Source organism: Rhizobium oryziradicis (assembly GCF_001939045.1).
Classification (GTDB): Bacteria; Pseudomonadota; Alphaproteobacteria; order Rhizobiales; family Rhizobiaceae; genus Allorhizobium; species Allorhizobium oryziradicis.
Genome location: NZ_MKIM01000028.1, coordinates 1 through 57,204 on the forward strand (window position 1 = coordinate 1; position 57,204 = coordinate 57,204).

General features: G+C 53.7%; 52 protein-coding genes, 1 tRNA gene and 1 pseudogene (1 of these 54 only partly in view). 22 read left to right on the forward strand and 32 right to left on the reverse strand.

The window, feature by feature from the left end; translation table 11 throughout:
- The 5 genes from BJF95_RS15440 to BJF95_RS15460 all read left to right on the forward strand — a co-directional run.
- Positions 1 to 195: hypothetical protein (locus BJF95_RS15440; protein WP_139317535.1), on the forward strand; the 195-nt coding region annotated here is incomplete at its 5' end.
- Position 196: 1 nt separating this feature from the next.
- Entirely contained in the window at positions 197 to 1,159 is a 963-nt protein-coding gene (locus BJF95_RS15445; protein ID WP_075640387.1) for a DUF4123 domain-containing protein, read from the forward strand.
- A gap of 1 nt (position 1,160) precedes the next feature.
- Complete coding sequence (locus tag BJF95_RS15450) at positions 1,161 to 2,006, forward strand: DUF2515 family protein (protein WP_075640388.1); 846 nt, start codon at positions 1,161 to 1,163, stop codon at positions 2,004 to 2,006.
- Positions 2,000 to 2,872, forward strand: coding sequence for a hypothetical protein (locus tag BJF95_RS15455; protein ID WP_075640389.1), 873 nt, complete (start codon positions 2,000 to 2,002; stop codon positions 2,870 to 2,872). Before BJF95_RS15450 ends, BJF95_RS15455 begins: the two co-directional genes overlap by 7 nt.
- A gap of 67 nt (positions 2,873 to 2,939) precedes the next feature.
- Positions 2,940 to 3,188, forward strand: coding sequence for a PAAR domain-containing protein (locus BJF95_RS15460; protein ID WP_425348706.1), 249 nt, complete (start codon positions 2,940 to 2,942; stop codon positions 3,186 to 3,188).
- Positions 3,189 to 3,491: 303 nt separating this feature from the next.
- On the opposite strand, the gene BJF95_RS15465 is transcribed toward BJF95_RS15460, so the two are convergent.
- From BJF95_RS15465 to BJF95_RS15505, 7 genes are all read right to left on the reverse strand, one after another.
- On the reverse strand, positions 3,492 to 4,235 hold the full coding sequence (locus BJF95_RS15465; RefSeq protein ID WP_075640391.1) for a M48 family metallopeptidase: 744 nt from the start codon (positions 4,233 to 4,235) through the stop codon (positions 3,492 to 3,494).
- 3 nt (positions 4,236 to 4,238) lie between these two features.
- On the reverse strand, positions 4,239 to 7,130 hold the full coding sequence (locus BJF95_RS15470) for a type I restriction endonuclease subunit R (RefSeq protein ID WP_075640392.1): 2,892 nt from the start codon (positions 7,128 to 7,130) through the stop codon (positions 4,239 to 4,241).
- A gap of 283 nt (positions 7,131 to 7,413) precedes the next feature.
- Positions 7,414 to 9,069 carry a hybrid sensor histidine kinase/response regulator gene (locus BJF95_RS15480; protein ID WP_075640393.1) on the reverse strand — a complete coding sequence of 552 codons (1,656 nt, stop codon included), beginning with the start codon at positions 9,067 to 9,069 and terminating at the stop codon, positions 7,414 to 7,416.
- Positions 9,070 to 9,779: 710 nt separating this feature from the next.
- On the reverse strand, positions 9,780 to 10,439 hold the full coding sequence (locus BJF95_RS15490; protein ID WP_075640395.1) for a response regulator transcription factor: 660 nt from the start codon (positions 10,437 to 10,439) through the stop codon (positions 9,780 to 9,782).
- Between the two features lie 172 nt (positions 10,440 to 10,611).
- Complete coding sequence (locus BJF95_RS15495) at positions 10,612 to 10,968, reverse strand: hypothetical protein (protein ID WP_139317536.1); 357 nt, start codon at positions 10,966 to 10,968, stop codon at positions 10,612 to 10,614.
- Positions 10,969 to 11,102: 134 nt separating this feature from the next.
- Positions 11,103 to 11,642, reverse strand: a complete 540-nt coding sequence (locus BJF95_RS15500) for an invasion associated locus B family protein (RefSeq protein WP_075640397.1) — start codon at positions 11,640 to 11,642, stop codon at positions 11,103 to 11,105.
- Positions 11,642 to 14,653 (reverse strand): autotransporter domain-containing protein, encoded by a 3,012-nt coding sequence (locus tag BJF95_RS15505; protein WP_175577271.1) that lies wholly within the window; start codon positions 14,651 to 14,653, stop codon positions 11,642 to 11,644. Before BJF95_RS15505 ends, BJF95_RS15500 begins: the two co-directional genes overlap by 1 nt.
- Before the next feature lie 612 nt (positions 14,654 to 15,265).
- Between BJF95_RS15505 and BJF95_RS15510 the strand changes: the two are divergent.
- A pseudogene (locus BJF95_RS15510) lies at positions 15,266 to 15,591 on the forward strand (IS481 family transposase); the annotation flags it as partial.
- Positions 15,592 to 15,799: 208 nt separating this feature from the next.
- A complete protein-coding gene (locus tag BJF95_RS15515; protein WP_075640399.1) occupies positions 15,800 to 15,982 on the forward strand; it encodes a hypothetical protein in 183 nt (60 codons plus the stop codon).
- A 405-nt stretch (positions 15,983 to 16,387) separates the two neighbouring features.
- On the opposite strand, the gene BJF95_RS15520 is transcribed toward BJF95_RS15515, so the two are convergent.
- Positions 16,388 to 16,477, reverse strand: a tRNA-Ser gene (locus BJF95_RS15520).
- 843 nt (positions 16,478 to 17,320) lie between these two features.
- Here BJF95_RS15520 and BJF95_RS15525 point away from each other — a divergent pair.
- Complete coding sequence (locus BJF95_RS15525) at positions 17,321 to 18,406, forward strand: porin (RefSeq protein ID WP_075640400.1); 1,086 nt, start codon at positions 17,321 to 17,323, stop codon at positions 18,404 to 18,406.
- 149 nt (positions 18,407 to 18,555) lie between these two features.
- Complete coding sequence (locus BJF95_RS15530) at positions 18,556 to 19,590, forward strand: porin (protein ID WP_075640401.1); 1,035 nt, start codon at positions 18,556 to 18,558, stop codon at positions 19,588 to 19,590.
- A gap of 455 nt (positions 19,591 to 20,045) precedes the next feature.
- Here BJF95_RS15530 and BJF95_RS15540 read toward each other — a convergent pair whose 3' ends face one another.
- Together BJF95_RS15540 and BJF95_RS15545 are read right to left on the reverse strand one after the other, a co-directional pair.
- Positions 20,046 to 20,930 carry an alpha/beta fold hydrolase gene (locus tag BJF95_RS15540; RefSeq protein ID WP_075640403.1) on the reverse strand — a complete coding sequence of 295 codons (885 nt, stop codon included), beginning with the start codon at positions 20,928 to 20,930 and terminating at the stop codon, positions 20,046 to 20,048.
- 125 nt (positions 20,931 to 21,055) lie between these two features.
- On the reverse strand, positions 21,056 to 23,119 hold the full coding sequence (locus BJF95_RS15545; RefSeq protein WP_075641061.1) for a lytic transglycosylase domain-containing protein: 2,064 nt from the start codon (positions 23,117 to 23,119) through the stop codon (positions 21,056 to 21,058).
- 220 nt (positions 23,120 to 23,339) lie between these two features.
- On the opposite strand from BJF95_RS15545, the gene dapA reads away from it, so the two are divergent.
- From dapA to BJF95_RS15560, 3 genes are all read left to right on the forward strand, one after another.
- Positions 23,340 to 24,224: a 4-hydroxy-tetrahydrodipicolinate synthase gene (gene dapA, locus BJF95_RS15550; RefSeq protein WP_075640404.1), complete on the forward strand. Its 885-nt coding sequence runs from the start codon at positions 23,340 to 23,342 to the stop codon at positions 24,222 to 24,224.
- 148 nt (positions 24,225 to 24,372) lie between these two features.
- The gene (gene smpB / locus BJF95_RS15555) at positions 24,373 to 24,849 is read left to right on the forward strand and encodes an SsrA-binding protein SmpB (protein WP_075640405.1); all 477 of its coding nucleotides are present in this window, start codon (positions 24,373 to 24,375) and stop codon (positions 24,847 to 24,849) included.
- Between the two features lie 305 nt (positions 24,850 to 25,154).
- Positions 25,155 to 26,600 carry a methyl-accepting chemotaxis protein gene (locus BJF95_RS15560; RefSeq protein ID WP_075640406.1) on the forward strand — a complete coding sequence of 482 codons (1,446 nt, stop codon included), beginning with the start codon at positions 25,155 to 25,157 and terminating at the stop codon, positions 26,598 to 26,600.
- A 122-nt stretch (positions 26,601 to 26,722) separates the two neighbouring features.
- Here BJF95_RS15560 and BJF95_RS15565 read toward each other — a convergent pair whose 3' ends face one another.
- The 4 genes from BJF95_RS15565 to BJF95_RS15580 form a co-directional block, all read right to left on the reverse strand.
- Positions 26,723 to 26,995 (reverse strand): hypothetical protein, encoded by a 273-nt coding sequence (locus BJF95_RS15565; protein ID WP_075640407.1) that lies wholly within the window; start codon positions 26,993 to 26,995, stop codon positions 26,723 to 26,725.
- 168 nt (positions 26,996 to 27,163) lie between these two features.
- Positions 27,164 to 28,234, reverse strand: a complete 1,071-nt coding sequence (locus BJF95_RS15570; RefSeq protein WP_075641062.1) for a bifunctional transcriptional activator/DNA repair enzyme AdaA — start codon at positions 28,232 to 28,234, stop codon at positions 27,164 to 27,166.
- An 80-nt stretch (positions 28,235 to 28,314) separates the two neighbouring features.
- Positions 28,315 to 29,829, reverse strand: coding sequence for a methyl-accepting chemotaxis protein (locus tag BJF95_RS15575; RefSeq protein ID WP_075640408.1), 1,515 nt, complete (start codon positions 29,827 to 29,829; stop codon positions 28,315 to 28,317).
- 447 nt (positions 29,830 to 30,276) lie between these two features.
- Positions 30,277 to 30,855, reverse strand: coding sequence for a LabA-like NYN domain-containing protein (locus tag BJF95_RS15580; protein WP_075640409.1), 579 nt, complete (start codon positions 30,853 to 30,855; stop codon positions 30,277 to 30,279).
- 293 nt (positions 30,856 to 31,148) lie between these two features.
- Here BJF95_RS15580 and rpoZ point away from each other — a divergent pair, with 293 nt between their 5' ends.
- The 6 genes from rpoZ to era all read left to right on the forward strand — a co-directional run bounded on the left by rpoZ (position 31,149) and on the right by era (position 37,437).
- Entirely contained in the window at positions 31,149 to 31,541 is a 393-nt protein-coding gene (gene rpoZ / locus BJF95_RS15585) for a DNA-directed RNA polymerase subunit omega (protein ID WP_075640410.1), read from the forward strand.
- A gap of 199 nt (positions 31,542 to 31,740) precedes the next feature.
- Positions 31,741 to 33,981: a RelA/SpoT family protein gene (locus BJF95_RS15590; protein ID WP_075640411.1), complete on the forward strand. Its 2,241-nt coding sequence runs from the start codon at positions 31,741 to 31,743 to the stop codon at positions 33,979 to 33,981.
- A gap of 370 nt (positions 33,982 to 34,351) precedes the next feature.
- On the forward strand, positions 34,352 to 34,504 hold the full coding sequence (locus BJF95_RS15595) for a DUF3563 family protein (RefSeq protein ID WP_075640412.1): 153 nt from the start codon (positions 34,352 to 34,354) through the stop codon (positions 34,502 to 34,504).
- A gap of 515 nt (positions 34,505 to 35,019) precedes the next feature.
- Positions 35,020 to 35,763, forward strand: coding sequence for a signal peptidase I (gene lepB / locus BJF95_RS15600; protein ID WP_075641063.1), 744 nt, complete (start codon positions 35,020 to 35,022; stop codon positions 35,761 to 35,763).
- A complete protein-coding gene (gene rnc / locus BJF95_RS15605) occupies positions 35,760 to 36,479 on the forward strand; it encodes a ribonuclease III (RefSeq protein WP_075640413.1) in 720 nt (239 codons plus the stop codon). Before lepB ends, rnc begins: the two co-directional genes overlap by 4 nt.
- 10 nt (positions 36,480 to 36,489) lie before the next feature.
- A complete protein-coding gene (era, locus tag BJF95_RS15610) occupies positions 36,490 to 37,437 on the forward strand; it encodes a GTPase Era (protein ID WP_075640414.1) in 948 nt (315 codons plus the stop codon).
- A gap of 64 nt (positions 37,438 to 37,501) precedes the next feature.
- Here era and BJF95_RS15615 read toward each other — a convergent pair whose 3' ends face one another.
- Positions 37,502 to 38,602 (reverse strand): AbrB family transcriptional regulator, encoded by a 1,101-nt coding sequence (locus tag BJF95_RS15615; RefSeq protein ID WP_210187744.1) that lies wholly within the window; start codon positions 38,600 to 38,602, stop codon positions 37,502 to 37,504.
- Between the two features lie 265 nt (positions 38,603 to 38,867).
- Between BJF95_RS15615 and recO the strand changes: the two genes are divergently transcribed.
- Positions 38,868 to 39,635, forward strand: a complete 768-nt coding sequence (gene recO, locus BJF95_RS15620; protein WP_075640415.1) for a DNA repair protein RecO — start codon at positions 38,868 to 38,870, stop codon at positions 39,633 to 39,635.
- On the opposite strand, the gene BJF95_RS15625 is transcribed toward recO, so the two are convergent.
- The 3 genes from BJF95_RS15625 to BJF95_RS15635 all read right to left on the reverse strand — a co-directional run bounded on the left by BJF95_RS15625 (position 39,569) and on the right by BJF95_RS15635 (position 41,920).
- Positions 39,569 to 39,817, reverse strand: a complete 249-nt coding sequence (locus tag BJF95_RS15625) for a hypothetical protein (RefSeq protein WP_075640416.1) — start codon at positions 39,815 to 39,817, stop codon at positions 39,569 to 39,571. The genes recO and BJF95_RS15625 overlap by 67 nt on opposite strands.
- Positions 39,818 to 40,424: 607 nt before the next feature.
- Positions 40,425 to 41,270 (reverse strand): MOSC domain-containing protein, encoded by an 846-nt coding sequence (locus BJF95_RS15630; RefSeq protein WP_075640417.1) that lies wholly within the window; start codon positions 41,268 to 41,270, stop codon positions 40,425 to 40,427.
- Positions 41,271 to 41,278: 8 nt separating this feature from the next.
- Positions 41,279 to 41,920 (reverse strand): HD domain-containing protein, encoded by a 642-nt coding sequence (locus BJF95_RS15635; protein ID WP_075640418.1) that lies wholly within the window; start codon positions 41,918 to 41,920, stop codon positions 41,279 to 41,281.
- Between the two features lie 277 nt (positions 41,921 to 42,197).
- On the opposite strand from BJF95_RS15635, the gene BJF95_RS15640 reads away from it, so the two are divergent.
- A complete protein-coding gene (locus tag BJF95_RS15640; protein ID WP_075640419.1) occupies positions 42,198 to 42,845 on the forward strand; it encodes an EF-hand domain-containing protein in 648 nt (215 codons plus the stop codon).
- 299 nt (positions 42,846 to 43,144) lie between these two features.
- Here BJF95_RS15640 and BJF95_RS15645 read toward each other — a convergent pair whose 3' ends face one another.
- From BJF95_RS15645 to BJF95_RS15675, 7 genes are all read right to left on the reverse strand, one after another.
- Complete coding sequence (locus BJF95_RS15645; protein ID WP_075640420.1) at positions 43,145 to 43,666, reverse strand: tyrosine phosphatase family protein; 522 nt, start codon at positions 43,664 to 43,666, stop codon at positions 43,145 to 43,147.
- Positions 43,663 to 44,289 (reverse strand): HD domain-containing protein, encoded by a 627-nt coding sequence (locus BJF95_RS15650; RefSeq protein ID WP_075640421.1) that lies wholly within the window; start codon positions 44,287 to 44,289, stop codon positions 43,663 to 43,665. The genes BJF95_RS15645 and BJF95_RS15650 overlap by 4 nt, the downstream gene beginning before the upstream one ends.
- Complete coding sequence (gene ygfZ / locus BJF95_RS15655) at positions 44,286 to 45,125, reverse strand: CAF17-like 4Fe-4S cluster assembly/insertion protein YgfZ (protein ID WP_075640422.1); 840 nt, start codon at positions 45,123 to 45,125, stop codon at positions 44,286 to 44,288. Before ygfZ ends, BJF95_RS15650 begins: the two co-directional genes overlap by 4 nt.
- A 153-nt stretch (positions 45,126 to 45,278) precedes the next feature.
- Positions 45,279 to 46,070 carry a hypothetical protein gene (locus BJF95_RS15660; RefSeq protein ID WP_075641065.1) on the reverse strand — a complete coding sequence of 264 codons (792 nt, stop codon included), beginning with the start codon at positions 46,068 to 46,070 and terminating at the stop codon, positions 45,279 to 45,281.
- Between the two features lie 68 nt (positions 46,071 to 46,138).
- Positions 46,139 to 46,402 carry a hypothetical protein gene (locus BJF95_RS15665; RefSeq protein WP_425348701.1) on the reverse strand — a complete coding sequence of 88 codons (264 nt, stop codon included), beginning with the start codon at positions 46,400 to 46,402 and terminating at the stop codon, positions 46,139 to 46,141.
- A gap of 101 nt (positions 46,403 to 46,503) precedes the next feature.
- Entirely contained in the window at positions 46,504 to 46,941 is a 438-nt protein-coding gene (locus tag BJF95_RS15670) for a TIGR02301 family protein (RefSeq protein ID WP_139317539.1), read from the reverse strand.
- Positions 46,942 to 47,064: 123 nt separating this feature from the next.
- A complete protein-coding gene (locus BJF95_RS15675; RefSeq protein ID WP_075640424.1) occupies positions 47,065 to 47,490 on the reverse strand; it encodes an NUDIX hydrolase in 426 nt (141 codons plus the stop codon).
- A gap of 86 nt (positions 47,491 to 47,576) precedes the next feature.
- On the opposite strand from BJF95_RS15675, the gene BJF95_RS15680 reads away from it, so the two are divergent.
- Positions 47,577 to 48,341 carry an SOS response-associated peptidase gene (locus BJF95_RS15680; RefSeq protein WP_075640425.1) on the forward strand — a complete coding sequence of 255 codons (765 nt, stop codon included), beginning with the start codon at positions 47,577 to 47,579 and terminating at the stop codon, positions 48,339 to 48,341.
- 5 nt (positions 48,342 to 48,346) lie between these two features.
- Here BJF95_RS15680 and BJF95_RS24115 read toward each other — a convergent pair whose 3' ends face one another.
- From BJF95_RS24115 to BJF95_RS15700, 5 genes are all read right to left on the reverse strand, one after another.
- Entirely contained in the window at positions 48,347 to 48,487 is a 141-nt protein-coding gene (locus BJF95_RS24115; protein WP_175577273.1) for a hypothetical protein, read from the reverse strand.
- A gap of 154 nt (positions 48,488 to 48,641) precedes the next feature.
- Positions 48,642 to 49,514: a CDP-alcohol phosphatidyltransferase family protein gene (locus BJF95_RS15685; RefSeq protein WP_083638851.1), complete on the reverse strand. Its 873-nt coding sequence runs from the start codon at positions 49,512 to 49,514 to the stop codon at positions 48,642 to 48,644.
- A gap of 91 nt (positions 49,515 to 49,605) precedes the next feature.
- Entirely contained in the window at positions 49,606 to 50,304 is a 699-nt protein-coding gene (locus tag BJF95_RS15690) for a phosphatidylserine decarboxylase (protein WP_075640426.1), read from the reverse strand.
- Between the two features lie 82 nt (positions 50,305 to 50,386).
- Positions 50,387 to 52,273 (reverse strand): ABCB family ABC transporter ATP-binding protein/permease, encoded by a 1,887-nt coding sequence (locus BJF95_RS15695; protein ID WP_075640427.1) that lies wholly within the window; start codon positions 52,271 to 52,273, stop codon positions 50,387 to 50,389.
- A 160-nt stretch (positions 52,274 to 52,433) separates the two neighbouring features.
- The gene (locus BJF95_RS15700) at positions 52,434 to 54,401 is read right to left on the reverse strand and encodes an Ig-like domain-containing protein (protein WP_075641068.1); all 1,968 of its coding nucleotides are present in this window, start codon (positions 54,399 to 54,401) and stop codon (positions 52,434 to 52,436) included.
- 158 nt (positions 54,402 to 54,559) lie between these two features.
- On the opposite strand from BJF95_RS15700, the gene BJF95_RS15705 reads away from it, so the two are divergent.
- Positions 54,560 to 55,180, forward strand: coding sequence for an LOG family protein (locus BJF95_RS15705; protein WP_075640428.1), 621 nt, complete (start codon positions 54,560 to 54,562; stop codon positions 55,178 to 55,180).
- 28 nt (positions 55,181 to 55,208) lie between these two features.
- On the opposite strand, the gene rarD is transcribed toward BJF95_RS15705, so the two are convergent.
- Together rarD and cimA are read right to left on the reverse strand one after the other, a co-directional pair.
- The gene (gene rarD, locus BJF95_RS15710) at positions 55,209 to 56,105 is read right to left on the reverse strand and encodes an EamA family transporter RarD (protein ID WP_075640429.1); all 897 of its coding nucleotides are present in this window, start codon (positions 56,103 to 56,105) and stop codon (positions 55,209 to 55,211) included.
- A gap of 116 nt (positions 56,106 to 56,221) precedes the next feature.
- Positions 56,222 to 57,204, reverse strand: the 3' portion of a protein-coding gene (gene cimA / locus BJF95_RS15715) for a citramalate synthase (RefSeq protein WP_075640430.1). Its footprint extends 634 nt past the window's final position; 983 of the gene's 1,617 nt are visible here — the last part of the coding sequence; the start codon falls outside the window, past its right edge — the gene reads right to left on this strand; its stop codon occupies positions 56,222 to 56,224.

Consider the following 57,204-nt stretch of genomic DNA (forward strand, 5'->3'; position numbering starts at 1 on the left):
ATCTATTCGGACGAAAAAATCCTGCTTTTGACCCGAGGCGGCTATATTGAGCTCAACAACAGCGGCATCCGTATCCACGGCTTGAAGATCGACATTGAGGGTAACCAGATCAACTTCAAGAAGGGCGGACCTGGCGAAGGTGCGTCTTGTATGCGCGAGATGGCAAAATCCGCTACCCCATTTGTGAAAGGCTGACATGGTCAATAATATGCAGCTTAAGCCTTTGCTTCTCCAAGCAAGGCACAGTCTTTTTGCGGTTCTGGACGGCGGCCAATTCAATGATTTGCCCATGGCCCTCTTTAACGGAAATTTTGTACATCGATCACTGTACCTCGATAGAGGTGTAGGATCCGCGGACCAGATCAGAACCGCGCCCCAGTTAGTTTGGCTTGATCGCAGCACGGACGGCGATGGCCTCGATGCTGAACATGGGAATCTTGTAAAAGAACGGGTTCTCGACAATTTTCTAGCCCTGTTGGGCGATCGCCCCGCCGTGATTTTTTGGCAGTGTAGCGACGGCGGGGATGTGCTCTATCGGCATCTTAGGGGTCTCAACAAGGTTCTTTATCCTAAGCCAGCGTACGTTGATCGCGACGCCCAAATCCCGGAAAGCGGCTTTGAAATGGTGACGTTTCGGCATGCTGACGCGAACGTTATTGCACAGATATCATCGGCGCTCGATTGGAACGGTCTTTCCCGACTGCTCGGGCCAGCGGAGAATTTGTTGTTTGCTCCAGAAGACGACTGGAGCTCAAGACCCATGCGCGTGCGGCGTGACGAGGAAATGGCCCCTCCGTACCAAGGTCCTCTTAGGATCGGGCGCAACGAAATCAAAGCAATGGCGGCAATACGTTTCAAGTGGTTGACACGTCGTACCACGAATTACCTTAATGAATATGCTGCGGAACGAACGCAGGCCATACCTGAGACAACGTTGAACGCTAACGTTGGAACCTGGATACGCGAAGCCCAGGCGTCCGGTATCACAGAAGAGTCTGCCTTCCGCAAATGGTGTTATTTGCAGTTGCTGTTCGAAGGGAAGCTGAACCAAAGTCAATTCGCGCAGGATTTTAGAAAACAAAATAATACTGGGATGTCTGCTGATGAGCGTGTCCATCTGATGATGAAATATATGATTCAAAGAACAGAGGCTGCATAGAATGACCTCGCAAAGCAATCAGCAACCCACGGTATCCGCAAGCGAATTAAAAAGGGCGGAAGCTGGTGCCGAAAAAGACGCAGCCCCCGGAAACGTATCTGAAACCTGCCAAGCCTGTATTGCAGCCGACTGCAAAAAGAAAATTGAAGAAATCGAAAAGAAAACGAAAAGCATTACAGATATTCAAGACCCGATTGAGCGGAACAAGGCTATCACCGCTGCGTATAAAAATCTGTTTGCAGAGAATCCCCAAAATCGTTGGATTAAACTCGCATCGATCGTGTCATCACAAGTCGGATGCTCTTTGAACGACGCCAAATCGTGGAGAGACGGGTTACAATATGGCGCAGATGGCGGACCAGCTTTTGGTTACGAAATCGCTTCTAATATGTACGACGCATTGGGAGAGGGTAATAGAAACATTTTTCAGAGCATTTATCCTATGGCAGTGTATCAGGCTCGCTATGGGTATGAAGATATGAAAAAGTGCTATGCTGCTTTGGGGAAACAAATTCCCAAGAGAGTAAACGAAGCATTCGAGAGCCTAGAGAGCGGGAACCTTAAGGACGCCGCAGATGCCTTGGGCAATTATGAACAACGAGAAATAGTTCCACCATTATATGAGAAATATAACGGGACGTTTTCTGTCGTGGAAGCAGGAAACTCCGTATATAAAAACCTTCCTTGGAATAGCGGGAAAAATATATATGACATCCCGGTCTCCTACAATTGCGGCGCCCCAAATCCTGTTCCCTTCAATTCTCCAATCTCCAATACGAACCGTCGCGTAGATTATTACCAATCATTGATGCAAAGGCTCACAGACATTGAGAAGTGGAAATGGTAGTGAATAAAAAAAGAAAACTATCAATTCTTACTGCAATGATCGTTCTATCACTTTCGATTTGGGGGCTTTTCTCTATGTTTAAAAATACCGATCCTGCCGACAGTGCTCCTCGAACAATAAAAATTTCGACTGGGGAGACTGTTAAGAGTTTCATCGAGCAGAACGACCTTCAAATAGGACCCTGGGTGCAGAAAGGTTACGTTGTTGATGCGGATGACATCGCTGACATCTCACCAATTATATTTGATGACAACTGGATCAAGCTTGAGGTGGAGGACGGGGCACAGAGCTTTGAGTTGCCGCCAGGACGAACTTTATTCATTTCGCAGACGGCGGGGCTCATAGACGGGATTGCATTCCGTCCTTTTGCCAAAGCGAAGCCCCTCTCCGAGATGCAAGCGTTCATCACAAAATTGCTTGGCACGCTTGAAGCCAAGGGTTGGCAACCAACGTCTAAGATCAAAATTCCCTCAATGCCCGACGATTTTGATCTTGGAGGCAAAAGCCTTTTCGCAGATTTAGAATCTGCCAGCGGCAACACGCTACAGATGCAGTTGCAGGATTATGGTGCTGCACCAAAGCAGGAAAGCTACATTATCGCGCCTTCTACGAATGGCGGTTCCAACGGACCGAGCCATACCTACGTGTTGTTGATTACGATCGACAAATTGAAGGTCTCTCGCACCTATGCGGACCTAATCTTGCCACGTCGCATATTTGTGTTTGGCGACCCAAGTAAAAGACTTCCGCTTAGGTATTGGATTGATGATCCCGATTGGACACCGGAAAAGGCAGGAATGGTACCTACCACACCGGAAGAACGCGCCAATGTCGAGTCTTCAAAGTGGAAAATGCCGCCAAAGTAGAACGAGATCAAGGAACCTGCAAATGTCCGCGCCCGTTACCCTAAAAGGGCATAATCATAGCTGCCCCATGTCGGATCCTAAGCGTCATGTCGGTGGTCCGGTGGTCTCCACGCAACAACACTTTGTCACCGTCGACGGTGTTCTTATTGCGACGGTTGGCGACATCTGTACCTGCACTGGCGTGCCGACGAGCGACAGCATTGCTGGCGGGTCGTCAGTCGCCAATATCAACGGCCACAAGATCGCTCGAGTGGGAGATCCCTGTAATCATGGTGGAACACTAACCCAAGGTGTGCCGTGGCTAACCTTCGAATGAGACTTCCTGTTTCTGATTTTGTTTTAGCCTGAATTTTTAATCGTCAAGTGTAATGGCTGAGATCAAAATGCACCAACATTGACACCTCATCGTCTGGTGGCAGACTGCTCTTTCATGTGATGGGAGCAATGGCCGAGTTCGAACAGGGCATCCGAAGACATTGGCTCTGCTTTTTCGAAAACACGTTTGTTGATTCACCAGCGCGCTCCAAGAAGCCTCTCCCCATTCGACGTCAGCGCACCCAAAGCCAGCCAACAAGCCGCTGTGAGTCAAATAGGGACTATACCGTTCAATCGAGGCAGATCACGCCAACGGCTCCACCTTTTCCCAACCCAGCATATGCTCATTCTTGTCCAGCCAGTCTTTACGCGCTTGCCAATCGGGCAAAATCTGCCCAACCAGATCCCAAAACTCCGGCTCATGATTACGGTGCCGCAGGTGGCATAGCTCATGCACCACGGCATATTCCAAAACGGGCTTGGGCGCAAAGATCAGGTGCCAGTTGAGATTGATCTGCCGGTCTTGGCCGCAGCTGCCCCACATGTGTTTTTGATCCTTGATCTGAATGCCGCGTGGCTTCAGGTCATGGTGCGTGCCATGACGGCGCACGAAGTCTGTGGCGTCGTCGCGGATACGGCGCTTGAGCCATAGTCGTAGCGCGCTCTCAATCACGGCATCTGTGGAGTCTGGCAAAAGGGTGTCAGGCTTTTTGATCTGAAAGCCGTTTCGAAAGCTTACCTCCACCAGAGAGCCATCAAACGGGGTAATCGTCAGCTTCGTCATGCGGCCACGATAGGGAATTTTGGCCCCGGATACAAAGCGATAGACCCTAATTTCCGCCTTTTGCCGCTCCTGCATGTGCTGCACAGTTTCCAATATCCACCCACGGCGACGATGCAGCACGGCGTTAATTTGTTCGTCGGTGGCATGTTCCGGCACCAGAAGCTCGAATGATTTTGGCGTTACACTCAGGCTGGCGTTCTTGACCCTGATAGAGCGCCTGAGCGTATAATCTATCTCGCGCTCACCAATACGGAAGATTGGCATGGTTTACTGCCCCACAAAATGCTTGAGCGCATAGGCCTCAACCTGCTCGGGGATGTCCTTGAGCTGCGTTAACCCCGCCTCATGCACGATGGAGCGTACCTGTTGGCGCAAGCCTTTGCGCATTCCGTCCTTTTCCGACGAGCCCTTGGGGGCTGTGGCCGGATCGGTGTAGAGACCCTCCATGCGGACAGCGAGATGCGCGCCATCGTCGCCGGCTCCAAAGTTGGCGAGGATCTGTAAAATCCCATAGGCACCCGGAGAAAGTCCCGCATTCACATGGGCGGCATCTACAGCAGAAATCTCCTTTGCCAGCTCTTCATTGGCGCGCAGCTTTTCGGCCCAGCTGATCTGCGTATTTTCCATTTTTTCCAGCAATTGCCGCAGGCGTTCAGAGAATTTGCCGTATTGATGCGGGCTATCGTCTATCCGCTCGGTCACGCTCAGGCCGGTTGCTTCCAGATGCTGATCCAGCATTTCACGGATTTTTTCGCTGTAATTCAGCTTGTCAAAAGACTCGCGCTTTTCGAATGCCTGCGTGCCGTAGATCAAAAACGCTGCCACCCACTTCATATCTGCGGTAAATTCCAGCACGCTGGGGTCGGGGCTGAGGGTTTCATACAGCGCAATGAAAGCGCGGGCACGGGCCTTGAATTCAAACCACCTGTCGTCGCTGCCCAAAAGCGTGATGAAGGCATCATACTCCGCCTTCAAACCATCCTTGTCGCTGGCCTTACGCTTCAAACCCTTCATCATCCCGGCAACGGCAGCATGGGCGGTGCGCAATTGGCTGCGCAAATCGTCCAGATTGCGCATGGCGTTTTTCACATCATCCGCACGATAGCTCGAAAGGGCTGCTTCCAGATGGGCCGAAACCCCGATGTAATCGACAATCAAACCATTGCGCTTTTGCGCATCAGAAACACGGTTGGTGCGGGCAATGGCCTGCAACAAACCATGTTCCTTCAGCAGCTTGTCGAGATACATCACACTTTCAATCGGGCAATCAAAACCCGTCAGCAGCTTATCGCAGACAATGAGAAATTGCGGATCGTCACCCTTGCGGCCAAAGGCTTTCTTGATCAGCTTTTCTTGTGCCGCATCCACATAATGCGCCTTCAGCTCATCACGGATTGTCTGCTTATAAGCATCTTCACTCGGCTTGCCATCGTCCTGATTGAGCGAATAGACGCAGGCCGATATGGCGTCAGCCCGGATTAACGCATCGCTTGGCGAGAGCCCATCAGCGCGCAAATCCTTGGCAATCACCAAGGTCAGCGCCTGTTTGTAAAGAATGACCGCCTCACGGTCGATGGCCACAATCTGCGCCTTGAAACCATCGGGCAGCGCATAGGCCTTGAAATGGGTCCAGATGTCATAGGCAATCAGCTCAACGCGGCGCGGGTGCTTGACCAGATCTTCCAGCTTCACACCACGCTTTTTGATCTCGTTCAGCTTGTCATCATCCAACTCGGCAAACCAGGTGTCGAACAGAATATCGATCTTGGCTTCATCAATATGCCAATCGGTCTTGCGGCCGGTGTAATAGATCGGCACCGTTGCGCCATCGGCAACGGCATCATCAATGCCGTATTTATCCAGATAGCCTTCGCCCACCACGCCAAAATTCGCATAGGTGTTTTTATCGTCTTTCTTCACCGGCGTGCCGGTAAAGCCAAAGAAGCGGGCATTGGGCAGGGTGGCGCGCAGATAAGCGCCCAGATCTTTTTCCTGCGTGCGGTGGGCCTCGTCCACCATCACAATCCAATTTTCAGAGTTGTTAATCGGCTCAGATGAGCCTTGAAACTTGAAAATGGTCGAGAGCGCCACATGCCCGTCCTTGCCGCTGCTGATCAGCGCGCGCAAGTCCTTCACGCTCTCAAGTGCGGTGGGGTTGGGCAGGTCGCAGGCCACAAAGGTGCCGCTGATCTGGCCGTGCAGGTCCACCCGGTCGGTCAGCACCAGAATATTGGGGTTGGTCAGCGCATCCGATTGAAGGGTCCGATGCGTTTTCAGCTTGAGGGCCGCAAACACCATGGTCAGCAATTTGCCGCTGCCTTGCGTGTGCCAGATCAAGCCTTGGCGATGCTTGCCCTCCACCACCTGCTCCACCATGCGGTTGACGGTGCGAAACTGCTGATAGCGGCAGATTTTTTTAACGGTGCCACTGTCGGTTTTTTCAAACACCACATAATGAGCCAGAATATCCAGCAAACGCGACGGCTCCAGCAGGCACCACAGACCTTTGTCCAGTGTGCTGGCAAAATCGGCATCGCCCTTCGGCCACGCGTCCCGCCACTCGGCATAATATTTGGAGCTGGAACCCGTTGCCCCATAAAGCACCCTGATGCCATCGGTGACAATGTTGAACAGGTTGGAAAAAAACAGCCGCGGAATATCGCGCTCATATTGCTTGATCTGCTCAAAAGCCTCGCCGGTCTTGTCTTTTAGGTTCAGCGGGCTTTTGGCCTCAATCACCACCAGCGGAATGCCGTTGACGTAAACCACCAAATCGGGGATTCGCGTGTTCTCCGCCTTCACCCGCAGTTGATGCGTTACGCAAAACTGGTTGTTGCTGACATTGAGAAAATCAATCACCCGCGGCGTCTGGCGCGTTTCAAACCCGGAAATTTTGCGGCTATAGTCCCCCCGCAACAGTTTCAGCCACGCCTCATTGTCGCTGACGCTGGCCAGCTCACCATAGGCCGCTTCTGCCGATTCCCGGTCAATGCCGTTGATGCGCATCAGCGCATCCACCAATTGCGGGCGAAACAACACCTGATTGTCCGCCTCGCGCAAAGCCCCATGCTCAACGACTGGCACAAAGCCATAGCCCATGGCCTGCAATTGCTCGATGGTGGGGCGTTCCGCAAAATGCCATTCGGGACCAAAGCTCATGCGGCGTCCTCTTGGCGTGTGAGAGGCAAGGTGTCCGTGACGCGCTGGTGTTTTTGAAACTGGATCCTTCAAACGTCGAGCTTCAGGACGGATTTTCGAGAGATGTGCGCAATATTGGACACTTTGGCACTGGTGACCTTGAACTGTCACTTAGATCGTTGGAGGACTTCGAGAAGGCCCAGCCGCTGTTCGTGCGCGCCTATGAACGCGGCTAGATTTGCAACAAACGCTTCTGTTCCTGAAGGTGCCAACTTTGGGCTCAATGCTTAAACAGTGCGAATGGTCAGCCCGTTAACAACTGGATCGACTGGTGTGATCGTGCCTTCACGGCTTGTAAAAGAAGGATGGAGCGTAGCTCGGCGGGTCGGATTGGCTTGGTCAGTACAGGAATGCCTGGAGTGCCCAGGTCATCGCGCACACGGTCCGCATCGTGACCGCTCATGACGACGGCTGGCACTGGTCGGCCAACCAACCGCTGGACTTGTTCGATGCATTCCTTGCCGGTGATGCCATTGCCGAGGTCGAAGTCGGTGATGAGCAGATCGGGATCGTCCACCTTTTCTGGCGGCGCAAGTTCTGCCTGAACGTCGCAACCCCATTTCCGAAGCAGGATAGCAGTTGCGGTCAAAACAGCGTCATCATCGTCGACGAGGAGAACCCGTAACCCTTGTGCCACGCCGAGTGGCGCTTGCGGTATGGGATGGACAGCGCGAACTGGTTCATTGAAGATTTCAAGATTGCCCAGAGTGACGCTGGTGCCACGGCCGGGAACGGAGCGAAGTCTAACTTCGATGTCGAGCATTCCACCGAGCCGGCGCACGATGGCCAAACCGAGTCCAACACCCTCAACGTCTCTGTCGCCACGTTCACGCACCTGATGAAACTCGTCGAACACCCTTGCCTGATGCTCTTCGGGAATCCCCGGACCACGATCAAAGACCTGAACAGCCAGGGTGTTGCCCCGTCGTCGGCAGGCAATCAAAATCTCTTTTCCCGGCGCGTATTTAATGGCGTTGTTGACGATGTTCTGCAACATGGTCGTAAAGAGTGATCGATCCGTTTTTACGATTACATCGCAAGAGTTTGCCCGAAGCTGTGTACCATCGCGCTGGGCAGCCTCCGTGTTTTGGTGGAGGATTTCATCGATGATTTCACTGATCGCGACGTTTTCAATATTGGGCTTAACCTTGCCGCTATCCAGCGTGGAAATGTCCAGAAGAGACTTGAAGAGGCGTGACACGCTTTGAAGTGATCTATCAATATTCTCCACCAGTTTCAGTTCTTCGGCGCGCAGTTTTGCGTCTCGAAGGCAGGCGGTAAACAAGCTGATGGCATGCACGGGTTGGCGAAGGTCATGACTGGCTTGGGCCAGAAACCGGGATTTTGACAGGCTTGCTTCCTGTTCGCGTTCATAGGCAAGCTCTAGCCGTTTCAGCATCATGTAGATATAGGTTGGTACCAGAGCCATGCCGCTGGCCAGAGTGAGCACCATGAATGGATTGTCGCGCCAGTAGCCGTTGACGTAAGTGACGGTCGCGATTGATAAGAGGGCTGCCGAAGTGGAGACTTTCATTGATCTGGGCCCGTACGTCAGCCCGTTGGCAACCACAAGCCTCTGCATCACGGTGTAGAGCGGAAGAAACGGCGCTCCACCCACGGCCATCATATAGGTCATGCCGCTGACATCCAGCGCCATCATGACGTAATGTCGTGGGCGGCTTTCACCCGGACGGCGTTTGATCCACAACAGGAGTCCGCATGACACCAACCAGTGGATTGTGACAACGCAGGCAATAAACATCCCTCCGGGCAGTGGATGCCCTGTGAACGTCTCCGTCACGATATAGATGCAGATGCAGCCGATCACGGTGGCCCGCACAGTTGCATGGCGTTGCTCGCTCTTATAACCTTCCAGCTTGTTCGCTTGCTCACTCAACATCTGGCATGTCCCCAAATTTAGAAACTATTAATTCATTGATTTTTAAGCACATTTTTTATCGCAAAATGCCGAAGGCCACGGCATCTTGCATCTGTTGGCAGTGATAAAGGTCGGGTTCGTTGAACTGGCATTTGCGCCATTGGATGGCGTTTCGATGTGATTGGTCTCGCGCCAGATTGATTGCGGCGCCGACACAAGCCATGCCCTGAGCTGTTGCTTTTGGTCGTCTGTGTTGGAGCGGCGAGCCAAAAGCATGCCGAAACACAGCTCGCGATGGGCAAGAATGGATACATTCTTTCTGCAACGTCTGTCTCCTTTCGAGCCCCCCAGCCCGGCAAGGATAAGAAAACCGCCAGTAAAACTTGCCGGGCAGCACGGCTATAATTTGGCAAGACTGTGGATTTTATGCAAAAATCGGGTTGGTTCTGGAAAACTGGAGCATTGTGCGGGTGAAGGCATCCTTTGAGCGTATGTGACGGTTGTGGCAATGTGCCGGTCTTGCCAAACACGTCCCGGCCAAGCGTTGTCTCTCTTGGAAAATAGGGGAGAGTGGAGGATCATCAAGATCAGTGAGACACAAATCCGGATAGGTCGTCAGCCCAATTTAAATGCAATAAAAAGAGCGGCAGATTGCGCGGTGAAGCAATGATGTCGATACCTGTGGATTCCGCTGAAATGTGATGGGCATATGTGCTTACTTCGTATGGTTCTCACTCTGTTGACGTCTGAGAGGTTGGCACCAAACCGAGCGCTATGCCTCTGGCAACGGCACCTGCGCGCGTTGTGGTGCCAAGAGTTCGGAAAATTGCTGAGACATGAATACGAACGGTGAAGGGAGAGATACCAAGAAGGATCGCTATTTCCTTATTGGTTCTGCCGTCTGCAATCAGATGCAAGACGTCAATCTGGCGCTGGCTGAGGTTTGGGCTGGGGCTCGGGCTGATGGTTGGTGCTTCCATCGTCCTTGCCGGAAAAGGCATGTTTACCACGACATCGCCATTTCGAACTGCTTTGAGAAGATCCCTGATTTCATTGGGCGAGGCCGCCTTGTTGACGAAGCCATTGGCTCCAGCGTTCATCACGGCATCAATTGATGCTTTGTCGCTTGCCATACTGACCACGACGATGGAGGAGAATAAAAACTCTTCGCGCAGTTTACCCAGGTTCGAAGCAATACTTTCGCCGCCGAAAAACAGATCGACAATGAACATGCTGGGTGGAGAAGGGCCGGCGCGCGCGACTTCAATTGCAGACGCAAATGTATCTACCGACGCAATCCTTGAGTGAGGCAAGAGCTCACGTACCAACGCAAACATGCCATCGCGGAATATTGGATGATCATCGGCAAGGATTATAAATTCATCATGCATGAAAATTGGAGATCCATTTCATTTCCGCTTGAGGATGAAATTTAGAATTCGTCAGTAAAAAGTCGAATCTGATGCCCCCGAGAAGGGTTTTTATCCTCGTCTTCAGGGAAGGTTCCGGCCATCTCGTGTGCGTTACGGTGTCCGAGACAGCCGAAAGCGGAATCAAAGGGTTTCAGGGGCTTTTCATGGCAGCGCCGTTGGCGATGGAATTCATCTTCTGACACATTTGGGCCTTCTGGCTTGCTGACAGAGCCGTGATTTTTGTCACGGTATCCTGATAGGATTGATCGAACAGCAGGTCGAAGTCAGTTGCTGAAACGCCCAGTCCCTCGGATGCTTTTCGTTGTTTCTGTTTCACATCCTCAAGATTGCTTCGAGAATAGTGTAGACACAATTCGGCCGCCGCATACATTTGTGCGCCCATTTGGACAATTTGTGTATTGGATGGCCCGACATTAGACGTCTGCGCGAAGCAAGGCATGGCAAGCAACTGAAAGGCCAAGCCCGTTCCTAAAATCTGTTTTTTCATCGTAACTCCTCTATTCCAATGATCAAACATATTGGCTTCGACCCTGCGGTGGTTGATGTGCACCGCTGGCCAAAGCCGTATTTGCAAGTATGTAAAAGGCTTGATGAGAAGGGCCACAAAAGCAGCCCTTCCTGTTATTTCATAAGCGCAACAATCCGATCGAGCCCGCTGGCGAGTCCCTTCAACGAGATCGTAAAGGGTATCTCGGCACCGCTGTCGCTTGAGTAGGCGATGACTTTCAGCGATTTGCCGTTTCTCAGCGCAGTGATTGCCTTGTCTGTGAAGGAGAGCGCGATCAGGCAACCCGTCGGAAGGCAGGTGCTGAACCGTGATGTCTTGCCCGGTGGTGTATCGTCGATGGCAAAGGCAACGCCCTTATCCAGATCAAGCCCGAAAGGCAGGATGACGGATCCTTTGATGCTTTTATCGGCTGCGGCTGTGAGTTCGACGGCCAGCACCTGCTGTCCGTTTTGTTGCACTTGTCGCTGGTAAACCGCGCAAAAGCGCTTCTCGTTGCGTTTTGAACAGGCCACCGTCCAATCGTCGTAGGTTTCTGACAGCGATGAGGGGACAGCGGGATTGCTGCTATCCTGAGAAAAGGCGGTGGGGGAAAAAGCGAAGGGAGCCGCAAAAACTGCGGCTACCATGATCGCCAGAACATGTACGGTCCTCATCAGAAGCGAACATCCAGTTTGGCATTGACGCTGTTAGAGGATTGGTTGTTGCCGAATTCACCGGAGTAACCAATGCCGACTGTTGCTGTATCGCTGATACCAACATCAAGGCCAAGTTCAACAACCGCAGCATCCTTGGTCAGCGGTGTTCCCGACACCATATAGCTCTGGCTGCCAGCGAAGGCCATGCGTGCTGCCGGATCGGTATCACCGAAGGCGTGCTGCCAGCCGAGCATTCCTCTTGCCGTGGCAATATAACTGCCCAGCATGAAATCGGATGAGGTGCGCACACCAAACGTTGTCAGAGTCGTATCCAGACTTTCACTCGCGCTGGACAAGGCTGTAATGCCGCCCCTTTCTGTGAAGCCATCGCGTTGCAGGTTGATATAGGTGAGGTTTGCAAAGGGCTCAAAGGCAACGGATTTGACATCGATGCGATAGCCGAGTTCACCGAAGGCCTGCACGCTGCCCGCATCATAATCAGCCTTCAGGTGATCATTGATGCCACCAAAGGATACGCTTCGATTGGTTGAAACCTGATGCCACGTATAGGTCAAACCAGACCGGAAGGAGACAGCGCCATATTGAGCACCGGCATACATACCCAGATGATAGTTATCGCTATGGCCGAACGATGCGCGGCTGCTGGAATCGAAGCTGGAATTGCTATAGCCGCCCAGCAAGCCCAATCGCCAATCAGCGGAGATTGGTGCATCTATACCGGCAACAAAACCGCCTGTGGAGGCATTCAGATCTGCCGTATTGGCATTGCCATTGATGTTGTTCCAGCTTCCAAATCCCTGACCCCAAGCTGTAAACAGAGGAATGTCCTGGGCAGCTTTATCGAACCGGTCGTCGCCTTCCGCATAGCCCAGAGCCTGAACCGGACGAGAAGCGACATTGTTAAACGAGGCCCGCATACGGTCATTGGCGGTGTTGCGCACCAATGTGTTGCTGTTCAGAAGGGTTCCCATGGCTGAGGCGTGCACTTCGCCGGAAAGTGCCTCAAACGCATGTCGGGCTTCATCCGCGCTCAATGGCAGCAGGTTGTTGTACAATGCCAGAGGCTGTCCGCTTTGTTCCAGCGTATTCAAAGCACGGGCAACATTGCGCTGATTGCGGGTGAGGGCAACCGAGTCAAACAGGCCAACAGACGGCTCCGTTGGATTGCCCGGGTTGCCCGGATTACCGGGATTACCTGGGTTGCCCGGATTACCTGGGTTGCCGGGATTTCCAGGATTGCCCGGGTTGCCCGGATTTCCAGGGGTGCCCGGGTTACCGGGATTTCCTGGCGTTCCGCTGTCCTTAACAGCAATTGTCAAATCGACTTCATTGGTCTTTTGCGACAATCCGACATCCAGAAAGGCAGATTTTGAAACGGCTTGTGCAAATTGCCCCTGAATACCGCCTGCGGATGAGAGGATGGTATAGGTCTGGCCGTTTTTATAGCTGGTGGCAGGGTCGAGAGCCGTCACCTCTACATTGACGTTGTTGCCGATATAGGTTTGACCACCGACATCCATGTAGGTTGGATTGTTCTGTGCATCGGTGCCGGTCCATTGTTTCAGGGTTTTGACGGTGATTGTGTCGCTGGCACCATTTCCGGCAACATCAACAGCATAAGCCGATCCATCCAGAAGACGGAAATTGCCGTTGACCGTGAAGGTTCCAATGGGATTGTCGGAATTGCCCGGTGAAATCAACGCGCCTTTTTCAAGCTGCACAGGGCCGACGGCACCAGAGCCGATCAGCCGCCCATAGGCACTACCGGCATTGCGATCCCCCCAGACATCGATTTGCGAGGAGAAAAATTCGCTTCCCAAAAAGTTCTTGCGAACCGTACCCGTATCAGCCTTGACGTTGAAGGTGCCGTTCTGGACGACGATATTGGTTTTATAGGCAAAGACATTATCGTAATCGGCGGCTGTGCCCAGATTGCTGGCCAAAACCAATGTGCTGCCGCCGGACACGATGATGCCGGCAAGGTTATCGTCTGCATTGAATTTGCTCAGATCACCCGTCAGAATGGTTTCACCCGACATGGAATGGATATTGCCGTCACCCGTCAACGTGTTGGCAAAGACATATCCTGTTTGATTGTGATTGAAGTTCAGAAAGGGAGCTTTTCCGTTCTGCGTGTTTTTATTGAAGGCAATGACAGCATCAGGGTTAATGAAGCCTGCCGCCTCCGGTGTCATTCCTTGTGCAACACCGTGCAGATCCATATTCTCAAGATCGACTTTGCCACCGATTGTCAAATGGCCACCCGATTCCATTTTGATGCCACCTTTCACATTCAGATTGGCACCGTTTGCTACGGAAATATTGGAAGCGGCAGCGCTATCACCGTTGAGGGTCAATCGACCGTTGACGTCCATGCGGGAGTTCGCGCCGGTTATGACAAAATTCTGGAAGCTACCGCTGGTCCCGGTTATGAAATTCTGCGCGGTGAGAGAGCCGCCATCTTCGATGGTACCGTTTGAGCCGATGGTAAATGTGCCTGTGCTCGTCATATTCGAACCAACACCACGAATGGTGAAATCGGTCAGCTGGTCATTGCCATAAACGCCGCTCAAGGTCGCATCGATGGTTGTGATCGAACCGCCGTTTTCAACAAGAACATTGGTCGTACCGTTGACCTGATCGGCATTGAGGTTTGATCCGCTTCCGGTGACATTCAATGTGTTGTTGCCAGCAAAATTAAAATACTTGGCATCGGCAGTACCGCCATTCTCAATATTGAGCACACTGCCATTATTGATATTAACATTGTTGGCCAGAACGTAATTGACCCGGGGAATGATCCATGACGATCCCGGACCACTAATGGTTACCGTTCCAGAGCTGCCGTTCTTGTATCCGATATTGCCGTTGGTGCTAAAAACTTTTGCACCATTGGTAATATTCAGGCCGACCCCCGGGTTGGTGTAACCGACGTAAAGATCGCCATTGATATTGGTGTCGGTTGTCCATGTCGTGTTACCGCTATCAAGGATGACATCCTGAGCCATGCTGACGCCAGCGAAAGACACCACAATCGTTGCAGTTGCGATAGGAAGTGAAAAAGATTTTGGCATGCACATGGCAAAATTGGGCGATGCGACTTTATCTTTTTGATTGAAATTTGGAAAAAACCTGCCGGACATTTTCGTCATCATATTGCCCCATATCTCCATAGACTTAAAAAGGGCAAACGCAGATATTGATATAATCAATATATCTGGTTTGCCGCATCCGTTTTTGGACAGTTCAATGATGCATTCAGCACAGAAAATGGGGGGAAGCTATTAGTACAGATGTGCTATAGACGATGTTTAGATCTCTGAATAATCGCTAATATGCATGATTATAACTCTTATTTTTATGTTTTGACTCGGCTATGCGGCTAGATTTTTTTGAATGGCATGATGGTCGTGCTCAGGACAAGCCGACAGTCGATCGTGACCGTAGATGGATGCTCTCGCGCGAAAAATCCGTGCCCTTTTTAGCTGGAAAATCGCTCGTCAATTGTATGCGCTCTCGAAGTTCGTGAAATGTGATCACATAACTTGCAATACGGTCTCTAACTGTTTGATCCCAGACTTTAATCGTGCATTATTTTCCCTCGAATGGAAGAAAGGACTATGGGCCAGGTTCTACACGGTCGCGCCACAACGACTGAGGCAATCCGTCGAGCAATATAAAATAGTCAAGAGAGCCTGAGAGCGCTCTCAGAGCGGTATGGGATTAACCCGAAGACCGTCGCCAAATGGAAGAAGCGGACATCGATTGCCGATCTTCTCACTGGCCGAAAGAACCACATTCGACGGTCCTGTAGCTCGAAGCCGAAATTGTATCATTTCGCCGCCATACGCTGCTGCCTCTTGATGACTGTCTTTATCCCCTTCATCCAACAATCCCGCATCTGACATGCTTGTCCTTACATCGATGCCTACAGCGTCATGACATTTAACGACTGCCGGAAGTCGGAGGGGGATACATTTGGTTCAGCCTAGCACATGGCGCGGTCGGGCAGACTTCATTTTACCTACCCGCCGTATGGCGACCTTGAACGCTATTCGGATGATCCGGCCGATATCTCCAATATGCATTATGCGGTACTGGTCACTGTGTTTTTGTAAAGGGCGACCCGGCAATGGTGAGAAAGGAACTTGGAAATGTCGAACCCCATATCGCGATCATCACGGCTTGAAAAGCATAACGGTGTTTGGGTGGTCCGTGATGACATCCTGATTGGTGGCATAAAGACCCACATCTTTATGGCCTTGATGCATGCGCGCGACGAAGCCGAGTTCGTCTATGCAAGCCCTGCAGATGGCCTTGCCCAGGTCGCGCTTTGAGTCGCGGCCTGCCAAGCCTGCAAACAAGCCACCATTTTCGTGGCAAAGCGTTCAAGCCGTTCCCCTCGCACAATCGAGGCGGCCAGTTACGGCGCTCGGGTTATTGAGGTCGAGCCGGGCTATCTCAATGGGGTTCAGGCAAGGCGCGGAACTATGCCGCTTCTCGCAGGGCATTTAAGCGGCCTTCAAACTTTCTTCGAAAAGCTTTTGACACGTGATCCGGAATTTTAATTTTAACGGTTTTGCGTGTCAAAATTCCGGAAAACAGCGGCGAGCTACAATCTTGCAAGTCCCGCGACGCAAATTTTTATCGATTCAAAAACTGATTTTGAATGTATGTCGCCGCAGCGAGCTAGCCTGGCGATATATATATCTTATTTAAAATCACTGGCTTGAAAATCATAATGGCGGAGAGGAAGGGATTCGAACCCTCGATACCATCTCTGGTATACTCCCTTAGCAGGGGAGCGCCTTCGACCACTCGGCCACCTCTCCGGTGCGGTCTGATTATTGGCTCAACGTTTCGATTGCAAGCGCTTTTATGTAATTTCCTGTCATAAAAAGTAGATTTCCACTTTTCGCCGTTTCCTGCATGTCGGAATTGGTCGGATAAGCCCGCAGGTCGGGCCGGCTGAACGCACCTCTTCTCCGTGTTCAACGCCATGAGGCATCCTCTTTATATACAGAGTGGTGAATCGTCCCAACTGGATTGGCGCTATTCGTGGTAGCAGCGAGCCGTGCCTATGACCGATGCGGGATTTGTCGCCGCTATATGATTCATCATGCGGCATTCCTTGTTCGAGAATCGCAACGCGCGTCGCGACGGGTCCCCTAAACGCCGAATCTCACAGAATCAGATCGCGCAGAATCAGGCTGCGCTTGTGGAAAAGCGTGTCGACAGGCGTGTCATTTGCTCTGATGCCCGCTTGGTCACTTCCGATATAATACCGAATTCAGTCGACCAAGGGGGTAAGTTAGGTGTTGATATGCCCGAGAATCGCCCTGCTTTGACACATTTTTCAATGGAGTTGCCGGGTGTGGAAAACGTTCAGATCCGCATTCCTTCTTGTTTTTCAAAGATTTCCTTAATGAAAAGTAAATAAAAGGGCATGGTGGGTGAGGGGTTTGTGACTTTTCAGCCACAGCGCACTGTGAAGGTGGGTCGTAAATGCCCCGCAATGCTGTTTGGTGATTGCATGGGCGGCAACGTTTTGTATTTTGAGCATCAGAAGCACGGCGGTGGATCGTCCGTCTTCAGACTTAACGGGGATGGGGCGGTGTAAGCTGTCCTTCAGCCAATATAACCCAGACCCTTATGAAACTTGACTGGAGGTCATTATGAACATCAAGGCCATTCTTCTTGGCTCCGCTGCAGCTCTTGCAGCAGTATCGGGCGCACAGGCTGCCGACGCTATCGTTGCAGCTGCTCCTGAGCCAGCTGAATACGTTCGCGTTTGCGACGCTTTCGGCACCGGTTACTTCTACATTCCTGGTACCGAAACCTGCTTGAAGATCAGCGGTTACGTTCGTGCACAGGTTGATTACAGCTCGCTCGACGGCGGCCGTAACTGGAACGCGAAGACACGCGGTCTGGTAACCTTCAACGCAAAGAACGATTCTGAAATCGGCACGATCGGTTCCACAATCACAGTTCGCGCTTGGCAGGGCGGTTCTACCACTGGCTTGAACAACGCTGCAAACGACACCAACTCTGTTGAACTTGACGAAGCCTTCATCACTGCCGGCGGCTTCATGGTTGGTTCGTTCTACAACTACTGGGATACAGGTCTGTCTGGCGAAACCGATGCTCTCGGTTCTAACCGTCTGAACTCGATCGCTTACAACTACAAGTCCGACACATTCTTCGCAGGTATCGCTGTTGACGAATTGAACGGCTTGAGCGGCACAGACAGCAGCGTTTCACGCACAGGCTCTGCTACTGGCTCCGTTTACAACCCAAGCTACAACCGCGACAACAGCGTTGGTATCGAAGGTCAGGTTGGCGCAAGCTTCGGTCCTGCAACTGTTACCTTGCTCGGCGGCTATGACTTCGTAGCTCAGGAAGGTGCTGTTCGCGGTATCGCTTCGATCGTTGCTGGCCCAGGCACATTCTCTATCGCTGGCGTATACTCGAGCGGTGCAAACGCTTACTACGACGCAAGCAAGTGGAGCGTTGCAGCTGAATACGCAGCAAAGATCACCGACAAGCTGACTTTGACTCCTGGCATTCAGTACTTTGCTGATACGCAGGTTGACGCTCGTGGCAGCTTCGGCGGCCGTGACATCACCCGCGCTGGCTTGACTGTTGACTACAAGATCGCTTCTGGCTTGACCACGAAGGTTTCTGCTCAGTACCAGGACAAGACTGCTACTGGCGCTTCCGACGTTTGGACCGGTTTCGTTCGCTTGCAGCGTTCGTTCTAATCCTTACGACGTAATAAGGGCCTCGCGATTTAATCGCGGGGCTTTTTTAAATGGCAATACGCTTCATGAGATTTGTACCGGGGGGGACGTTTCACGCGAAGTAGGGAAGTGCATTCTTGTCTCTCAAAAAAATAAAACTGGAGATTTCTATGAACATTAAGGGCATCCTCCTCGGCTCCGCAGCGGCTCTTGCAGCTGTTTCCGGCGCTCAAGCTGCTGACGCAATCGTAGCCGCTGCTCCTGAGCCGGCTGAATATGTTCGCGTTTGTGACGCTTTCGGAACTGGCTATTTTTACATTCCCGGCACTGAAACCTGCTTGAAGATCAGCGGTTACGTTCGTGCCGAGGTTGACTACAGCTCGGTTGACGGCGGTCGTAACTGGAATGCAAAGACACGTGGTCTTGTAACATTCGACGCTAAGAACGATTCTGAAATTGGCACGATTGGTTCGACCATCACTTTGCGTGCATGGCAGGGTGGCAACACCACGGATCTTCACACCACAGCTTCTGACACCAACTCGCTCGAACTCGATGAAGCGTTCATCACAGCTGGTGGCTTCATGGTTGGTTCCTTCTACAATCCTTGGGATAGCGACCTGTCTGGTGAAACCGATGATATCGGTTCTAACCGCCTGAATTCTATCGCCTACAAGTACAAGACCGACAATTTCTTCGCTTACGCTTCGGTTGACGAGCTGAGCGGCTTGTATTCGCGTACAACTGCCCTTAGCTACAACCGTGACAACAATGTGGGCTTTGAAGCTCAGGTTGGCGGCACCTTTGGCGTTATCAACGCTAACCTGCTCGGCTCCTACGACGCTGCTGCACAGGAAGGTTCTGTTCGTTTGCTCGCAACTGCTGAAGTTGGTCCAGGCGAATTCGGTATCGCCGGTATCTACACAAGCGGCGTAAACGCTTACTACGACTTGGCTAAGTGGACTGTTGCTGGTCAGTATGCAGTGAAGATCACCGACAAGTTGAGCCTGACACCTGGCATTCAGTACTGGTCTGGTACAGATGCAAACCTCAAGAATGGCGACATCACCCGCGGTGGCGTGACTGTTGACTACAAGATCGCTTCTGGTCTTGCTGCTAAGGTTTCTGCACAGTACCAGGACAAGGACTGGAGCGGCAACAAGGACGTATGGACCGGTTTCGTTCGTCTTCAGCGCACATTCTAAGAGATTTAGTCTCTAGATTTGTAAAATTAGCCTCCGGTTCATTCCGGGGGCTTTTTTTGTTTTGCCTGATAATTTGTGTCGACTGATAATTGGGGCGATGCGCATGTATCGTAATCCATCTGGCCGCGACGCTGATCCAGGCTTTTGGCAAGTCCGCCGGAGAAGGCAGAACAGAGTGCAGCGGTTTGAATTCTATGTGCGAAGGTGCGCAGAAGGCGCAAAGGATCGTGTGATCAGCGCTTTTTGCCCATCCTCTCTACCTTGAGGGTATGGTTGCTACGCTTATCTTGATGAACGCGCAGTCGCTGTAGCTTTTTATTTTTGTTGCATAATTCTTCAAACCGATTCCGGTTGAAAGAATTATGCAATAGTTGCGTGGCAGCCAAAGCGCGTGCATGCAATATGGAGCGAAGTCTCGCTGTAACAGTTGCGCGATGCAGCGGCTATGTGAGCGTTCAGGCGGGACCGTGGTTCAGGAAATGCATTATCGCTTGTGCCACAGGCGCAATGTGGAGCAGGGGGGCGTGACCTTGCTGTGGTGCGATGACCTGCCGCGCCAAAGGGTTCTTGGCCATCATCATGTCACAACATTGCTGTGACAGAAGCTCCGAAAGCGCTCCTTTGACGATAAGAAGGGGAAATTGGCAAAGGGCCTCAAATTGGGGCCAAAGGTCTGGGATCGGCTTATCGAAATCGACGCTTGAAATCTGCGCGGCGATTGCGGGATCAAAATCGGCCAGTGGCTTTCCGTTGTCGTCGCGGTACAGTGCAACAGCCATGGCCTCCCATTCATGCGCGGGTAGATTTGGAAAACTGTCACCATGCACGGCCTTGAGATGGATTGGAACATCCTCCCAGCGTGTGGGGCTCGTGTTTCCACTCAAGTAATCTTTAATGCGCATCAATCCCTGCTTTTCCAGCACGGGCCCAATGTCGTTCAAGACCACCTTGCCAATCCGGTCGGGCTGCAAAGATGCCAGAAAGTGGAGAAGGAGCCCGCCGCGCGATGTGCCGATGAAATCGGCCTTTGCGACGCTGAGCGCATCAAGAACAGTTACAACATCGTCCATCTCGGTCATGAGATTATAATGGCTTGGGTCTGGATCTCGATCAGAGCCACCCCGTCCACGTAAATCAATGCAGATGACGCGTCTGGGCGTGTCACTCTGGGTGATCATTGCGACTATTTGCGTAAAGTCGCGATGATTGCGCGTCAGGCCCGGCAGGCAGACAATCGGGACGCCCCCAAGGTGTGAGGCAACGTCTCGCGCAAAGATGCTTATGCCGTCTTTTGCCGGTATGAGATGATCGCAGTATTCGCGTGTTGCAAGTTCTGGCATCGGCGCGTTGCTCCTTGTCCTCGAATATCACCCTCGCAGATTTTCTGCATAACTCTCTAAAAACGCACGGTGCTGTGAGGAGAATACACGGTTTTTGCACTCTGCAAATGGCTCTGTGCCGCAGCCTATCGGCCAAAACGCAGGTCGCGCTCGATATCTGGTTTTTGACCAAGGCGCGTTTTGTAGATTTCGTAATTCTCCATTACGCGCTGCACATAGCCGCGGGTTTCCGGGAAGGGGATGCGCTCTATCCAGTCAACAACATCGTCCAGCGGCTTGCCACGTGGATCGCCGTAGCGGGCAATCCAGTCTGGCACCCGGTTTGGCCCGGCGTTGTAGGCAATGAAGGTCAGGATGTAGGAGCCGCCAAATTTGTCGATCTGTTCACCCAGATAGTGCGCGCCGAGTGTTGCGTTGTAGCCGGCATCCTGGGTGAGCTTGTCCGGGAAATAGGCCATGCCGTGGCGCCGAGCAACAGCCTTGGCGGTGGCGGGCATCAGTTGCAGCAAGCCCTTTGCGTTGGCGGCGGACACTGCCGCTGGGTTAAAGGAGCTTTCTTGCCGGGCAATGGCATAGGCCAATGCCTTTCCAGATCCGGCTATATTGGCCGACGCTGGAATAACGCCAATGGGAAAGGCGAGTGCTGGCACGTTGATGCCCCGGCCATAGGCCGTTTTGCCGACCTGCAGTGACAATTGGTTGTTGCCTGCCCGCTCGGCCTTGGCGGCCAGAAGAGCCAATTCACCGGGGCTTTGCAATTGTTCCGCCAACGCATGATAGAGTGCTGCTGCTCGCCAGCCGTGGCCCGCCGTCTCATACCGGTCAATCGCTTCCACGGCCTCGCGGTTGGCAAAATTTTGCCGGTCTTCTGCGGTTGGGGTGGGATAGATAATATCCAGCCGGTTGCGGTTTAGACGGGCCGCAGCCAGTTGCCCGTAGAACGTCCCTGGGTAGTTGGCGGCTTTGGTGAAGTTCTCGCGTGCGGCAGTGGTGTTGCGCTCTGCTTCATCGGCACGCCCCAACCAGTAATAGCCTCTTGAGGCAGACAAGGGGCGACTGGAGGTTGCCAGGATGCGGCGAAAATGCACCGCTGCGGTCTTGGGATCGTTCAGCCCGCGCAATGCAAACCAGCCTGCGTGAAACTCTGCATCCAGCACGTCGACCGTGGCTGTGGCACTGTTGTTTGAAACAACCTGATAGGCGAGGCGAAATTTGCCGTCATCGGCAAGGCCCCGGCCTACGATGCGTTGCTCACTCCACCATTCTGACGTGTCCACCAGACGGGCCGCGTCTTTGGGCACTTGCGCCAAAAGCTTGGCCGCAGCCTCGTAATTATCCTGATGGCGCTCAAATTCGATTTTGATGAACAGCAGTGCCGGATCAGCGCTCCATTGCCGATCCACGGCTTTGATCAGGCCTTCTGCTTTTGGAGAGCGGGTGGCAACGGCATCCCATGCTGCAAAGAGCGATTGCGCACCGCCCAATGTCGCAAACCGCTTGGCTTGGGCGCGATTGCCGCGATACATCAAAAAGTCCATGCGACGTTTGTGATCTGCAGCGCTGAAGAGCGAGCCAAACTCGCTGAGAATGCGGTCTTCGAGGCTGGCATCCAGCACGGAGTCAAACCATAGGGGTTTCAACAGGCGCGCGGCTTTGGCTTGCTCGCCTTTGGCGCTTAAGGCGCGCGCTAAAATAATCGTGCCTTCCGGTGTTTCCGGTTTGGCATTGCCAAAGGCAGCCAGCACGGTCGCCGTGGGAGGGTTTTCGCGGTAAAGCGCCCGCTCTGAATTGGAACGAAACACCGAAAGCCCCGGCCACCCTTTCAACTCTTTCAGAGCATCCGTAATTTCGGCCGACGGTACATCCGGCAGGCCGGATCGGGCAATCGACCAGGTGAGCATATGGCGGTCCAGCCCTTGCGGCATGGAATCACGAATCGCCAAAGCGCCAGCGCCATCGCGATTGGATAGGGCATCCAGGCCGGATTTCAACGCAGAACGGGCCACCGGTGCAGGTGCAGGCGGCATAAACGGAATGGCCTCGGTGAGAGGGGCAGGCGGTGGGCTGGCGAGCAAAGCGGGCCGGGCGGTGGGCGTGGGCGTCAGCGGATCTGCATAAGACAGGCTGAATTGCCCCGCAGCTGTTGTGCCCATGGACAGAGCTAAACCAAGCAGGAGTGTCCGTTTCATCGGCGAGCTCGTCATGAAAATGCGCATGTCTCCTATTAACGATAAATGAGCTTAACGATAGCTTAACGAAGTCGCGCTCATCGCGTTCTTTTCAGGCTTTGAAAATCTGTCATAAAACCGACGGAAGCGCGCTTGTACGTGCGCGTTGTGCGCAGTATTGTGCCGCCGTTTAATGCAAAATTACGGCCGAAGAATGAATGCGGCTGTTGGGAGTCTATGCATGTTTCAGGGTTCCATGCCCGCACTTGTCACCCCATTTACCGAGGACGGTAAGGTGGATGAAGCAGCCTTTGCCGCCCACGTTGAGTGGCAGATCTCTGAGGGTAGCACAGGCCTCGTGCCTGTTGGTACAACCGGCGAATCGCCAACCCTGAGCCATGATGAGCACAAACGTGTGGTGGCGCTTTGCGTTGAAACTGCTGCAAAACGGGTTCCGGTGATCGCGGGCGCTGGCTCCAACAACACGCGCGAAGCCATTGATTTAGCTCAGTTTGCCGAAAAGGCGGGTGCTGATGGCCTGCTGGTGGTGACACCTTATTATAACAAGCCGACGCAAAAGGGCTTGATCGCGCATTTCTCGGCCATTGCCGACGCCGTATCCCTGCCGATTATTATCTACAATATTCCGCCACGCTCGGTGATCGATATGAGCCCGGAAACCATGGGCAAGCTTGCCCATGCGCATAAAAACATCATTGGCGTGAAAGATGCGACCGGCAAGCTGGAGCGCGTTTCAGAACAGCGGATCACCTGCGGCAAGGATTTCATCCAGCTTTCGGGCGAGGATGGCACGGCGCTTGGCTTCAATGCGCATGGTGGTGTTGGTTGCATTTCGGTGACGGCCAATGTGGCTCCGCGCTTGTGCGCCGAGTTTCAGGCGGCAACGCTTGCGGGCGATTTCAAAAAAGCGCTTGAATATCAGGATCGGTTGATGCCGCTGCACAAGGCCATCTTTATCGAGCCGGGTGTGTGTGGTGCAAAATATGCCTTGTCGCGCCTTGGACGCATGGGCAATGCGGTCCGCTTGCCGTTGGTCACGGACATTGAAGCATCAACAGCGGCTGCCATTGATGCGGCCTTGCAACACGCTGGCCTGTTGAATTGATGATTGCCATTGATGTTTATCGGGGGGAGGCCGTGCCCCGGCTTCTTCCCTTTTGGGCCTGGGTGTACTAAATAAATAAAGCAAGCCGGATCGGGAGCCCGCCGTCCGGAAACAATGAAAAGTACCGGGCGGATTGGACTTTGACCCTATGGCACCCAGAGGCAGCCAGAGCAGCATAAACAAGATCGTCGCGGAAAATCGCAAGGCCCGCTTTAACTACGAGATTGTGGATACCTATGAGGCGGGACTGGTCTTGACCGGCACCGAGGTTAAATCCTTGCGCGAGGGCAAAGCCAATATTGCCGAATCCTACGCATCGGACGAGGGCGGCGAGATCTGGTTGATCAATTCGCATCTGCCCGAATATTTGCAGGCAAATCGCTTCAATCACGAGCCACGGCGTCGGCGCAAGCTGCTCTTGACGGAGCGCGAGATCAATCGTCTGCGCTCTGCTATCAACCGTGATGGCATGACGCTGGTGCCGCTCAAGGTCTATTTTAATCAAAAGGGTCGCGCAAAGCTGGAGCTGGCGCTGGCCAAGGGCAAAAAGCTGCACGACAAGCGCGAGTCCGAGAAGGAACGCGATTGGAACCGGCAAAAGAGCCGTCTGTTAAAAACCGGCTGATTGGCGGGTCGGAAGGCTTCTATTGATCTGTTGGTACAAATGTCGTCTGCATGTGCAGGCGACATTTTTGTTTGTGGTGGGCACTCTGCGCCGAAAATTCGCGAAACGGCTGCGCGGCTTAATGGAGACCCAGAGCCGGGCTTTGCGGCATCGGGCCGAAACGTGCGAACCGGCTTGCGATCTGATGCGGTAAGTATTTAAAACTATGTCATTTTTTAAAAGATACGATGTTTCGATTTAGGAAGTCGAAATCATTCTCCTCTAAGGAGCTCAGTCAATATATTTTCAAAGAGGATCTTTTGATAATGGGCAAGATTGAGGATGAAATTAAGCCTTGGGTTGGCGAAGAGCGCAGACGCGGCGAAGAGCTTTTTGAACATCTCGAAAAGCATATTCGCGACGTCGCTGTAAAATGTTTCAAATCGTTCGATCCGACAACGGTTGTGGTCCCCGAAGAGTTGTTGCGCCTAGAGGCTGTAAAATTCAGGCGCTTGTGTGAGGGCGAGTTCAAGCGTGAGTATTTTGACACGCAAGGCAAAGTCATTCGCGAAATCAGCAATAAAATCGGCTTTACCCGCTTCATTGTTGATGCCTGTTCAATTTACGCCATCGAATGGACGCTGGCTGTTCTCAAGGAAACGCGCTGGAGCGCCAGCAAGCGCGAAGCCTTCATTCGCACCTTGATGAAAGGCCTTTATACGGATGTGGCGGTGGCCGTTCATAGTCTGATTGATGATATGAACGCGGACGCCGAGCAACAACGGGCAGAGTTCGACCGGCAACGCGCAGAAGATGCACAAGCCGACAGCCGTGCGATGGCAATCCTTGGAAAAGCGCTGAGCAGCTTGGCGTCTGGCAATCTCTCCGTACAGTTGACAGACCCTTTGCCGGAAAAACACGAAGGCTCGCGCCGGGATTTCAACAATGCGGCCGAGGCGCTGCGTCAGGCCATGCTGGGCATTTCTCAGACTTCGGAAGACATTTGTCGCGGTATGCAGGAAATTTCGTCCTCCACCAGCGATTTGTCGCGCCGAACAGAGCAGCAGGCAAGCTCGCTGGAAGAAACGGCAGCGGCTCTTGATCAGATTACGGCGACGGTGCGCCGGACCTCGGAAGGTGCATCGCAGGCGACGATAGTGGCCGCAAGCGCCAAGGACGAGGCCGGAAAATCCAGCCAGATCATGAAGGAGGCCGAGGTTGCAATGAGCGAGATTGCGACCAGTTCCAGCCAGATTACCCAGATTGTTTCGGTGATTGACGAAATTGCTTTCCAGACCAATCTTTTGGCGTTGAATGCCGGCGTTGAGGCCGCGCGTGCGGGCGAGGCGGGCAAGGGTTTTGCGGTTGTTGCGCAGGAAGTGCGCGCGCTTGCACAGCGCTCGGCCGATGCTGCTAAGGAAATTCGTGGCCTGATTGCCACCAGCACCCAGCAGGTGGAGCGCGGGGTGACGCTTGTGGAATCGACCGGCCAGACATTGACCGCCATCGTTGGCAAGGTCACGGAAATGGACCGGCTGATTACCGACATCGCCGCCTCTGCCCGCGAGCAGGCCACGGGTTTGCATGAAATCAACACGGCCGTAAACCATATGGATCAGGTAACCCAGCAGAATGCTGCGATGGTGGAGGAATCAACCGCAGCGGTGAATGAAATGAATGCCCGCTCAATCGAACTGGCAAAGCTCATTCAGCGCTTTTCCATCACAGGTCAGGGACAGGCAGCCCTGTCCTTCACGCGCTACGCGGCCTAAACTGCGGCCCGATAAGGCCACAGCTTCAGCAAAAGTCACGATCTTAACCCGTGGTGAAGGTCGTGACTGCGCGAAGTTTGAGTCTTGGAACAAAAGCCGATTCCAATTTTTGAACCAAAGCTTTAGCGTCCATTGACGCCCATGAGCAGGAGCAGGGCATTCAGCTTTGCCTGTTCAAGCTTCATATGGTCCGATGTCACGTCATCCCTGTGGGCTTCAAGACCCAGATCACGCAATTGATGGGCATTTAGCCCTTGCAAGTCATTGCCGGCGTTGGAAGAGCTGCGACGTGACAACACCGAAAAAGCCCAGCGATAACCGATAACAAGGCGCGCGCGCAGGGAAGTCCTGATCACGTTGGCATTGTTGTTTGTCGTTTTATCTGCCGTGCTCATGGCTATATCCTCTCAAGTGGGCACGAAAAGAGACCGCACGCTGTTGAGCAGCGCACTGTCGGAGAAAAGGTTTTGGGTTGAAAGAAAGCGCGAGACGGGTCTGCGCGACTGTTGGCGGCAAAATGCCGCAATCGTCACTCTTCGTCTAACGAATGTTTCGAATGAATTTCATTCAAAACCGTGATCAATTTTTGATTGTTTTCTCTCATGCTTCAAAAGCCATTGCTTGCGCCATAGGCCGCCGCCATACCCGGTGAGGCTTCCATCTGCGCCAATCACACGGTGGCAGGGGATGACAATGGCGATTTGGTTGGCCCCATTGGCACGCGCCACCGCCCGCACTGCGGAGGTGCGATCAAGGGCTGCGGCCACCTGCGAATAGCTATGGGTTTCACCCGCTGGTGTCAGCCGCAAAGCGTGCCAAACTTCTCGCTCAAACTCGGTGCCATGATTGGCCAGACGCGTTTTGAAAGGGGTGGTGGCATCCTTGAAATACCCATCCAGTTCAGATGCAATTTGCTCCGTCACCGTGTTGCTTCCCAGCGCAATACCCGCGCTGTTTTTCGCCTTTAATCGATGCAATTCGTTTGGCAAAGCTGGGCGATCCGCAAATTCCAGAAGGTGCAGTGCATGGTCGTCGACCACAGCCAACATGGGCCCGATCGGTGTTTCCAGCCAATCGGCTTTGAGAAGGCTGGCATCTTTTAACTTCGCAGGCGCTGTACCAAAAAGCTGGGTGATGGCGGCGCGAAAGCCGCTTCCAGATTCATATCCAGCCTCCAATTGGGCATCAATGACGCGCTCTCCTGTAAGCAGGGAATCGGCACCAATGCTGGCACGCCGCAAGCGGGCAATTTCCAGAAAACTCATGCCAAAGCGACGTTTGAAAATGCGCCGCACTGTGGATGGGTCATGGCCAAGACCAATGATGTCGCGCTCACCCCAGCGACGCAAAGGGTCGGCCTCCAATTGCTCCAGCAAGTGTTTGGCCACCGGCTCCGGTGCGCCGTAAGACAGCAGGGGGCGGCAACGTTTGCAGGGCCGAAAGCCACCTTCAAGGCAGGCGGCAATCGTATCTTCGAAGCGGCAATTTTCTTGCTTTGGCTTGCGGGCCGTGCAGGAAAAGCGGCAAAAAATCCGCGTCGAGGTGACACAGACGTAGGAAAAGCCGTCAAAGGAAGCATCTTTGGCAACCAGGGCGGCATAAAGGTGGTCATGGGTGGGGCGTTTGAATAGCATGACCATGTCTTATGCCCTTTGCGTAACCTGTGCCGCTGAAAAACGGGCATGGATATGCCCGTTTTTCAAAATGGTATGGATCAAGCCGCGTAAGTCTGATGATAGGCGTTGGAGCGCGAGGCGTGAGCGCTTGCACTGTGGGTCTGGAAGCGGGCCAGTAACGACGATAGGTGATCAGAAACGCCCTGCAAGGTGTGGGTTGACGCATTGGTTTCTTCCACCATGGCAGCGTTCTGCTGGGTCAACTGATCCATACTGCTGATGGCGGCATTGATTTCCAAAATGCCAGACGCTTGCTCCTGCGCCGATTGCGCAATGGCAACAATATGGCCATTCACTTCGCGCACCTGCTCGCTGATGGTGTGCAACACTGCGCCCGTTTGATTGACCAACGAGACGCCATTGGCAACATCCTGAGATGAGCGGTCAATCAAGCCTTTGATTTCTTTGGCTGCAGACGCTGAACGTTGCGCCAGTTCGCGCACTTCCTGTGCAACAACCGCAAATCCCTTTCCGGCTTCACCGGCGCGGGCGGCTTCAACACCGGCGTTGAGGGCGAGAAGGTTGGTCTGGAAGGAGATTTCATCAATCACGCTGATGATAGAGGAGATCTTCTTGGAGCTTTCCTCAATCGCACCCATGGCGTTGACAGCATCATTGACGATCAAGCTCGACTTGCTGGCCGAATCGGCGGCATGAGATGCAACAGATTGTGCCTCACCGCTGCGCTGGGCAGATTGCTTGGAAATGACGCTGATCTGCTCCAGGGCTGCCGAGGTTTCTTCCAGGGCTGCGGCCTGCTGCTCGGTGCGCTTGGCCATATCATCTGTTGCGCGGGTCAGCTCGCGGGTGTTGGCCGTTACCTGTCCCGCCTCATGGGTGATTTCCTGGAAGGCATTGGCCAAAGCTGCAATGGCCTTGTTGTAATTCTGTCTCAAGCCTTCGTAATGCTCTGATAGGGGTTGATTGATGGTGGCTGTCAAATCTCCCTTGCTCAAGGCGGCCAGGGCATTGTCGATAGCGGTGAGGGCCTCTTGCTGCTCTTGCGCGATCTGCGCACGCTCCTGCGCAAGCTTTGCGCGCTCCTCGGCCAAGGCATCTCCGTAGGTGGAGATGGCGTAATCCATATCCAGCATGGTGGTTCTGACCAGAGCCGAGATCTTGGCAATCGCGCCCTGAAAGCGCTTGCCAAACACTGTGCCACGCATTTCTTCTTCAAGGACCGCGGTTGTCAGGCCTGCCAGAATCACGCCGTATCCGTCGATATACCAGCGCGGGTCCAGCCCAAGGCGTGCATGGGTCTGGCCAATGGTTGTGGCCGATGCGACGTAGTTGCTATCAACCTTGCCGGATAGAAGGTGGCTCCAATGCTTGATCTGCTTTTGTTTGGCGTGATCAATATGGGCGTCGCTTGAGAAAAAGCGCGCTGCTTCCGGATATTGTTTGGCGGTGCGATAGAAGACGTCAAGCGCTGGCCCGATAGCGTCGGCAATCACGGGTCGAAGCTTGGCAACGATCTGAAGATCATTCTGGGTGATGTTTAAAAAGTTGAGCCGCTTGTTAAGCTCGTCTTGCTCATTGATTGTTTTGCTCATTGAAAGCACCCTGGGTCAAAAGTTGACTGAAATATGCGGCACTTCATGCGCCATATCGTCGAAACCGAGGTGTTTTGGTACCTTCTGCACATCGCATGGACTGCGTATAGAATACCGCAACAAGGGGTCTTACAGTGCAAGGGATGGGCAGTCCTAACAGACTGTCACGCAAGCACGCTATCGCCGAGGGTATCATCTCCCAAGACTGGATTACGACTCCACGTTTAACAATCTGATAACAATCAAGTGCGTTGCGGGCTGGTTGCAACCGGCTGGCACGCCGAATTTATGCTTATATCTATGATAACAAGCGCTAAAATTTCATTTCGAGTATAAAGCGCCCCGATCACAAAATATGTCTTCGGGGCTGCAACTTTTAAGTGATGGCCTGCTCCGCAGTTTGGGAGCGCGGCAGTGTCATGGCCGATGCCGGATCGGAAAATCCAGTTAAACGGTTGGTTCAACCATCATTGGATCTGTCACGCGCAGCGGCCGTTCACTCGGGTCGCGGCCAACTTCGGTTTTCAAAGATACCAGATCAATAAAATGATCGGCCTGTCGGCGCAGATCATCGGCAATCATCGGCGGCTGTGTTGCCATGGTGGATACAACAGACACCTTGCGACCCTTGCGTTGCAAGGCTTCAACCAGTGTTGTGAAATCGCCGTCGCCCGAGAAAATCACCAGATGATCGACGGTTTCTGATTGCTCCATGGCGTCAATCGCCAGTTCGATATCCATGTTGCCTTTGACTTTGCGGCGGCCCATGGAGTCGGTGAATTCTTTTGCTGGCTTGGTGATCACCTTATAGCCATTGTAATCCAGCCAATCGATCAGCGGACGAATAGATGAGTATTCCTGATCTTCAATCAAAGCTGTGTAATAGTAAGCCCGCAGCAGGTAACCACGCTTTTGAAATGCCTTGAGCAGCTTACGATAATCAATATCAAAACCGAGACTTTTGGAGGCGGCGTATAAATTCGCGCCATCTATAAACAGCGCAATTTTTTCCCGAGGGTCAAACATATTTGCAACATCCTTTTGTTTTTTACACTGAGGCTTTAAGGCTAGGTCGTTTGGGCCCGCAATTTGCCGAACGAGTGTATTATGATTTAATCATATAAGATACATCTATCTTGGGCTAGCAGAAATTCCAAGCGCCTCTGGATTGAATATTTAAAATTCTAGGCTTTTTTGCCGCACTAAGGTTGAACCACGCAAAAAAAGTCTGTCGTGAGGAAAAACTTGAACTCTGGCGACAATACATGTATCCGGTCTGTCAATCCCTTGGGTAAGAAATATTGAAAGAAGGATTCACCATGGCACGCGTTACCGTGGAAGATTGCATCGACAAGGTCGACAACCGCTTCGAGCTGGTGTTGTTGGCAAGCCATCGCGCCCGCCAGATTTCTCAGGGTGGCTCCATTACCATTGATCGTGACAACGACAAGAATCCGGTTGTTGCGCTTCGCGAAATTGCGGACGAAACCCTGTCGCCAGACGATTTGAAGGAAGACCTGATCCACTCGTTGCAAAAGCATGTTGAAGTGGATGAGCCTGAGCATGACGGTGCCAGCGAAAATCAGCTTGCTGCGCGCTCCGAAGAAGACGACGACATGCCGGAAACAATTGCTTTCGACCAGATGTCGGAAGAAGAGCTGTTGTCCGGTATCGAAGGCCTTGTTCCGCCGGAAAAAAGCGACGACTATTAATCGTCGTCACGTTTTTGGCCTATTGGCCGTTCAAATATCATAATGTGCGTCAGCCATTCAGGCTGGCGCGCTTTTCGTTTTAGAGGATTTTAGCGTCTCATCGGGCCACTGAAATGCTCTAATTCATTGTTTTCGCAGCGTATCTTCCGGAATGCGGTTTTTACTTTTCGGTGTGATGCTTTGAAGGAGTGGCCTTGGAATGATGCGGCAATATGAGCTCGTGGAGCGGGTGCAGCAGTATAAGCCCGATGCAAACGAGGCATTGCTCAACAAGGCCTATGTCTATGCCATGCAAAAGCATGGTCAACAAAAGCGCGCAAGCGGCGACCCCTATATTTCCCATCCGTTGGAAGTGGCCGCCATTCTCACCGAGATGCATCTCGACGAGTCGACAATTGCGGTTGCGCTGCTGCATGATACCATTGAAGATACCACAGCCACCCGCGCCGAAATTGACGAATTGTTTGGCGAGGACATTGGTCGGCTGGTCGAGGGCCTGACCAAGCTGAAAAAGCTGGATCTGGTAACCAAAAAGGCCAAGCAGGCCGAAAATCTGCGCAAACTGCTGTTGGCGATTTCCGATGACGTGCGCGTGCTGCTGGTCAAGCTTGCCGACCGCCTGCACAATATGCGCACGCTGGAGCATATGCGCCCTGACAAACGGGCGCGCATCTCTGAAGAGACCATGGAAATCTATGCGCCGCTTGCGGGGCGCATGGGCATGCAGGATATGCGTGATGAGCTGGAAGATCTGTCCTTCCGCTACATCAATCCGGAAGCCTATGACACGGTAACAAAGCGGCTGGAGGACCTCTCGCGGCGCAACGAAGGCCTTATCATCAAGATTGAAGCCGAGTTGAGCGAGCTGCTTGTGGCCAATGGGTTGATGCAGGCCAAGGTGAAAGGCCGACAGAAAAAGCCCTATTCGGTGTTTCGCAAGATGCAGTCGAAGTCGCTGTCCTTCGAGCAGCTTTCCGATGTCTATGGTTTTCGTGTTCTGGTCGGTGATGTTGCGTCCTGCTATCGGGCGTTAGGGATTGTTCATACCCGTTGGCGTGTGGTTCCCGGCCGGTTCAAGGATTATATCTCCACGCCAAAGCAGAATGATTATCGCTCGCTGCACACCACCATCGTGGGTCCGTCGCGCCAGCGTATCGAGCTACAGATTCGCACGTCACGCATGCATGAAATTGCCGAATACGGCATTGCCGCCCATGCGCTTTACAAGGATGGTGAGGGTGGCACGGAAGGTGAGCTGCTCTCACGCGAGAGCAACGCCTATAGCTGGCTGCGCCACACGATTGAAGCGCTCTCCGAGGCCAACAATCCGGAAGAGTTTCTGGAACATACCAAGCTGGAATTGTTTCAAGACCAGGTGTTTTGCTTCACCCCCAAGGGCAAGTTGATTGCGCTGCCGCGCGGGGCAACGCCGATTGATTTTGCCTATGCCGTGCACACCAATATTGGTGACACGACGGTTGGGGCCAAAATCAACGGGCGGATCATGCCGCTGGTAACACGCCTTGCCAATGGCGATGAGGTGGAAATCATTCGTTCAGGCGTGCAGGTGCCGCCGGCTGCCTGGGAAGAAATTGTGGTGACGGGCAAGGCCCGCGCCGCCATTCGCCGTGCCACCCGCATGGCCATCCGCAAGCAATATTCCGGCCTTGGCCATCGTATTCTGGAGCGCACCTTTGAGCGGGCGGGCAAGACCTTTTCGAAAGAGGTTTTGAAGCCTGTCTTGCATCGCTTGGGCCACAAGGATGTCGAGGATGCCGTGGCAGCTGTGGGGCGTGGCGAGCTGTCATCGCTGGATGTGGTCAAAGCCGTCTTCCCGGATTATCAGGACGAGCGCGTGACGGTGAAGCCATCCATGGATGATGGCTGGTTCAATATGCGCTCTGCCAATGGCGTGATGTTTAAATTGCCCGAGGGTAAAAAGCCGGTCGATGGCGGCGCGGGCGCTTTGGCTGACAGCCCTGAAAATGTGGCACCGCTGCCTATTCGTGGTTTTGTCGGCAATCCGGATGTGCATTTTTCGCCTGCCGGTGCTGTGCCGGGGGATCGCATTGTCGGCATCATGCAAGAAGGGCAGGGCATTACCATTTATCCAATTCAGGCTTCGGCATTGCAGAAGTTTGATGACGAGCCAGAGCGCTGGATAGACGTGCGCTGGGATCTGGATCTGGCCAATAAATCGCGTTTCAATGCCCGTATCATGGTCAATGCCATCAATGAGCCGGGCACGCTGGCCAAGGTGGCCCAGCTGATCGCAGGTCTGGACATTAACATTCGCCTGCTGACCATGATGCGCGTGGCCGCAGATTTCAGCGAAATGGCGTTTGATCTCGATGTGTGGGATTTGCGCCAGCTCAATCAGTTGCTGGTGCAACTGAAAGAGCTGGATTGTGTGGCAACCGTCAAGCGGATTTACGATTGACACCGCATCGGTCCGAAAAGTGGAAGCCGGTTTTCGGGTAAACCCGATGCGGCGGGAAAACCAATGCATCGGTCCGAAAAGTGGGAACCGGTTTTCGGATAAAGCCGATGCGGATGGAAATGGCAGTCTTGCCATTTCCGTTTTGAGCTTTTCCTCATCATGCATTGCCAGCCGCGAAAAGGCGAAATGCAGGCGGCATGGGCGCTTTGCGATCTGAGTGCTTAAATTTCAGGCTTCTTTGCCGTTTTCTCTCTCAATTTTGAATTTGGTATGCGTTTATTGCATGGCTGGTGCTTGACCTTGTGTCTGGTCGTTTGTGCGCAGCAGCATTATGTTGTGCTCATGAACTTGAAACAAACGAGGTAAGACAATGTTTGGACCAATTCGCAGATTTGCCCGCGCTCTCAGCGTTCCTAGCATTCAGGATCGTGAAATGGCTTATTTGAACGGAGCACACGATCGCGTTGATCTGGAATATCGCCAGCGCGAAATCGACAGTGGCCTGTTCCGTCGCACGCGCTAACTGTTATACGTCTCATGCATGGCTGATTTGCGAAAATCGGTGGGTTTGGGCGGTATAAAGAGTGAAGTCTCGGTTTTGCCGAGGCTTGTTGAGAGAGTTTAGGATGGATGGATTGTCCATCCTTTGTGAAGGGCCGCGAAGGCAAGACCTTTGAGGCTTATGACGATGCTAAATGATATGCGCTCAATCGGTATTGAGCGCAGGAGATTAGCGCAATGGCTGCTTGTTCCATCTCTATGGTTTGGGGCGTTGGCAATCATCGTGCGCGTGACTATCATCGGCTCATGATGCTGATGCGTGCGGGTGCTAGACGCTCGCTTTTGTGGAGAGATTGCTCTCCATTTTTCCCTTATAGAAAGATCAACACTGCTGGCGTGCCTGTTGCGTGGCGGTGTAAGTGCAAATTTGCGGGCCGATATTGGTCGCAAGCGCGTGATCTCGTGGTTTTGCCGTTGCCGCCGCTGTTGGAACCGACTAGATAAGCTTCCAATTGACGTATTATGAAAGAGACCGGCGTGACGGATAAAGTCGAAAAGAAGCAAGGTGGCCTTTGGGAAAATATCAAGGTCATTATTCAAGCGTTGATCCTGGCAACGGTGATCCGCACGGTATTGTTCCAGCCCTTCACCATCCCGTCCGGCTCGATGATGCCGACGCTTCTGGTGGGCGATTATATCTTCGTCAATAAATTCGCCTACGGCTTTTCGAAATACTCCTTGCCCTTTTCGCTCGATCTGTTTGAGGGTCGCATTTTTCAAAGCGAGCCAAAGCGCGGCGATGTCGTGGTTTTCCGCTTTCCGCCCAATCCAAGCATTGATTACATCAAGCGCCTTGTGGGCCTGCCAGGTGATCATATTCAGGTGACGGATGGCGTGCTGTTCATCAATGGCAAGCCGGTTCCCAAGGTGCCAGACGGCACATTCAATTCCGATTACCGCAATGATCCCGGTCACGCGATCCCGGTGTTCCGCGAAACGCTGGATGATGGTCGCACCTATGACACGCTGGACGAGACACAATTTTCTCCCGGCGATAATACGCGCGAGTTTATTGTGCCCGCTGGCCATTATTTCATGATGGGTGACAACCGTGATAACTCGGCTGACAGCCGTTTTGACGTTGGCTTCGTGCCCGCTGAAAATCTGGTGGGTCGCGCCTCCGTTATTTTCTTCTCGCTTGGCAATGACACGCCCTTCAGCCAGATCTGGAAGTGGCCTTCCAATATTCGTCTCGATCGCTTTTTCAAGGCTGTCCAATGAAGCCACCAAAGGCCCTGAGCGCCGACGAGCGCGATAAAGTACAAACCACCATTGGCTATGTCTTTGTTGATCAGGAGAGGCTGGACAAGGCCCTGACCCATTCCAGCGCCCGTCCGGCAAAGGGCGGCGATTATGAGCGCTTGGAATTTCTGGGTGATCGGGTTTTGGGTCTTTGCGTGGCGGAGCACCTGTTTAAGGAGTTCCGCGCCGCCACCGAGGGCGAGCTTTCCGTACGCCTGAACCAGTTGGTGAGTGCCGAGACCTGTGCGGCCGTTGCGGACGAGATTGAACTGCACCGCTTTATTCGCACCGGCGCTGATGTTAAAAAGCTCACTGGCAAGAATATGCTCAACGTTCGCGCCGACGTGGTCGAAAGCCTGATTGCGGCGATCTATCTCGACGCAGGGCTTGAGGCAGCGCGCACCTTTGTTTTGCGCTTTTGGGCAGAGCGCGCAGCGGGCGAAGATGCCGGCCGGCGCGACGCTAAAACGGAATTGCAGGAATGGGCGCATGCAAAATTTGCAGCGACCCCGGTTTATCGCATTGCAGATCGCTCCGGACCGGATCATGATCCGCGCTTTACGGTGACGGTTGAAGTCGGCAACCTTGCGCCTGAAACGGGCGTTGATCGCTCAAAGCGAGCGGCGGAACAGGTTGCTGCAACGCGATTGCTTGAACGCGAAGGTGTCTGGGTCAAATCCGGCACGTCACATTGATTGGAAAAAGATGACTGAGTTTGAAGACCAACCCACTGATGATGCCGCGGCCAGTGATGTGCGCCCAACCCATTCGGGTTTTGTGGCGCTGATCGGGCCAACCAATGCTGGTAAGTCCACTTTGGTCAACCGGTTCGTCGGTGCCAAGGTTTCCATCGTAAGCCATAAGGTGCAGACCACCCGCGCCGTGATGCGCGGCATTGCCATTCATGACAATGCGCAAATCGTGTTTATGGACACGCCCGGTATTTTCAAGCCGCGCCGTAGGCTGGATCGTGCCATGGTCACCTCCGCATGGGGCGGGGCCAAGGATGCCGATATGATCTTGCTGTTGATTGACAGTGAGCGCGGTCTGCGTGGCGATGGTGAGGCAATTCTGGAGGCACTGAAAGATGTGCACCAGCCGAAAATTCTGGTGCTGAACAAGATCGATCAGGTGCGCCATGAGGATTTGCTGAAGCTGGCATCCACCGCCAATGAAGCGGTGAAGTTTGAACGCACCTTCATGATTTCGGCAACCAACGGCTCCGGCTGTGACGATGTGATGGATTATCTGGCAAAGACGTTGCCGGAAGGCCCTTGGTATTACCCGGAAGATCAGATTTCGGATTTGCCGTTGCGTCAGCTGGCGGCCGAAATCACCCGCGAAAAGCTTTTCTTGCGCCTCCATCAGGAGCTTCCTTATTCCTCTCACGTCGAGACGGAAAAATGGGAAGAGCGCAAAGACGGCTCCGTCCGCATCGAGCAGGTTATTTACGTTGAGCGGGACAGTCAGAAAAAGATTGTGCTGGGCAAAAACGGCGATGCGATCAAGGCAATTTCGACCGGCTCACGCAAGGAGCTTTCCGAAATTCTGGAGCAGACCGTGCATCTCTTCCTGTTTGTGAAAGTGCGTGAAAATTGGGGCGATGACCCTGAGCGCTTCCGTGAAATGGGTCTGGAATTCCCGCGCGACTGATGTTCCGATAATTTTTGCTTTTATAAGCGCCCCATGCCTTTCAAGGCGTGGGGCGTTTGTCATTTCACACCTTGATTTTTTTGGCAATGAAGCGGGAGATATGTGGTCCCAGCGCCAAAATCACCAGAAACCGCACCGTTTGCAGTGCCATCACAAATGGCATATCGACATGGGTGGTCGCGGCAATGATGGCGACGGAATCCAACCCGCCGGGACTCGTGGCCAGATAGGCGGTGAGGGGATCGATATCCATGGTGGTGGTAAGCAGATAAGCAAGGCAGCCACCAAAGGCTATCAAGATAAAAATCGACAGGGCCACTTGTGGTGCTGCCTTGGCGGCGTGGCGCAAAAGCCTGCGGGTAAAGGCAAGGCCAATGCGCCAACCGATAACGGCATAGGCCATCGCCATTAACCAGAGCGGCAGCACGATATTCACCAGATCAAAGGCATGCAAAACCGCGAGGCTGAGCATGGGAACAATCATCGTGCCTGCGGGTATTTTCAAGACCTTGCCGATGTAAGAAGCAATCGCGGTCAGCAGCAACGTCTTGATCAGATCTACCCAGTCAAATGGCGGGAAAAACACCAAAGGCGGGTGCTGTGCGCCACTGACGTTAAACATGTAGGCCGCAACACCGGCGGCGGCTGAGGCCACGCATACCACCCGGAAATATTGCATGAAGGCAACGAGGCGGGCATCGGCTCCATGGGCCTCTGCCATTAGAATCATCGCCGAGGCACCACCCGCTGATGTACCCCAGACGGCCGTTGTTCCGGGGAAGATTTGACGCCGTGCCATGATGTAGCCCAGCAGCGAACTCATGGCGACAATGGCCAGCACCGCCCCCAAGAAAAGTGGCCATTCTTCAAGAAAGCGCATCATAATGTGTTTGTCGAGCGAGCTTGCAATGACGCAGCCGATCAAGGCTTGCGCGGCCGTGTAGGGAAGGCGCGGTAACGTGAGTTGGGCTCCGTTGGTGGCAAGCAGCAAGCCTGCAATCATCGGGCCAAGCAGAAGGGCTGCGGGCATGCGAACATATTCCATCCCTGCCACCAGCAAGGTTGAAAGTGCAATCAGTAGCACCCATTTCAAAGGCTTTGGCAGCGCTGTCAAAAAGCTGGGCATGTGTTCAGGGGTGCCCGCAGGCGGAGGATTGGCTGCCATTTTCGGGCTTTCCGGTCTCGTGTCTTCAATCGGCTGTTGCATAGTCCTTACTGCATAAATCCTCAAACCGGAATCGATTTAGGCAGAAAATTATGCAGGAGGTTTAAAACGTTCCAGCGTCCTTTGTGCGCCATATATGGTGAGAGGCGCTGTAAAGGGCTGGCTGAAGGGAGATTGAGACGAATGCCGGGGAAAGGGCCTGTACGCAACCACGCAGTTTATTTTTCTATGGGCCGACCCACCTTGTTTGCTATAAAGCGTGACCATGGAATGGAATGATAGCGCGATTATTTTGGGCGTGCGGCGTCACGGCGAAACCAGTGTGGTGGCCGAGGTGATGACGCGCAGCCGTGGCCGTCACCTTGGACTGGTGCGCGGCGGACGTTCTCGCACAATGCAGCCCGTTTTGCAGCCCGGCAACGTGGTTGATGTCACATGGCGTGCGCGGCTTGAAGAGCATCTTGGCGATTTTCGCATGGAACCTGTGCGCCTTCGCGCCGGGCATTTGATGGAAACGGCAACCTCCGTCTATGGCGTTCAGGCGCTGGCGGCGTTGTTGCGGCTGTTGCCGGAGCGCGAGCCGCATGCCCACCTCTATGAGTCCATGGATATCATTTTGGAAAACCTGCATGAGCCTCGCGCAGCGGGCGAACTTTTCGTTCGCTTCGAGCTTGCCGTTCTCAATCATCTCGGCTTTGGGCTGGATCTCACCCGTTGCGTTGCCACCGGTGAGCAAGAGGATCTGGCATTTGTATCGCCCAAAAGTGGCCGCGCCGTCTGCCGTGCCGCGGGCCAACCCTATGCCGATAAAATGCTGGTGATGCCGTCATTCTTGCGCAAGGAACTGCCGCAAGCGGCTGATTTTACGTCGCTTACGCAGGCATTTCGTCTGACCGGATATTTTCTGGAACGCCATGTGTATGAGCCGCGCGGCATTGCGATTGCTGCCGCGCGTGATGGGTTTTGTCAGGCCGCGCTAAAGGCGTTGCGGGCGTTGGACGGTGTCCAGGACAATCCGCCAATGCCATCCTGAGTGTTGCTCTGGTTGTTTTTCATGTGGGTGCGAATAGCGCGTTGCAGGTCTGCAACGCTGCTGTAAATGCCGCCATCCAGATCAATCACTGGAAATTTGACAGCAATGAATTTTACCCGATTGCCTTCGGGAACGCTGATTCCAACAGGAACGCCTGCATATTCAATGACTTGCTTTTCCATAATAGTTTCCCCGCCCGCGTTACGACTTGCGGGCCAACATTCAATTCGATTGTGATGGTTTATGCTCTTACGAGAGAATCACATTCGACAGTTGTCGAAGCCAAGTGATGTGCGTTTGGATGCCACTTGGTTGATGCTGAGCGGGCATAGATGCCAGGAGTATTTTGCGGTTTGCGCGAATAGTCGCATGTGCTTTTCCTCCTTGCATTGGAGCCGATCTCTGATCTGGCTCGAGGTTACGGTTTATCGGTCTTTTCCCGATGATCAGGAAAATAGGTGTGCGTGGCGAATTCGTCAATAGGCGCTCGGTTAAAAACAAAATAATTTTTTGTGATGGATGGATTGTGAAGGTTTCGTGGCAAAATGAATCCGAATTGCCGCATTTCACAAGATAGGTTTTGCATTGCGGTAAAAATCAGATTTCTGCAAAACTATGGCATGAAATTCAATAAATATTGATGGGCATAGGCCCCTTAAACACTCGCAACACCGTCATTTATGACATGGTGCGGACAATCAGGATCGGTTGAACAACAGCCAATCCTGGAAAAAGGAGAACGTGCTGCTCTCCTTGATCCCACAAAATACGTAATTTAAAAGAGGCCACTCAGCCGCGACGCTTCAGTGGAAAGCCTTCAGGACGTGTTTTTGTCACCTGAACATGATCGCCAACACGAATCGTGCCCTCTGTGCGGGGAACAGCATTCCAGCCAAACAAAACGCCGCGCACGCGTGGATCGGCAGACATGCGCAGCCGTCCCATAGCGGCAAGGGGGGATGGCCCGGTGCGGGCACCAAGGGATTGGTCTTGCGTGGTCATGATGCAGCGGGTGCAAGGCTTGACGAGGTCAAAGGCAATGTCGCCAATGGTGAGGCTTGCCCAATGATCTTCGGCCCAAGGTTGGTCCGAATCGATCACGATATTGGCGCGAAAGCGCTCCATGCCGACGCTGCCTTCTCCATGCGCTTCCATATCGGCATTCAGCGCCGCAAGCGATGCCGTGTTGGTGATCAAAACCTGATAGCCATCTGTGAAGGTCACCGGCGTGTCTGGTCCGGCCCATTCTTCATTGGCCATGCGCCGGGCTTTATCATCAAACAAGGCGAGTTCGAGCGGTTGGCCAAGCCATTCACTGAGCGCCTGATTGGTGGCGTCGTCTGCAACGGCCGCATCAACCGTATTACGCCATACTGTCACCTGTTTGCGCGCAATGAAACTCGGCGTTTGTGTGCGTCTGCCGTCATGAAAGCTGACGTGATAGGAGGTGCCGTCATAGAGGACGCTCACACCGGCAAGGGCCGGAAGCTCCCGTTGAGTCACAAAATCTCCCGACGGAGAGACAAGCATCAATTGGCGATCGCCCACAAGACCGTGGGCCGTGATCTGCGCTTCGGCAAGATCAATGCCTCGCCCACTTTTCAAAGGGTAGATGGCGAGTGCGGAGATTTTCATGGCGGTCCTCAGATCTCATCAAGAAATTGGGTTAGAAAATGCTGCAAGCGCTGATGGCGCTCGCGCGCCAAAGTCTGCCCGGTTGCGGTTTTGAAGCCGTCTGCCAGTGTGAACAGCTTGGTTTCAAAGTGGTCAATGGCAAACCGTTTGTCGTCTAAGGCGCGATTTTTTGCGGTTGGATCAAAAGGATCATAGAGAGATGATCCCATACGACCACCAATATAGAAGCAGCGTGCGGCTCCCACCATGCCAATGGCGTCCAGCCGGTCAGCATCTTGAAGGATTTTGGCCTCAAGGGTTTGCGGCTCGATATTGGCCGAAAAACTATGGGTGAGAATGGCGTGAAAAACGGCCTCGATTCTGGCCTCGGGCCAGCCTGCTTCGCCCAGGATGGTTTCAGCCTTTTGGGCTGCAAGGCGGGATGCGCTGTTGCGATGCGGGGAGTTTTTTTCGACCGACACGCAATCATGAAGCAGCACGGCGCTGGCAAGAACATCGCGTTCGCCGCCCTCCTTGGCGTGAATACGCATGGCATTTTTGAAAACGCGAAGAATATGGGCGGCATCGTGAGAGCCGTCATCGCCTGACGTGGCGTGGGGCAAGAGCCACTTTGCAAGATCCTGGCAAGGCGCAAACGCTTGAGAGAGCATGGAATATCCTAGATCTAAAAATGGGGCGCTCTGCTTATCAACGATGGCGAAGCAGAGGGAAAGAGGGCGCGCGATAAATATCTCAGTTGCATTGTTTGCATGTTGAGCTTGCGTGGTGAATGCCGGCTCAATGGGTCATCACAATTCAGTTACAAGTTTTATTGCATAACAATTTCTTTTGACGATTATCGGCAAATCACGATACCTCATCTTTATGCGTCTGCTTGTCTTGCGTTCTCCCGGCGCGCGGTATTGATCAACCTTGATAGGGGTTCGTATGACAAGTGTTTCATCGACAGCCAGCTCAGCTCTGGCGCAATATATCTCTAGTACCTCTGCTCTTGATACCAATGGCGACGGTGTTGTGTCTGCGGAAGAACTGGCGGCTTCGACACGGACGCAGGATCCAACCGTTTCCAGCGATAATGCCGCCAAAAGTGTTGCTTCGCAGCTTTCAAACGACATGATGTCGATGATCATGGCGAAGAGAGAGGCATCTTCCGCAGACGGAGCCAGCCAAAACAGCCGTTTCCAAGCTATGGACACCAATGGCGATGGCAAAGTGAGCGAACAGGAATTTGCGGCAGCCCGCCCCCATGGCATGTCGGAAGCCGCCGCTGACAAGCATTTTGAAAAGCTCGACAAGGACAAGACCGGCTCTTTGACTGAGGCACAATTGGAGGCACACAATGGTCATCACGTGCATTCAAAAGGTAAATTGCAGGATCTGGAAGGTTTGAGCAGTGTTCTATCAAAGGACAAGGACGGCGAGAGTGACACCGTGAGCCTTGATGATGTCCTCAACCAGATGAGTTCAGTCATTGCGGCTTATCGCGCTGCGAGTGACACGGATGATGAAACGGGAGAGGCGAAGGCCACACTTGCCCAGACCACCACAGCTCCTAAACAGACCATTATTGTTTGAGATGCGCCAAACACCTTTTGGGAGTACTGTGGACAGACGAGGACCATGAGGTCTGCTTTTTGAACACCTAGAAGTCTTTCATCAATAAGCGACAGGGAGACATGATGGGCTGACGGATCATTGCAGCACAAGTCTGTTGCAATCTTGCCTCCCTACACGCACCTGTGAATTGCCTGCCATATCGTATTTTGCCATAACTATCGTCATGACCTCAGACTGCATGCGTATAGTTGCAATCGGCTTTGAGCCGAGGCAGGCGGGAGGCCCTGTTTACGATCCAGCAGGGTCTTCCGCTTCTATCATCCTTTCGGCAAGGGCAAGATAAACGGCGTGCTGCCATCGGCATCCTGACCGCGACCCAGTGCCTTGACGGCATCGGCAAAGCGACCCTTTCGCCCCAGCACATCATCAGCAATCTGGACAAGGCGGATATTGGGGGTGGCAAATGGGGAAGCCGTGCGCAGGCGCGCCGCCAATGCTTGATCATCATCATCCGGGAAGATCGCCAGACTGGCAATCATGGCAGCAGCAGGTGAGCGCGAAACACCCATCCAGCAATGAATCAGCAGTGGTGCTGCCGTGTTCCATTGGCGCGCAAAATCGATAATCTGCCGAACATGACTTTCCTGCGGCGCGATCAGCTTGCCGGTTCCGGCAAAGGTAATATCATTCATGCCAAGCGTTAGATGGCGATCTGCCTTGATAACGGCCGGGCGATGGAAATTCTGATTTTCAGCCAGAAGGCTGATCATGTCCTCCGCTTTGTGGCGCACAGCCATTTCAGCAATATGCGACAATGGTGAAACAACAATGGCGGTCATGGCTTGCGCGGGCTCTCACTCAGCCGCAAGCTTTCAATCTGCGCAAACCGCTCGGAAAATTTGCGTTGCGCCTCAATTGCGGGCATGGGCTCCATCGGCAGCATCTCCACGGTCAGGTTGCGGGGCTGGCCAAAAATCTTGACCGCTTCCGCGCGGGTAAAGCCCGCCAGTTCTGTCGCTTCAAAATAGGCCGCAATCGAATCGGCCTTTTTGATTTGCGCTTTCAGGCGTGTGGTGGGGTGAGGCGGTAGGCCAAACCGCAGATGAATGGCGGCTTCCAAACGCTTTTCAACCACCTTGTAGCCGCCGCCAACCACCGCTTTGAAGGGGGAAATCATATCGCCAATGACATATTCCGGGGCATCATGCAGCAGCGCCATTTGCAAATCGGCAGCACAGAAGCTGGGCGCACAGCGCCGGAAGATCTCTTCCACCACCAAAGAGTGCTGCGCCACCGAAAAAGCATGATCGCCCACCGTCTGTCCATTCCAGCGGGCCACACGCGCCAGGCCATGGGCAATATCGGAAAGCTCCACATCCAGCGGTGATGGATCGAGCAGATCAAGCCGCCGGCCTGAAAGCATGCGTTGCCAAGCACGCGAAGAAGAAAGCCGCTCAGTCATTCAACATCTTCGTGGGTGGTGGGAAATTCAAGGCCAGTCCATGCCGGAAGGCGCACGGTCACCGCCGTGCCATTGAGGGTGATGGGATGGCTGGAGGCCAGCGCATCGCCAATCCGGTCAATCCGCACAATTGCAAGCCCATGCTGACCATTGGCGCTGCCAAGCATGCCGACAGGACGATCATTGGCGCGAAGCTCCCCAGCGTTGGGCTCAAGCACGGTTTCTGCGCTGACGATGGCAACGCGTCGACGAGCCGTCTTGCGATGCTGCATGCGCGAAACGACTTCCTGCCCGACATAGCATCCTTTTTTGAAGGAGACGCCTGCGTTGAAATCATAGAGCGCATCATGCGGGAAGGCGTCCTGCAAGGCGTAATCCTGCCCTGCTTCCGCAATGCCATTGGCAATGCGAAGATCGGTATAAAGGCTTGGGGCGTCATTGCCATGGTGGCCGGGTTTGCGCCACACGGTCAGGCCAGCCGCCTTGAAGCGCAGATCCTGAAAGGCCCCTTCAATTGCGCCACCATCCCAAAAGACGGTGACGCCCTCTTGCGACTCCAAGGTGATAGTCACTGCGGCGCGCAATTTATACATAGTCAACCGTCGTATCAGCGCCTCTGCCTCGCTGGCAGCAACCTCCAGCATAACATCCGCGCCCTGCGGGTAGACGAGAAATTCAAACAGAATTTTGCCCTGTGGCGTCAGCAAGGCAGCAACGCCCGCGCAACCGTCAGAAAGGGTCTCAAGATCAGCCGTGATCAGGTTGTTGAGGAAATTGCGACTATCTGGGCCGCGCAATTGAAGAAAAGAACGATCAGCGAGAAAAACTGCAGGCATGGCACCCGATCCAATATTTCAAATGTGGCATCACCGGCTTGATGCAGCAGGGCAAACAGTGCGGTAAAAACACCGAGCATCAAACCGAAAAAGCGGTGAGATCGGACATGAGCCGATCTCACCGCTCAATCTGCCTGTGCTCAGGCCCAAAAATCAATCGCCAGCCGTGAAGAATTTCCATTTTCCATCGGGCGAGATGCCGATGCGAAAGAAATTGTAATTGCCAGCGTCCAGCATGTTCTCGTAGTCGCCTGCGGTAACAATGCGAAGAAGCTCGACCTTTTCGCGAAGCGTCAGCGTGTTGAGCGGCTTTTCAGCAAAATATGGCCACACATAGGCATCATCCGGGGTGCCCGCATTGACATGGACAAAACCGGCATTCAACACGTCCATCATAATGGCCAGAACTTCGATGCCATCAGGATCGCCCGACACGCTTTTGATCGTGGCGATGGGATCGCCATTGTCAGAACCCAAGGCAAGTGCTGTCGGGTCCGCACCTTCGGACAACAAGGCCCGCAATTTTTCAGGCTCACCCGATGATGCTGCCTCCATGAGCTTTTCGCGCATTTTGCGAACGGCCTCGGGGGCTTTGGTGATGTCATACATCACCTCAATCGCCGCATGCTTGGTGTCCGTGGCGGTGATCTTATTGGTTTCTTTAGGATTGCTCAGGTTTGGCTGGGCAGTTGAAGGGGTTGCCTCCGGTGCCGCTGGTTGCTTCGCGCCTGGTTCCTTTGCTGTCGGTTCCTTTGCTGTCGGTTCCTTTGCTGTCGGTTCCTTGGCTGCTGGTTCCTTGGGAGCAGCAGGCGCGGGTGTGGCCGGGGAGGCCGCAGGCTGCTCCGCCACTTTCTCATTGCCTTGCAATTCCGAAAGCGCCATGCTGGCAGACGGCAAACACAGCACACTCGCGCTGGCCAACAGGCCAGACAAAACCCCAGACATAACCATTGTCCGGACACGCTTCATCCGATCAGTCCTCAATCCATTCACCATGGTCTTGCCTCTGCAAATCACTGAACAATACGCGCCGGAGAAAACTCGCCAGCCAACATGCGCGCGCGCAGAGACTCAAGCATGGCTTCGGCACCGTTTTCGCCGTGAATACGAATTGTTTCACGCATGGCAAGCGCAATTGCAGCATCCGCAATAATCTCGGGCTCAATGCCGTCGGCCATGCCATCGGCCCAAGCCTCGTTCTGATATTCGAGGGCTGCCTGCATCTTTTCATGAACGATCATGTCGTCAATCTCGTTGCGGCGTGGTTCTATAATCATATTCACCTCGAAGCAGTACTTGAATCAGCTATACGTCGCGCAACTCTATCAGCCTTTTGTCACGGCGACACGGCTCAATGCATTATCCGATGAATTATTGGTTAATTTCCAAAGCGATTTATCATTTCTTTGATGAGTGTTGCGCCTTCGGCACGATATTCCTGCTCTGTCGCCTGCGCGGCTTTGGTACACGTATCGTGCAGCGCACCAAATGCTCTATAGCCGCGGTTGTAAGCAGCTGTCAGCTGTTCTTTTCGCGCCGGTTCATTTCCTGCATCAAGGGTTAACAGTTTTTCCATGGCGGCGCGCCACTGTGGTTCAGGTTTTTCTGAACAGCGATTGCGCAAATAGGTAATGGTGCCGATGATTTCAGACAGTCGATTGAGCTGCCGGTCATAGGGTGTTGCGCTCACAGTCGGCTCTTGAGGCTTCTGGGATTGCGCCTGCAGGGACGAGGCCGCCAAAAGCGGACTGACGACAACAAGACCAAGCAGAAAAAAACGGGTCATACATTTCCGCACGCAAGAGACCATCAACATGATAGCATTGGACCGAAAAGCGGGGACCGGTTTTCGGATAAATCCGATGCACAAACAGCAATCGAGAGCATCGTGCCGATTTTTGGCACGATGCTCTCATCTGACTTGATTCTTGTGGCTATTTTACGCCTCTTCCCCGGACTTCACCAGTCTTTCAACGCAATCGATCACGCTCGGTGGTGCGGGAAGCGTTAGAATATCGCGGGGCGTATACCAACCAAGCTCCGCCGCATCGCTTCTCGCTGCGGCAGCCATGGGGTCGTCTTCCACGTCAACAATAAAAACAGAGAGGCTGAAGTGGTGTTCATCCGGCCCGCCGGGGTCGGGATAGAGCACATACGTGGCGAAAAGACGCGGGTTGGTGCCGGTGAGCCCGGTTTCCTCGAACAATTCACGCAATGCGGTTTCCTCGGGCGTTTCGCCATCTTCACCGCGCCCGCCCGGAAAGGCAAACAGGCTTTCAGCCGGGGGCTTGGAGCGTTTGACCAGCAAAAGGCGTCCGTTGTGACGCACGATTGCCGAGGATGCGGGGCGATGCAAGGATGTCATGCGCGTGGTTCCGGTGGGTGAAAGACGATGGGTCAGATGTTGGCGACACACTTGACGATAGAGCGTTCCGCTGCGAAAACAAGTAGATGTGTGGACGTTTCGCCCTGACCACGACCCCTGAAGATGTGATGGACGCTTTTGGCTTGCACGAGCTTGAGGCGTTCCCGCAGAGGTTCAATATTGCACCAACCCAACCGATCCTGATTGTGGGTGAGGGGGATGCGCCGCAGACTGGCAGCAATCTGCCAAGCCGCCGCGCTTTTCTGGTGCGCTGGGGGTTTATGCCGTCCTGGGTCAAGGACCCGCGGGATTTTCCCTTGTTGATCAACGCCCGCTCGGAAACCGCAATCGATAAGGCATCATTTCGCAATGCCATGCGCCATCGCCGCATTCTCATTCCGGCAACCGGCTTTTATGAATGGTATCGTCCGTCCAAAGAGAGTGGAGAGGCGTCTCAGGCCTACTGGATCAAGCCCAGGCACGGCGGCATTGTTGCCTTTGGTGGGCTGGTTGAGACCTGGGCGTCTGCCGATGGCTCGGAGGTGGACACAGGGGCCATTCTGACAACCGTTGCCAATGGTGCAATTCGCTCTATTCACGATCGTATGCCGGTGGTAATCGAGCCCCAAGACTTTTCCCGCTGGCTGGATTGCAAAACCCAGGAGCCTCGCAAGGTCGCAGATCTGATGCGACCCGTGCAGGATGATTTTTTCGAAGCCGTGCCTGTTTCCAACCTTGTCAACAAAGTTGCAAATGTCGGGCCTGAGATTCAAGTGGCTGTCTCTTCGCCTGCAAAGGCTGACACCAAGAAACAACCAAAGCCACCGTCGGGGCAGTTGTCTTTGTTTTGAGCGCGTTAAGCCGATTTTTTCTTTGCAGTCTTTTTGGTCATCAAGGCTGCGGCAATAACGGCTTTCAGGCCGATCGGGCCGTAATTGTCAGAAAGTTTGATCTGTGCGGCTGTTGGCAGAGCAATACTGTTGGTTTTTGCGGTCATGGTGATGGTGCCTCCTCAAATGGCAGTCTCTTGTTGGCTGCTCACTCTGAGAAGAACATGACAAATCCATGACCAAGGCAACTTAATTTAAATCAAAGTCTGGCATATTTTGTGAACGGATCGCAACACATCGCCCGCGTTCCAGACTGCGAGGTCACAGGCCGCGATCCATGCCAGATGCATCGTGGTTGTCCGCTTCTTCATTGATGGTCAATGTGCCGTATTTCCGCTTCCAGGCGCGTGCGCCAAACGGAAGCGTCAGCAGATACACGATAACCGTGGCAGACAGAACCTCCCACGTATAGCTCATCAACAGCGCGACATAGAGCACAACGCCAAGTGTCAGGGGCAGCACCAGATCGCGGCGCACCTTTTTTTCAGACTTGCCAGACCACACGGGCAGGCGGCTGATCAGCAAATATGCGATCAGCATGGTGTAGCCCGCCGAGGCAAAAGCAAAGCCCGGCGTGGCTTCCACCCCCAGAAAGCTCAAGTAAATCGGCAGCATCACCAAAAGCGCGCCAGCAGGGGCCGGAACGCCGACAAAATATTCCTTCTGCCATGGTGCTTTGGCCGCACTTTCTTCCATGACATTGAAACGGGCCAGCCTGAGGCCCGCGGAAATGGCAAACACCAGAGCCGCAATCCAGCCAAAGGAATGGGCTTTGTCCAGAATAAACACATAAAGCACCAGACCAGGTGCTACGCCAAAATTGACGATGTCGGCCAGCGAATCCATCTGGGCACCAAATTTGGAGGTGGCCTTCATCAGGCGCGCGACGCGGCCATCAATGCCATCCAGAAAAGCGGCAACCAGAACCATGCTGACGGCCAGTTCAAACTTGGCCTCAAAGGCAAGACGAACCCCGGTCAGGCCCGCACAAATGGCCAGAACGGTGATCAGGTTTGGCACCATCAGCCGCAGTGGAATCTCGCGCAGGCGTGGGCCGCGGGAGGCATCATTCACCTCTTGCGCGTGCACCTCTTGGGCGTGAAGGTCTTGCGGCTGTTCTGTGTCATTGCTCATGCAAAATTTCTGCTTTTCCCGAAAAGACAAACGAAAATAAGAAAATCCGAAACATGTCCGGTTCAATTTGAACCGGACAGCAACAGATGTCTTAGCTGCGGCGGCTGATGACCGGGCCCTTGGCGGAGCCATATTCTGCAATCACTGTTTCGCCACCCACGGAACGTTGACCAAGCGAAACACGCGGCTCGGCACCGGCAGGCAAGAAAACGTCAAGGCGTGAGCCAAAGCGAATGAGACCAAAGCGCTCACCGGGTTCCAGCGCCTGCATAGGCGTGGTCCAGCAGATAATTCGACGTGCCACCAGACCTGCAATCTGCACCACGCCAATATTGCCGCGCGGGCTTTCAATCACCAGACTGTTGCGCTCATTGTCGATGCTGGCCTTGTCCAGTTCTGCATTGAGAAACTGACCTTCGCGATAGACCACATGGTTGACCTTGCCACGCACGGGGGCGCGATTGATGTGGCAATCAAACACGTTCATGAAGATTGTGATGCGCAGCATCGGCTCGGTTGACAGATTAAGCTCGGACGGTGGCACAACCATTTGGATGGATGAAACGCGGCCATCTGCCGGGCTGATGACCAGATCATCATCTTGCGGCGTCACGCGCTCCGGATCCCGGAAGAAATAAGCGCACCAGAGGGTTAAAACCATACCGACCCAAAAGAGTGGCTCCCAGAGCCAGCCCAGCACCAGCGAGCCTGCAAAAAAGGCGGCAACAAAGGGGTAGCCCTCCTTATGCACAGGAACAATGGTGTTTCTGATGGTATCAAACAAGGACATCGGTGGGACTTCTCCTGAAAAACTAAGCTATGCTGACTACCCCGAAATGGCGCTCGGGGCAATGGCGGTGCCGCTTTTGGTATCAGACTGCGGGAGGAAGGCGGGTCACAACGCCCAGTTCATCGCTTTCGCGCACCAGGCGCAGCTGTTCTTCAGCCTGAATGGCCTCACGCTGGCGGTTCCACATTGAGGCGTAAAGACCGTTTTGCTCCAAAAGCTGTGTGTGCGTTCCGCGCTCTGCAATCTCGCCGGCTTTCAGCACAATAATCTCGTCAGCACCAATCACCGTGGACAGGCGATGGGCAATCACCAATGTGGTTCGGTTTTGCGACACGACATCAAGCGCCGCCTGTATGTCCTGCTCGGTGGTGGTGTCCAGCGCAGACGTTGCCTCATCGAGGATGAGAATCGGTGGTGCTTTCAAAACCGTGCGGGCAATGGCAACACGCTGCTTTTCGCCGCCAGACAGTTTCAAACCGCGCTCACCCACCATGGTTTCATAGCCGTGTGGCAGATCTTTGATCGACCGGCTGATTTGCGCAATATCGGCAGCGGCCTCGATCTGCTCTTGGCTCGCATCGGGCCGACCATAGCGAATATTATAGGCAATGGTGTCGTTAAACAGCACCGTATCTTGCGGCACCATGCCGATGGCACTGCGCAAGGATGTTTGCGTGATTGTGCGCACATCCTGCCCATCAACGCTGATGGAACCACTTTGCACATCGTAAAACCGATAGAGCAGGCGGGAAATGGTCGATTTTCCAGCGCCGGAAGGCCCCACCACCGCCACCGTTTTGCCAGCCGGCACGGTGAAGGAGACGCCTTTGAGAATAGGGCGGGCGGGATCATAGGCGAAGTGAACATTGTCAAACACAATCGCGCCCTTGTCGATCGTCAGTGGCACGGCATTGGGCGCATCGCTCACTTCCGGCTTGACCGCGAGAAGGTCAAACATCTGCTCAATATCGGTCAACCCTTGGCGGATTTCACGATAAAGCATGCCGATGAAATTCAAGGGCACGGAGAGCTGCAACAAAAGCGCATTGACGAAGACGAAATCACCAATGGTCTGCTCACCGCGCTGCACGGCCATGGCCGACATGGCCAGCATCACCGTCATACCGACGCCAAAAATAAGCCCTTGGCCAAAGTTGAGCCAGCCCAGCGAAGTCCAGACCTGAGTTGCGGCTTTTTCATATTTCGCCATGGAGGCGTCAAAGCGCCGCGCTTCCATCTGCTCGTTGCCAAAATATTTGACCGTCTCGAAGTTCAGCAGCGAATCAATGGCTTTGACATTGGCGTCGGTGTCGCTGGTGTTCATGGCGCGGCGAATGCCAATGCGCCAATCGGATGCTTTGACCGTATACCAACAGTAGACAACCACGGTGACAGCGGTCACGGCGAGATAGGAAAAGCCATAGCCCCACCAGAAAATTCCAGCCGTTAAGGCAAATTCGATCACGGTTGGAATGGAGTTGAGGATGGTGTAGCGGACAATGGTTTCAATGCCCTTGGTGCCGCGCTCGATAATGCGCGACAGACCGCCGGTCTTGCGCTCAAGATGAAAGCGCAAAGACAGTTGATGCATATGCACGAAGGTTTTATAGGCCAGCCGCCGCACCGCATATTGACCAACACTGGCAAACAACGCGTCGCGCAACTGGTTAAGGCCCCATTGCACGATACGCGCCAGATTATAGGCCAGCACCAGCATCACGGCAGAGAGCATGAAGGCTGGCAGCAGCCCGCTTGCATCCATTTTGCCGTTCAAGGCATCGGTCGCCCATTTGAAAAAATAGGGCACGAACATCAAAACGGCCTTGGCCAGAATAAGAAAAACACTGGCCCACACCACCCGCAATTTCAGATCCATGCGCTCAGCTGGCCACATGTAAGGCCAGAGATTGCGGATCGTATGCCACGGATTGCCGGAGTCAGGAGAGACCGTCTTGACCTTCTGATGCATGCTGCTTGTTCCTGCTGACGCGCCGGGCATGCGGGACGCTGGCCGGGCCTGCCCCGTGCGGGGCGAAAAGAAGAAGCGGCCGTAAAGGCCGCTTCCATGTAATTTTCGTTATATAAGCAGCAAATGCCTTGTTTTCAACCTCAGCCTTTGCTCGATCCTGTCAAGGCTTATGCCGATGCATCCAATTTCGATGAATGGCTTCGGCTTCACTTTCTGGCAGCGCCTTATCCGGCACGGTAAAGGTTTGGCCGGGCTCAATCAGGTCTGGATTGGTGATTTGCTCGGCATTGGCCATGTAAATCGTGGTGTAGCGCACACCCTGGCCATACACGCGCCGTGAGATCTGCCACAGCGTATCACCGCGACGGATGATAACGGTGTTGCTGCTTTCCTGAAGCGGCTCTTGCGAAATCGTTCGTGGTGCGGAACCGTCCGTTTGTGTTGCGGTTTTCGCCGTTGCCACTTGCGCGGCATTTTGCATCGGCTCCAACGCAGCCTGTACCAGTTTGCCAAGCTCTGGCAGGGCGGCCGCCATGCTTGCCACCGAGGCTGGCTCGACCTTCTTGAGAGCAGCCTGGGCTTTGCCTGCGTTTTCGGCCATGCGCATCATGAAGCTTGTGTCGGCCGCATTGGTGCTGGGCGTTGGCCGGAAATCGGCAACGGCCTTCAGGGCAAATTCCAAGGCCGAGCGCGATGCCGCCAGGCTTTCCAGCGAAGGGGTTTTGCCATCAGCAAAGAGATTGCTCAAAAGTGCAAAGGATTTGGCCAATGTGTCGCGCTGGCGATCAAACAGATTGCTGTCGACCGAGGCGGCGCTGCCGGGGCTGGCTGCGGATTCGGCCAGTTTTTCAGGGGCCACAACAGACACCTGATCGCCCGCTGGGCGGTTGAACGGAACCGAGGCCCGCAAGGTGACCTTGCCATTGGCATCCTTGAGATCGACACTGATAATGTGCTGGCCAACGGAAATCGCCATTTCGCCTTCGACCACGAAGTGGCCCTTGGCATCGACATCGGAAGAGCCAATTTGCTTGCCATCGGCATAGGCTGTCACACTGCTGTTTTTCGGTGCGGTGCCCGCCACGAATATTTTATCGCCCTCAAGCTCCACGGCTGTGATTTGCAACTGCTCGTTTGGTGCTGGGGCAGGATCGGCGGCGGCGGCTGGTGGTGTTGGCGACGTGGTGGCGGGTGCCGGCGGTGTGGCATCGGCCGTTTGCGCCGGAACGCGTCCCTGTTTGTCGGCATTCACCTGTTCTGCTGCGCCATCTGTGGTGCCCTTTGGCACTGTCATTAGGCGGCTGGCTTCTCCGGGCTTGCTGACCATGGCCAGCACATCACCATTTTGATGATCGGGCACCGAAATGGTGGCCTGTTCCTGAGATTTGACGACCTTGCCGTCTTGGCTGGTGGATTGCAAATCCAGTGTATGGTCACCGGCGTTCAAAGGCTTGTCGAGCACAATGGCGAAATCACCATTGGGCGAAACCGTTGTGGTGGAGATGGTCTTGTCACCATCGAGAACATCCAGCTTGGTACCCGGTGCCGCATTGCCCGCAATCACGGTCGAGCCGTCTTTTTCAACACGCAACACACCAAATTTCGGCTTGCCGTCATCTTTGGCTGCCAACTCGGGCTCACCGTGCAAGGCGCGACCGATATTGACAATCATGCCTGCTGCCTCCTCGGGCGCGGAGGGCAGTTTGATAAGAAGTTGCAGGGCCTTTGCGGCTGTTGCCTTGGCCTTGGTCATACTATCGGCCAAATTGGCTTCGAGATTGGTTGGAATGTCCATCTCGGCCAATGCCTTGAGCGCGGTCATGGCAGCCAGGCGGCTGGAAGCATAGACACTGGCTTCTGGAATCTTCTGGTCGGCAAAAAGAGCTTCAAGCGCTGCCACCGATTTTTCGGCTTCAGTGGAAAGCCGCTTCATCTTGCCGCTTGCGACTTGATCGTCGGCGACAACGGCTTCAGGTTTGGCGGCGGTTGTCTGTGGCGGTTGCACAGGTGCTGGTGGCTTTTCCGCCGTTTGATTAGTTCCGCGAAGCTGCGGAAGCACGAAAAACACCATCAATATCGTCGCAATGGCAAGCACGCCCAAAGCCAGCCAACCGGCACGGTTTTTCATAATCAAAAATCTCCACGCGGAAAAGTCCGCCATATCCATTGGAATTGCTAGCGTTTCCCAGCGGTTTTAACAAGCTATGTTAGAAGCAGGTGCATCACCATCCAAGACTATTCGTCAATTTTGTTGACCGAAACGGATTGTCGTTGTCATTTACAGTCATGACGAAAAATATCTCTACGATTCGATCCATTTGCGTTTATTGCGGCTCAAGGCCTGGACGCGATACGGCATACATGGCGGCTGGCCGCGCCCTTGGCCAGTCCATTGCGGCCCATGGGCTGGCGCTTGTCTATGGCGGCGGCACCAAGGGTATCATGGGGGCCGTGGCCAAAGGCGTGCTGGACAGTGGCGGCCACGTCACGGGCATTATTCCAGAATTCCTGATGGATATGGAAGCGACCCATGATTCTCTGGGCGATTTGAGCGAGTTGATCATCACCGAGGATATGCACCAGCGCAAACACAAGATGTTTGAGCGTGCCGATGCCTTTGTGACCTTGCCGGGCGGCATTGGCACTTTGGAAGAAATCGTGGAAATCATGACCTGGGGCCAGCTTGGCCGTCATGAAAAGCCGATGGTCTTTGCGAATATCAATGATTTCTGGAAGCCGATGCTGGATCTTTTGGGGCACATGACGGATGAGGGCTTTGTGCACACGGCGCACCGGGTTCAGCCCATGGTCATCGATGATATCGAACATATCATTCCGATGATCATGGATCGATGGGCAGAGACAGACGCGCCTGAGGGCGATGCGTCTGTGGTCTCCAAAATGTGATCATGCCCGTCTCATCATCCAAGTCTCATTATCCACGTCTGAGCATGGGCAGTGTGTAGATCACCAGCGCTGTCCAGATCAGCGGGAAAGCAATGGCTCTCGCTGTGCTCATGGGTTCATCGAAGACAAAAACAGCGATGAGAAAAATCATGCTGGGCGCAATATATTGCATGATGCCAATGGTGGACAGTTTGAGCAATTTCGCGCCATTGGCATAGAGAATAAGTGGCACGGCCGTAATCAACCCGCTGCCTGCCAATAGCGCGGTATCGCCAGCATTGCCGCCAAAATGCGATTGTCCGGTGACAATCAGATAAATCAGATAGGCCAGCGCAAAGGGAGCCAGCAGCAACACTTCCAGCAGAAAGCCCTGATTTGGCCCAATCGGCAAAGTCTTGCGAAACAGCGCATAGAGGCCCCACGACAGGGTAAGGCTCAGGGCGATAATTGGCAGCCGGCCATTTTCGACCGTCAAAATCACCACCGCCAGAATAACCAGAGCGAGGGCCGCCATTTGGGCGGGTTTCAGCTTCTCTTTCAGCAGAACTGCGCCGAGAAGAATCGAAAACAGCGGATTGATGAAATAGCCAAGGGCGGTGTCGAGCGCATGACCTGCGCCAATGGCCCACACATAAATACCCCAGTTGATGCTGATCAGGCAGGCGGTAATGGCCGCCATGCCGATCATTTTGGGGTTGCGCAGGGCACGCTTCAAATCCTCTGTGCGGCGCAGGATCAACAGTAGCCCACCGGCCACAGGAACAGACCACAGAATGCGATGGGAAATCACTTCACTGGGGGGAATATGGGCAACCGCCTTCATGTAAAAGGGCAGAAAGCCCCACATGATATAAGCCGTGAGCGCAAACAGAAAACCGCGTAGCGAATCGCGATTGTCTATTGCGGGTGGTGTCGCCGTTGCCATGATGTTTCCGATCCCGATTTTTTTATGGTGTATCGGGTAAGCGTCGGGACCGGATAAGGCAAATTCATTTCTTTGAACCATCCAGCAATCTGCGAGATGGAAGCACAAAATCCCCTTTATTCAGCAGCAATCTGGCCAGCAAGCTGCCGGTTTTTCATCAGCTTATAGATAATAGCATCCATCAGGGCCTGAAATGATGCATCGATGATATTTTCTGATACGCCCACTGTCCACCAGCGTGCGCCGCTGGCATCCGTCGATTCAATCAGCACGCGGGTTATCGCCGATGTGCCGCCATTGAGGATACGCACCTTGAAATCTGCCAGTTCCAGATCCTCGATTTCGCGCTGAAACTTGCCAAGATCCTTGCGAAGGGCAATGTCCAGCGCGTTGACCGGGCCATCGCCTTCGGCCACCGACATCACGGTCTCGCCATCAATCACCATTTTGACCACGGCTTCTGATACGGTTTTCAAACGGCCATTGCTGTCAAAGCGGCGCTCCACCATCACCCGAAAACTCTCGACCGCAAAAAACTCTGGCACGGTGCCGAGTGTGCGGTGCGCCAAAAGCTCAAAACTGCCATCGGCCCCTTCATAGGCATAGCCGGTTGCTTCGCGCTCCTTGACGATTTCGATCAGCCGATCGAGTTTGGGGTCGTCTTTGGCAACAGCAATACCCCGGCGCTTCAACTCATTGATGAAATTGGCCTTGCCGCCTTGGTCAGACACCATGACTTTTCTAAAATTGCCAACGCTGGCAGGCTCCACATGCTCGTAGGTTTTCGGATCTTTCAGCAGCGCCGATGCATGAATGCCTGCCTTGGTGGCGAAGGCGGATGCGCCGACATAGGGAGCCTGATGATTGGGCGAGCGGTTCAAAAGCTCATCAAAGGCATGGGATAGGCGGGTCAATTCCACCAGTTTTTCCGGATCGATGGCGGTTTCAAACCGGTCGGCATAGGTGTCTTTGAGCGCGAGCGTGGGAATGATGGTGGTGAGATCAGCATTGCCACAGCGCTCGCCAATACCGTTGAGTGTGCCCTGAATCTGACGCACACCGGCTTCCACCGCCGCCAGCGAATTGGCAACCGCCTGTC

Bases quoted from the DNA above. Each gene is read 5' to 3' on its own strand.
- BJF95_RS15445 (WP_075640387.1), top strand. From the start codon at position 197: ATGGTCAATAATATGCAGCTTAAGCCTTTGCTTCTCCAAGCAAGGCAC.
- BJF95_RS15450 (WP_075640388.1), top strand. From the start codon at position 1,161: ATGACCTCGCAAAGCAATCAGCAACCCACGGTATCCGCAAGCGAATTA.
- BJF95_RS15455 (WP_075640389.1), top strand. From the start codon at position 2,000: ATGGTAGTGAATAAAAAAAGAAAACTATCAATTCTTACTGCAATGATC.
- BJF95_RS15460 (WP_425348706.1), top strand. From the start codon at position 2,940: ATGTCGGATCCTAAGCGTCATGTCGGTGGTCCGGTGGTCTCCACGCAA.
- BJF95_RS15465 (WP_075640391.1), bottom strand. From the start codon at position 4,235: ATGCCAATCTTCCGTATTGGTGAGCGCGAGATAGATTATACGCTCAGG.
- BJF95_RS15470 (WP_075640392.1), bottom strand. From the start codon at position 7,130: ATGAGCTTTGGTCCCGAATGGCATTTTGCGGAACGCCCCACCATCGAG.
- BJF95_RS15480 (WP_075640393.1), bottom strand. From the start codon at position 9,069: ATGTTGAGTGAGCAAGCGAACAAGCTGGAAGGTTATAAGAGCGAGCAA.
- BJF95_RS15490 (WP_075640395.1), bottom strand. From the start codon at position 10,439: ATGCATGATGAATTTATAATCCTTGCCGATGATCATCCAATATTCCGC.
- BJF95_RS15495 (WP_139317536.1), bottom strand. From the start codon at position 10,968: ATGAAAAAACAGATTTTAGGAACGGGCTTGGCCTTTCAGTTGCTTGCC.
- BJF95_RS15500 (WP_075640397.1), bottom strand. From the start codon at position 11,642: ATGAGGACCGTACATGTTCTGGCGATCATGGTAGCCGCAGTTTTTGCG.
- BJF95_RS15505 (WP_175577271.1), bottom strand. From the start codon at position 14,653: ATGGCTCAGGATGTCATCCTTGATAGCGGTAACACGACATGGACAACC.
- BJF95_RS15515 (WP_075640399.1), top strand. From the start codon at position 15,800: ATGTCGAACCCCATATCGCGATCATCACGGCTTGAAAAGCATAACGGT.
- BJF95_RS15525 (WP_075640400.1), top strand. From the start codon at position 17,321: ATGAACATCAAGGCCATTCTTCTTGGCTCCGCTGCAGCTCTTGCAGCA.
- BJF95_RS15530 (WP_075640401.1), top strand. From the start codon at position 18,556: ATGAACATTAAGGGCATCCTCCTCGGCTCCGCAGCGGCTCTTGCAGCT.
- BJF95_RS15540 (WP_075640403.1), bottom strand. From the start codon at position 20,930: ATGCCAGAACTTGCAACACGCGAATACTGCGATCATCTCATACCGGCA.
- BJF95_RS15545 (WP_075641061.1), bottom strand. From the start codon at position 23,119: ATGAAACGGACACTCCTGCTTGGTTTAGCTCTGTCCATGGGCACAACA.
- dapA (WP_075640404.1), top strand. From the start codon at position 23,340: ATGTTTCAGGGTTCCATGCCCGCACTTGTCACCCCATTTACCGAGGAC.
- smpB (WP_075640405.1), top strand. From the start codon at position 24,373: ATGGCACCCAGAGGCAGCCAGAGCAGCATAAACAAGATCGTCGCGGAA.
- BJF95_RS15560 (WP_075640406.1), top strand. From the start codon at position 25,155: ATGGGCAAGATTGAGGATGAAATTAAGCCTTGGGTTGGCGAAGAGCGC.
- BJF95_RS15565 (WP_075640407.1), bottom strand. From the start codon at position 26,995: ATGAGCACGGCAGATAAAACGACAAACAACAATGCCAACGTGATCAGG.
- BJF95_RS15570 (WP_075641062.1), bottom strand. From the start codon at position 28,234: ATGCTATTCAAACGCCCCACCCATGACCACCTTTATGCCGCCCTGGTT.
- BJF95_RS15575 (WP_075640408.1), bottom strand. From the start codon at position 29,829: ATGAGCAAAACAATCAATGAGCAAGACGAGCTTAACAAGCGGCTCAAC.
- BJF95_RS15580 (WP_075640409.1), bottom strand. From the start codon at position 30,855: ATGTTTGACCCTCGGGAAAAAATTGCGCTGTTTATAGATGGCGCGAAT.
- rpoZ (WP_075640410.1), top strand. From the start codon at position 31,149: ATGGCACGCGTTACCGTGGAAGATTGCATCGACAAGGTCGACAACCGC.
- BJF95_RS15590 (WP_075640411.1), top strand. From the start codon at position 31,741: ATGATGCGGCAATATGAGCTCGTGGAGCGGGTGCAGCAGTATAAGCCC.
- BJF95_RS15595 (WP_075640412.1), top strand. From the start codon at position 34,352: ATGTTTGGACCAATTCGCAGATTTGCCCGCGCTCTCAGCGTTCCTAGC.
- rnc (WP_075640413.1), top strand. From the start codon at position 35,760: ATGAAGCCACCAAAGGCCCTGAGCGCCGACGAGCGCGATAAAGTACAA.
- era (WP_075640414.1), top strand. From the start codon at position 36,490: ATGACTGAGTTTGAAGACCAACCCACTGATGATGCCGCGGCCAGTGAT.
- BJF95_RS15615 (WP_210187744.1), bottom strand. From the start codon at position 38,602: ATGGCAGCCAATCCTCCGCCTGCGGGCACCCCTGAACACATGCCCAGC.
- recO (WP_075640415.1), top strand. From the start codon at position 38,868: ATGGAATGGAATGATAGCGCGATTATTTTGGGCGTGCGGCGTCACGGC.
- BJF95_RS15625 (WP_075640416.1), bottom strand. From the start codon at position 39,817: ATGGAAAAGCAAGTCATTGAATATGCAGGCGTTCCTGTTGGAATCAGC.
- BJF95_RS15630 (WP_075640417.1), bottom strand. From the start codon at position 41,270: ATGAAAATCTCCGCACTCGCCATCTACCCTTTGAAAAGTGGGCGAGGC.
- BJF95_RS15635 (WP_075640418.1), bottom strand. From the start codon at position 41,920: ATGCTCTCTCAAGCGTTTGCGCCTTGCCAGGATCTTGCAAAGTGGCTC.
- BJF95_RS15640 (WP_075640419.1), top strand. From the start codon at position 42,198: ATGACAAGTGTTTCATCGACAGCCAGCTCAGCTCTGGCGCAATATATC.
- BJF95_RS15645 (WP_075640420.1), bottom strand. From the start codon at position 43,666: ATGACCGCCATTGTTGTTTCACCATTGTCGCATATTGCTGAAATGGCT.
- BJF95_RS15650 (WP_075640421.1), bottom strand. From the start codon at position 44,289: ATGACTGAGCGGCTTTCTTCTTCGCGTGCTTGGCAACGCATGCTTTCA.
- ygfZ (WP_075640422.1), bottom strand. From the start codon at position 45,125: ATGCCTGCAGTTTTTCTCGCTGATCGTTCTTTTCTTCAATTGCGCGGC.
- BJF95_RS15660 (WP_075641065.1), bottom strand. From the start codon at position 46,070: ATGTCTGGGGTTTTGTCTGGCCTGTTGGCCAGCGCGAGTGTGCTGTGT.
- BJF95_RS15665 (WP_425348701.1), bottom strand. From the start codon at position 46,402: ATGATTATAGAACCACGCCGCAACGAGATTGACGACATGATCGTTCAT.
- BJF95_RS15670 (WP_139317539.1), bottom strand. From the start codon at position 46,941: ATGTTGATGGTCTCTTGCGTGCGGAAATGTATGACCCGTTTTTTTCTG.
- BJF95_RS15675 (WP_075640424.1), bottom strand. From the start codon at position 47,490: ATGACATCCTTGCATCGCCCCGCATCCTCGGCAATCGTGCGTCACAAC.
- BJF95_RS15680 (WP_075640425.1), top strand. From the start codon at position 47,577: ATGTGTGGACGTTTCGCCCTGACCACGACCCCTGAAGATGTGATGGAC.
- BJF95_RS24115 (WP_175577273.1), bottom strand. From the start codon at position 48,487: ATGACCGCAAAAACCAACAGTATTGCTCTGCCAACAGCCGCACAGATC.
- BJF95_RS15685 (WP_083638851.1), bottom strand. From the start codon at position 49,514: ATGAGCAATGACACAGAACAGCCGCAAGACCTTCACGCCCAAGAGGTG.
- BJF95_RS15690 (WP_075640426.1), bottom strand. From the start codon at position 50,304: ATGTCCTTGTTTGATACCATCAGAAACACCATTGTTCCTGTGCATAAG.
- BJF95_RS15695 (WP_075640427.1), bottom strand. From the start codon at position 52,273: ATGCATCAGAAGGTCAAGACGGTCTCTCCTGACTCCGGCAATCCGTGG.
- BJF95_RS15700 (WP_075641068.1), bottom strand. From the start codon at position 54,401: ATGAAAAACCGTGCCGGTTGGCTGGCTTTGGGCGTGCTTGCCATTGCG.
- BJF95_RS15705 (WP_075640428.1), top strand. From the start codon at position 54,560: ATGACGAAAAATATCTCTACGATTCGATCCATTTGCGTTTATTGCGGC.
- rarD (WP_075640429.1), bottom strand. From the start codon at position 56,105: ATGGCAACGGCGACACCACCCGCAATAGACAATCGCGATTCGCTACGC.